At 68.8% G+C, this 56,042-nt stretch carries 56 protein-coding genes (2 of these 56 cut by a window edge); 30 read left to right on the forward strand and 26 right to left on the reverse strand.

From position 1 onward, the window contains the following. A protein-coding gene (gene prpR / locus SB816_RS25745; protein WP_155865909.1) for a propionate catabolism operon regulatory protein PrpR crosses the window boundary here: on the forward strand, nt 1-233 show its end. It extends 1,714 nt beyond the left edge of the window; only the last 233 of its 1,947 coding nucleotides appear in the window; its start codon lies beyond the left edge, outside the window; its stop codon occupies nt 231-233. A gap of 1 nt (nt 234) precedes the next feature. Here prpR and SB816_RS25750 read toward each other — a convergent pair whose 3' ends face one another. Together SB816_RS25750 and SB816_RS25755 are read right to left on the reverse strand one after the other, a co-directional pair. Then, nucleotides 235-1,194, reverse strand: a complete 960-nt coding sequence (locus tag SB816_RS25750; RefSeq protein WP_410547715.1) for a tripartite tricarboxylate transporter substrate binding protein — start codon at nt 1,192-1,194, stop codon at nt 235-237. 66 nt (nt 1,195-1,260) lie between these two features. Next, nucleotides 1,261-2,070 (reverse strand): amidohydrolase family protein, encoded by an 810-nt coding sequence (locus SB816_RS25755; protein ID WP_054502481.1) that lies wholly within the window; start codon nt 2,068-2,070, stop codon nt 1,261-1,263. 72 nt (nt 2,071-2,142) lie between these two features. On the opposite strand from SB816_RS25755, the gene SB816_RS25760 reads away from it, so the two are divergent. After that, nucleotides 2,143-3,045, forward strand: a complete 903-nt coding sequence (locus tag SB816_RS25760) for a LysR family transcriptional regulator (protein ID WP_081273488.1) — start codon at nt 2,143-2,145, stop codon at nt 3,043-3,045. A 244-nt stretch (nt 3,046-3,289) separates the two neighbouring features. Here SB816_RS25760 and SB816_RS25765 read toward each other — a convergent pair whose 3' ends face one another. The 5 genes from SB816_RS25765 to SB816_RS25785 form a co-directional block, all read right to left on the reverse strand. Further along, nucleotides 3,290-4,426 carry a hypothetical protein gene (locus tag SB816_RS25765; RefSeq protein ID WP_410547716.1) on the reverse strand — a complete coding sequence of 379 codons (1,137 nt, stop codon included), beginning with the start codon at nt 4,424-4,426 and terminating at the stop codon, nt 3,290-3,292. A 190-nt stretch (nt 4,427-4,616) separates the two neighbouring features. Then, nucleotides 4,617-4,961 carry a hypothetical protein gene (locus tag SB816_RS25770; RefSeq protein WP_116793503.1) on the reverse strand — a complete coding sequence of 115 codons (345 nt, stop codon included), beginning with the start codon at nt 4,959-4,961 and terminating at the stop codon, nt 4,617-4,619. Between the two features lie 67 nt (nt 4,962-5,028). Further along, nucleotides 5,029-6,255 (reverse strand): hypothetical protein, encoded by a 1,227-nt coding sequence (locus SB816_RS25775; protein WP_410547717.1) that lies wholly within the window; start codon nt 6,253-6,255, stop codon nt 5,029-5,031. 128 nt (nt 6,256-6,383) lie between these two features. After that, complete coding sequence (locus SB816_RS25780; RefSeq protein WP_410547718.1) at nt 6,384-7,013, reverse strand: glutathione S-transferase family protein; 630 nt, start codon at nt 7,011-7,013, stop codon at nt 6,384-6,386. Between the two features lie 101 nt (nt 7,014-7,114). Then, entirely contained in the window at nt 7,115-7,732 is a 618-nt protein-coding gene (locus SB816_RS25785) for a TetR/AcrR family transcriptional regulator (RefSeq protein ID WP_343718856.1), read from the reverse strand. A 134-nt stretch (nt 7,733-7,866) separates the two neighbouring features. Between SB816_RS25785 and SB816_RS25790 the strand changes: the two genes are divergently transcribed. From SB816_RS25790 to SB816_RS25820, 7 genes are all read left to right on the forward strand, one after another. Beyond that, nucleotides 7,867-8,937 carry an MBL fold metallo-hydrolase gene (locus tag SB816_RS25790; RefSeq protein WP_410547719.1) on the forward strand — a complete coding sequence of 357 codons (1,071 nt, stop codon included), beginning with the start codon at nt 7,867-7,869 and terminating at the stop codon, nt 8,935-8,937. A gap of 398 nt (nt 8,938-9,335) precedes the next feature. Then, the gene (gene mqo, locus SB816_RS25795) at nt 9,336-11,045 is read left to right on the forward strand and encodes a malate dehydrogenase (quinone) (protein ID WP_410547720.1); all 1,710 of its coding nucleotides are present in this window, start codon (nt 9,336-9,338) and stop codon (nt 11,043-11,045) included. Nucleotides 11,046-11,198: 153 nt separating this feature from the next. Further along, nucleotides 11,199-12,179, forward strand: a complete 981-nt coding sequence (locus SB816_RS25800) for a hypothetical protein (protein WP_231132884.1) — start codon at nt 11,199-11,201, stop codon at nt 12,177-12,179. A gap of 250 nt (nt 12,180-12,429) precedes the next feature. Then, on the forward strand, nt 12,430-13,755 hold the full coding sequence (locus SB816_RS25805; protein WP_054502491.1) for an MFS transporter: 1,326 nt from the start codon (nt 12,430-12,432) through the stop codon (nt 13,753-13,755). Beyond that, nucleotides 13,752-14,771: a histone deacetylase family protein gene (locus tag SB816_RS25810; RefSeq protein WP_410547721.1), complete on the forward strand. Its 1,020-nt coding sequence runs from the start codon at nt 13,752-13,754 to the stop codon at nt 14,769-14,771. Before SB816_RS25805 ends, SB816_RS25810 begins: the two co-directional genes overlap by 4 nt. A 64-nt stretch (nt 14,772-14,835) precedes the next feature. Beyond that, complete coding sequence (locus SB816_RS25815; protein ID WP_410547722.1) at nt 14,836-15,807, forward strand: LysR family transcriptional regulator; 972 nt, start codon at nt 14,836-14,838, stop codon at nt 15,805-15,807. Nucleotides 15,808-15,899: 92 nt separating this feature from the next. Further along, on the forward strand, nt 15,900-16,526 hold the full coding sequence (locus tag SB816_RS25820; RefSeq protein WP_054502494.1) for a glutathione S-transferase family protein: 627 nt from the start codon (nt 15,900-15,902) through the stop codon (nt 16,524-16,526). Between the two features lie 96 nt (nt 16,527-16,622). Here SB816_RS25820 and SB816_RS25825 read toward each other — a convergent pair whose 3' ends face one another. Then, the gene (locus SB816_RS25825; RefSeq protein WP_054502495.1) at nt 16,623-17,090 is read right to left on the reverse strand and encodes a DUF6389 family protein; all 468 of its coding nucleotides are present in this window, start codon (nt 17,088-17,090) and stop codon (nt 16,623-16,625) included. Nucleotides 17,091-17,168: 78 nt separating this feature from the next. On the opposite strand from SB816_RS25825, the gene SB816_RS25830 reads away from it, so the two are divergent. From SB816_RS25830 to SB816_RS25840, 3 genes are all read left to right on the forward strand, one after another. Next, nucleotides 17,169-17,699, forward strand: coding sequence for a GbsR/MarR family transcriptional regulator (locus SB816_RS25830; RefSeq protein ID WP_054502496.1), 531 nt, complete (start codon nt 17,169-17,171; stop codon nt 17,697-17,699). 109 nt (nt 17,700-17,808) lie between these two features. Next, nucleotides 17,809-19,065, forward strand: coding sequence for an SDR family oxidoreductase (locus SB816_RS25835; RefSeq protein WP_410547723.1), 1,257 nt, complete (start codon nt 17,809-17,811; stop codon nt 19,063-19,065). Beyond that, on the forward strand, nt 19,062-19,535 hold the full coding sequence (locus tag SB816_RS25840) for a DUF2269 family protein (RefSeq protein WP_047990784.1): 474 nt from the start codon (nt 19,062-19,064) through the stop codon (nt 19,533-19,535). The genes SB816_RS25835 and SB816_RS25840 overlap by 4 nt, the downstream gene beginning before the upstream one ends. 89 nt (nt 19,536-19,624) lie before the next feature. Here SB816_RS25840 and SB816_RS25845 read toward each other — a convergent pair whose 3' ends face one another. The 10 genes from SB816_RS25845 to SB816_RS25890 all read right to left on the reverse strand — a co-directional run bounded on the left by SB816_RS25845 (nt 19,625) and on the right by SB816_RS25890 (nt 28,373). Then, on the reverse strand, nt 19,625-20,605 hold the full coding sequence (locus SB816_RS25845; protein WP_410547724.1) for a Bug family tripartite tricarboxylate transporter substrate binding protein: 981 nt from the start codon (nt 20,603-20,605) through the stop codon (nt 19,625-19,627). Nucleotides 20,606-20,704: 99 nt separating this feature from the next. Further along, nucleotides 20,705-21,505: a 2-oxo-hept-4-ene-1,7-dioate hydratase gene (gene hpaH, locus SB816_RS25850; protein WP_269873975.1), complete on the reverse strand. Its 801-nt coding sequence runs from the start codon at nt 21,503-21,505 to the stop codon at nt 20,705-20,707. 49 nt (nt 21,506-21,554) lie between these two features. Next, nucleotides 21,555-21,962, reverse strand: coding sequence for a nuclear transport factor 2 family protein (locus SB816_RS25855; RefSeq protein WP_254603903.1), 408 nt, complete (start codon nt 21,960-21,962; stop codon nt 21,555-21,557). A 19-nt stretch (nt 21,963-21,981) separates the two neighbouring features. Continuing rightward, nucleotides 21,982-23,208, reverse strand: coding sequence for an NAD(P)/FAD-dependent oxidoreductase (locus SB816_RS25860; protein ID WP_410547725.1), 1,227 nt, complete (start codon nt 23,206-23,208; stop codon nt 21,982-21,984). Continuing rightward, the gene (locus SB816_RS25865; protein WP_049073688.1) at nt 23,205-23,525 is read right to left on the reverse strand and encodes a non-heme iron oxygenase ferredoxin subunit; all 321 of its coding nucleotides are present in this window, start codon (nt 23,523-23,525) and stop codon (nt 23,205-23,207) included. Before SB816_RS25865 ends, SB816_RS25860 begins: the two co-directional genes overlap by 4 nt. A gap of 2 nt (nt 23,526-23,527) precedes the next feature. Then, entirely contained in the window at nt 23,528-24,796 is a 1,269-nt protein-coding gene (locus SB816_RS25870) for an aromatic ring-hydroxylating dioxygenase subunit alpha (protein ID WP_175189378.1), read from the reverse strand. 22 nt (nt 24,797-24,818) lie between these two features. Then, nucleotides 24,819-25,310: an aromatic-ring-hydroxylating dioxygenase subunit beta gene (locus tag SB816_RS25875; protein ID WP_410547726.1), complete on the reverse strand. Its 492-nt coding sequence runs from the start codon at nt 25,308-25,310 to the stop codon at nt 24,819-24,821. Between the two features lie 28 nt (nt 25,311-25,338). Next, nucleotides 25,339-26,439 (reverse strand): cupin domain-containing protein, encoded by a 1,101-nt coding sequence (locus SB816_RS25880; protein ID WP_175167825.1) that lies wholly within the window; start codon nt 26,437-26,439, stop codon nt 25,339-25,341. A gap of 67 nt (nt 26,440-26,506) precedes the next feature. Continuing rightward, the gene (locus SB816_RS25885; protein ID WP_410547727.1) at nt 26,507-27,505 is read right to left on the reverse strand and encodes an ornithine cyclodeaminase family protein; all 999 of its coding nucleotides are present in this window, start codon (nt 27,503-27,505) and stop codon (nt 26,507-26,509) included. 16 nt (nt 27,506-27,521) lie between these two features. Further along, the gene (locus tag SB816_RS25890) at nt 27,522-28,373 is read right to left on the reverse strand and encodes a fumarylacetoacetate hydrolase family protein (RefSeq protein ID WP_175167827.1); all 852 of its coding nucleotides are present in this window, start codon (nt 28,371-28,373) and stop codon (nt 27,522-27,524) included. A gap of 217 nt (nt 28,374-28,590) precedes the next feature. On the opposite strand from SB816_RS25890, the gene SB816_RS25895 reads away from it, so the two are divergent. Continuing rightward, nucleotides 28,591-29,325 (forward strand): GntR family transcriptional regulator, encoded by a 735-nt coding sequence (locus SB816_RS25895; protein ID WP_054502507.1) that lies wholly within the window; start codon nt 28,591-28,593, stop codon nt 29,323-29,325. 108 nt (nt 29,326-29,433) lie between these two features. Here SB816_RS25895 and SB816_RS25900 read toward each other — a convergent pair whose 3' ends face one another. Beyond that, entirely contained in the window at nt 29,434-29,781 is a 348-nt protein-coding gene (locus SB816_RS25900; protein WP_054502508.1) for a hypothetical protein, read from the reverse strand. A 118-nt stretch (nt 29,782-29,899) separates the two neighbouring features. Between SB816_RS25900 and SB816_RS25905 the strand changes: the two genes are divergently transcribed. The 12 genes from SB816_RS25905 (at nt 29,900) to SB816_RS25960 (ending at nt 43,272) form a co-directional block, all read left to right on the forward strand. Continuing rightward, on the forward strand, nt 29,900-31,045 hold the full coding sequence (locus SB816_RS25905) for an NAD(P)/FAD-dependent oxidoreductase (protein WP_410547728.1): 1,146 nt from the start codon (nt 29,900-29,902) through the stop codon (nt 31,043-31,045). Nucleotides 31,046-31,056: 11 nt separating this feature from the next. Further along, nucleotides 31,057-31,464, forward strand: coding sequence for a RidA family protein (locus SB816_RS25910; RefSeq protein WP_410547729.1), 408 nt, complete (start codon nt 31,057-31,059; stop codon nt 31,462-31,464). A gap of 50 nt (nt 31,465-31,514) precedes the next feature. Continuing rightward, a complete protein-coding gene (locus SB816_RS25915) occupies nt 31,515-32,960 on the forward strand; it encodes a M81 family metallopeptidase (RefSeq protein WP_410547730.1) in 1,446 nt (481 codons plus the stop codon). A 49-nt stretch (nt 32,961-33,009) separates the two neighbouring features. Further along, the gene (locus tag SB816_RS25920; protein ID WP_162876754.1) at nt 33,010-34,587 is read left to right on the forward strand and encodes an ABC transporter substrate-binding protein; all 1,578 of its coding nucleotides are present in this window, start codon (nt 33,010-33,012) and stop codon (nt 34,585-34,587) included. Nucleotides 34,588-34,693: 106 nt separating this feature from the next. Then, nucleotides 34,694-35,629: an ABC transporter permease gene (locus SB816_RS25925; protein WP_410547731.1), complete on the forward strand. Its 936-nt coding sequence runs from the start codon at nt 34,694-34,696 to the stop codon at nt 35,627-35,629. Nucleotides 35,630-35,642: 13 nt separating this feature from the next. Continuing rightward, nucleotides 35,643-36,518, forward strand: coding sequence for an ABC transporter permease (locus SB816_RS25930; protein ID WP_054502511.1), 876 nt, complete (start codon nt 35,643-35,645; stop codon nt 36,516-36,518). Between the two features lie 8 nt (nt 36,519-36,526). After that, nucleotides 36,527-37,540 (forward strand): ABC transporter ATP-binding protein, encoded by a 1,014-nt coding sequence (locus SB816_RS25935; protein WP_254607547.1) that lies wholly within the window; start codon nt 36,527-36,529, stop codon nt 37,538-37,540. Next, on the forward strand, nt 37,537-38,526 hold the full coding sequence (locus SB816_RS25940; protein WP_054502513.1) for an ABC transporter ATP-binding protein: 990 nt from the start codon (nt 37,537-37,539) through the stop codon (nt 38,524-38,526). Before SB816_RS25935 ends, SB816_RS25940 begins: the two co-directional genes overlap by 4 nt. Before the next feature lie 27 nt (nt 38,527-38,553). Further along, on the forward strand, nt 38,554-40,008 hold the full coding sequence (locus SB816_RS25945; RefSeq protein WP_054502514.1) for an N-acyl-D-amino-acid deacylase family protein: 1,455 nt from the start codon (nt 38,554-38,556) through the stop codon (nt 40,006-40,008). Between the two features lie 92 nt (nt 40,009-40,100). Continuing rightward, complete coding sequence (locus tag SB816_RS25950) at nt 40,101-40,745, forward strand: helix-turn-helix domain-containing protein (protein WP_064528498.1); 645 nt, start codon at nt 40,101-40,103, stop codon at nt 40,743-40,745. Nucleotides 40,746-41,072: 327 nt separating this feature from the next. After that, a complete protein-coding gene (locus SB816_RS25955; protein WP_054502858.1) occupies nt 41,073-42,380 on the forward strand; it encodes an APC family permease in 1,308 nt (435 codons plus the stop codon). Nucleotides 42,381-42,420: 40 nt separating this feature from the next. Further along, nucleotides 42,421-43,272: an SAM-dependent methyltransferase gene (locus SB816_RS25960; RefSeq protein ID WP_064528500.1), complete on the forward strand. Its 852-nt coding sequence runs from the start codon at nt 42,421-42,423 to the stop codon at nt 43,270-43,272. A 31-nt stretch (nt 43,273-43,303) separates the two neighbouring features. On the opposite strand, the gene SB816_RS25965 is transcribed toward SB816_RS25960, so the two are convergent. The 6 genes from SB816_RS25965 to SB816_RS25990 form a co-directional block, all read right to left on the reverse strand. Next, the gene (locus tag SB816_RS25965) at nt 43,304-44,452 is read right to left on the reverse strand and encodes a putative zinc-binding metallopeptidase (protein ID WP_064528502.1); all 1,149 of its coding nucleotides are present in this window, start codon (nt 44,450-44,452) and stop codon (nt 43,304-43,306) included. 16 nt (nt 44,453-44,468) lie between these two features. Continuing rightward, nucleotides 44,469-45,422, reverse strand: coding sequence for an LD-carboxypeptidase (locus SB816_RS25970; RefSeq protein WP_064528518.1), 954 nt, complete (start codon nt 45,420-45,422; stop codon nt 44,469-44,471). A 405-nt stretch (nt 45,423-45,827) separates the two neighbouring features. After that, nucleotides 45,828-46,553 carry an RNA pseudouridine synthase gene (locus SB816_RS25975; RefSeq protein ID WP_054502518.1) on the reverse strand — a complete coding sequence of 242 codons (726 nt, stop codon included), beginning with the start codon at nt 46,551-46,553 and terminating at the stop codon, nt 45,828-45,830. A 149-nt stretch (nt 46,554-46,702) separates the two neighbouring features. Beyond that, a complete protein-coding gene (gene ydiK, locus SB816_RS25980) occupies nt 46,703-47,809 on the reverse strand; it encodes an AI-2E family transporter YdiK (protein WP_116793483.1) in 1,107 nt (368 codons plus the stop codon). 72 nt (nt 47,810-47,881) lie between these two features. Then, on the reverse strand, nt 47,882-48,937 hold the full coding sequence (locus tag SB816_RS25985) for a DNA-binding protein (protein WP_410547732.1): 1,056 nt from the start codon (nt 48,935-48,937) through the stop codon (nt 47,882-47,884). Nucleotides 48,938-49,110: 173 nt separating this feature from the next. Continuing rightward, nucleotides 49,111-50,013: a LysR family transcriptional regulator gene (locus SB816_RS25990; protein WP_054502521.1), complete on the reverse strand. Its 903-nt coding sequence runs from the start codon at nt 50,011-50,013 to the stop codon at nt 49,111-49,113. Nucleotides 50,014-50,142: 129 nt separating this feature from the next. Between SB816_RS25990 and SB816_RS25995 the strand changes: the two genes are divergently transcribed. The 3 genes from SB816_RS25995 to SB816_RS26005 all read left to right on the forward strand — a co-directional run bounded on the left by SB816_RS25995 (nt 50,143) and on the right by SB816_RS26005 (nt 53,331). Then, nucleotides 50,143-51,075, forward strand: a complete 933-nt coding sequence (locus SB816_RS25995) for a 2-hydroxyacid dehydrogenase (protein WP_064528508.1) — start codon at nt 50,143-50,145, stop codon at nt 51,073-51,075. A 155-nt stretch (nt 51,076-51,230) separates the two neighbouring features. Then, nucleotides 51,231-52,229, forward strand: a complete 999-nt coding sequence (locus SB816_RS26000) for a Bug family tripartite tricarboxylate transporter substrate binding protein (protein WP_410547733.1) — start codon at nt 51,231-51,233, stop codon at nt 52,227-52,229. 1 nt (nt 52,230) lies between these two features. Beyond that, on the forward strand, nt 52,231-53,331 hold the full coding sequence (locus SB816_RS26005) for an NAD/NADP octopine/nopaline dehydrogenase family protein (RefSeq protein WP_144657300.1): 1,101 nt from the start codon (nt 52,231-52,233) through the stop codon (nt 53,329-53,331). Here SB816_RS26005 and SB816_RS26010 read toward each other — a convergent pair. Beyond that, nucleotides 53,247-54,248 (reverse strand): LysR family transcriptional regulator, encoded by a 1,002-nt coding sequence (locus SB816_RS26010; protein WP_081273664.1) that lies wholly within the window; start codon nt 54,246-54,248, stop codon nt 53,247-53,249. The two genes, SB816_RS26005 and SB816_RS26010, sit on opposite strands and share 85 nt — an antisense overlap. 101 nt (nt 54,249-54,349) lie before the next feature. Between SB816_RS26010 and SB816_RS26015 the strand changes: the two genes are divergently transcribed. Together SB816_RS26015 and SB816_RS26020 are read left to right on the forward strand one after the other, a co-directional pair. Then, the gene (locus SB816_RS26015; RefSeq protein ID WP_175190128.1) at nt 54,350-55,432 is read left to right on the forward strand and encodes a site-specific integrase; all 1,083 of its coding nucleotides are present in this window, start codon (nt 54,350-54,352) and stop codon (nt 55,430-55,432) included. Nucleotides 55,433-55,550: 118 nt separating this feature from the next. After that, nucleotides 55,551-56,042: the beginning of a sensor domain-containing diguanylate cyclase gene (locus SB816_RS26020; protein ID WP_116793478.1), read on the forward strand. It continues 1,062 nt past the right edge of the window; 492 of the gene's 1,554 nt are visible here — the first part of the coding sequence; its start codon is at nt 55,551-55,553; its stop codon lies off the right edge, out of view.

Consider the following 56,042-nt stretch of genomic DNA (forward strand, 5'->3'; position numbering starts at 1 on the left):
CCGAGACACCGCTCGACCCGGAAGTGCGGCGCATCCTGGCCGACGTGGCGCCGGAACTGACGCGAGGCGCCGCCCGCTCGGAGCCGGGCGACCTGGCCTCGCACGGCCGGCGCCAGCAGGCGGCGCATGTGCGCGAGGTGCTGACCCGCTGCGGCGGCGACCGGCGCAAGGCCTGCGAACAGTTGGGAATCAGCCCGACCACGCTGTGGCGGTGGTTGCGCACGGGCGCTTGACTCATTTCGACGACAGCTTGAGCCCTTCGGCGACCTTGCCCAGTGCGGCATACTCCCGCTCGATCTGCGCGCGGAAGGCGTCGCCCGTCACGATGGCGATCTGTTCGCCCGCATCCTCGACAAAACTGCGCGTCGCCGCGGATTGCGCCGCGGCGGTGAATGCCCGCTCCAGCGCCCGCACGCGCTCGGGCGGCGTATTCCTGGGCGCCAGAATGCCGCGCCACAGCAGCGTCTGTTCCTCGCCCAGGCCCAGTTCGTTCAGGCTGGTGGCTTGCGGCAGCGCCGCCACTTTGTCGGCCGAGGTCAATTGGAGGCATTTGACCTTGCCGCTCTTCACGTAGGGCAGCACCGGGGGAATGGATCCCACATACATGTCGATGTGCCCGCCCAGCAACGCCAGCAGGGTGTCGCCAGCCCCTTTGTAGGGAATGTCGCGTTGATGGATGTCCTGGCGGTCGAAGATCCGTTGCGCCGCCAACTGTCCCGGGCCGCCCGCGCCATCGGTGCCGAATGTATAGCGATTCGGCGCCTTGCGCAGCAACTGCATCAGTTGCTTGCCGTCGTCCGCGGCGAAGTCGTGCTGCACGCACATGACGTAGGGCGCGCTGGTCAACTGGGCAACGGCAATGTAGTCCTTGGGCGTGTAGGAAACCGGCGTGGTGTGCAGCGCCACCGTCACCGGCCCCAGCCAGACCCCGGCGATCGTGTTGCCGTCGGGCGCGGCGCGCACCATCTGCGTGACGCCGATGCTGCCGCCGGCGCCGCCCACGTTGACCACCACCACCGGCGTGCCCAGATGCGGTTCGGCGTCCTTGGCCAACATGCGGAAGAAGCCGTCGGTGCCGCCTCCCGCCGTGGTGGGAACGATCAGGCGGATCGGCTCGGCGGCAAGGGCGCCGCCCGCGATCAGCGAGCCAAGGGCCAGGGCAAACGCCCGGGCGGTGAAGGAAAAACGGGGCATGGCGGTCTCCTGAGGTGGCGCCGCCTGAAAGCCGGCGCCACGGGTCGTTGATTGTTATGGGAAAAATCAGCCTTCAAAATCGAACAGCAGCTTCGGGGTATCGCGCAGGATGATGTCGCGCGGGCCCGGGTCGGGCAGCCAATCGCCCAACCAGTCCAGGCAGCGCCCGTAGTCGACCTCGCTCTCGTGCGATACCCACGGCCAATCCGTGCCCCAGAGCAGGCGCTGCGCGCCGGCTTCGCGCAGCAGCAGGGCGCTCAACGCCGCCGCATCCTGGCCCGCCAGACGGTAGGGCGCGGACAGCTTGATCCAGGTCTGGCCTTGGGCAAGCGCTTCGCGCAACAGGCCCAGCGTCGGAAATCCCGGCGTCAGGCCGCCAAAATGGTCCAGGACCAGCCGCACGCCGCTGGCCAGGATCGGAGGGAGCACCGCGGCCAGATGCTCGCCTTCGACATAGACCTCGACGTGCATGCCGCGCTCGCGCAACCTTGGATAAAGGGCGCGGTAGGCGCGGCTGCCGCTGTCTGGCAGGGGCCGGCGGCGCAACCAGTTCAGGCGCACGCCGCGCACGCCATGGGCGTACAGCATGTCCAGCTCCGCGTCGCCGATCTCCGGCTCGACGAGGGCGGTGCCGCGCAGGCGGCCGCCCGCGACCTGCAATGACCGCAGCAACAGGCCGTTGTCGCTGCCGTAGAAGCTGGGCGCGGTCAGGACGCCATAGCGGATGCCGTGGGCGTCCAGGACTCGCAGGTACTCATCGACTTCGGCATTGTGCAAGGGCGCCGAATGACGGCCGGCAACCAGAGGCAGATCCGTGCGCAGGACGTGGGCGTGGCAGTCCGCGGCGCCAGCGGGAAGATTGAGCGGGGGTGTCATGCACGGCATCCTATCAATAGGATTTACTTTCTTCTAATTAAAGTTCCTGGCGGTTATATATAAAATTTCCTGATGAGACGATTTTCCATTCCCCAGATGGAGGCCCTGCTGGCGATCGCCCGGCTGGGTTCCTTCCAGGCGGCCGCCGAGCACATGAATGTGACCCAGCCGACCATTTCCCTGCGCATCCGCGAACTGGAATCGGCGCTGGGCGTACGCTTGTTCGAGCGCGAGGGCAGGCGAGCAGTGCTGACAGCGGAAGGGGTGCTGGCGCGGCGCTACGCCGAGCAGGCGGTCGGCGTGCTCGATGAACTGGAAACCCGCCTGCGCACCGGCGACCCCTTACAGGGCCGGCTGCGGGTGGGCGCGTCGGAAACCATGGCGATGGCGTGCCTGCCGGCCATCGTCCGGCAACTCGAACAGCGCTATCCGCGCCTGCAGGTCGAACTGACCATCGCCAACAGCCTGGTGCTCAGCGAGCGCCTGAACACCAACCAGCTCGATATCGCCTTTCTCATCGACGCCGGCGTCAGCCATCATTTGCAGGTCGAACCGCTGGCCTGGGCCGAGGTGGCCTGGATCGGGCTGGACCCGCGCCCGCGGTTGCGGGCAGTGGACCTGGCCGCGCAGAAATTATTCGTGGTGCCGCCGCCGTCGCCGCTGCACCAGGTAGTGGCCGCCTGGTGCAGCCAGGAACGCACGCCATTGCCGGAATTCAGCACCTGCACAAGCGTGGCCATCATCGTCGGACTGATAACCGCCGGCGTCGGCATGAGTGCGCTGCCGGTCAGCGTGATGGCCGACGCGCTGGCCAGAGGCACCGTGGTGCGCTACGAACAGGAGCGGCCGTTCGCTCCGCTGCGATTGTGCGCGGCATATCCGCGGGTGGCCGACATGGCCGGGCTGGACGCCGTGGTTCGTATCGCAAGGCAGGAACTGGCGCAGGCGCCGTATTTTTCGGTGATCGAGGCTTGAAATCGGGAAAGGCGCGGCGGTTGGACGGGATGGGAATGCACGCCGCTGTGGGTCTCGTCGTAATACGCATAATGTATATTATGTAAAGTAAGATTATCTCCTCGGACCGCCGAGTTCAGGCCGCACGAACCCGCAACACCGGCACCGAGGCGGCGCGCACCACGCCTTCCGCGCAACTGCCGAGCAAGGCTTGTTGACCTTTATCAAGCAGGAATCGCCGCGCCCCTATTTTGAACTGAGGCGATCACCGTCCCTGCAGCCCGACCAGCGCGGCCGCCAGGTCATCGCGCGCCTGGCCAGGCGCGGCGTGGTCGAGCGCCTGCCGCAGCGGTGCGACGGCGGCCTGGTCCGTCCGAAGCAGCATTGCCTGCACGGATGACCGCAGCAACGGATCGTCACTGCGCAGCCGCGCGTCGATCGCCGCCTCGATCACCGCCGATGCAATTTCAGCCGGCAAAGGCCAAGATTCACCCACCACCGCCGCCATCATCGTCGCCTTGTCCACGAGCCGTGTGGCGTCGGCCTCCCCTTTGATCGAGCCCGCAAGATACAGCAGCCCGGCCGGGCCGCTCTGCGCGAGCGTGCGCCACGTGACCCTGGAGGACGTGTTGGAGCGCGATACGGCATCGATCATCGCCTGTGCGATGGCGTCATCGGGCTTGGGAAAGCCGCCGAGCGTGACGATGAGGCGTTCACGCGCTTCATCGGAGGGAGCCCTTTCCAGTGCCAAGATCAGCTCGCGCACGATATCGCGATAGCCTGTGGACCCTGGCCCCAGCGTCTGGGCGATCTGGATGCGGACAGCGGGCGATGTTGATGCCGCGCTGGCGGCATCGAGTTTCAGGCGCACGTCGTGCGGCAAGGCCAGGCCTGCGGCGATCTGCGCCAGATCTCCCAGCGTTCTTTCATCCGGCGTGTCGCGGATGGCCTGAAAAATGGTCTCGGACGCCCCTCGAGTCGCGGTCCATAGCGCCGTCCGCGTTGAAGCACGATCCGGCTCCGCCTGCGCCTGCCGCAAATGCGCGAGCAAGGGGCCTGCCATGGCGGCGCGTCCAGGCGCGTCGGCCACGGCGAGAATCCTGGCCACCGCGTTCATGCGCGGCTGCGGGACATTGCCGGCCATGTCCCGCGCCATCGCCTGTATCAACGCGTCGGACAGGCCGACGCCGCCTTGACGGCGTTGCGAGAGAAACGGCGCCGTCCAGAGCTGTTCGGCCAATGCCTGCGCGGCCTGGGTTTTCTCGCCTTCGTCCTGCGCGGCCACATAGCGGCGCGCGATCTCAGCAAACCTGCGCTGGTGCTCCGCCGACAGTTCCTCGCGCGGCGGGGACTGCCGGGGCGGGTCCGGAAGACCGGCCGCGGCGGCTCCGGCGGCCGTCAATCCCAAGATGGCTGACAGCCCGAATGGCCGCAATGCCGGGCCGCATGCCCGCCACGCCGGTCGCCGCACGGCGAGCCTGCGCAGGTTGTGTGCCCATTGCCAAAGCGTGTTGATAGGTCAGGCTCCGTATTCAGGTAAGGACGCTGGTCACGCTTCCGGGTGGATACCCAGTGCGGCGAGAGTCCGTATATTAGCCGGCGCTCCTGGCGGTCGCCGGTCGCGCTACGGCACTCAGCCCGGATGGAACTTGTACAGCGCATGCCAGAAAACCCGCTGCCAGCGCGAGATGGATGGCAATCCCCTGCCGGCCTTGCAGGATCGACGCGGGCCGTCTTGCGCGGATCACCCAGGCGAGCAAGCCGGAATGCGCCAGCAGCAGGCCGACCGGCCACAGCGCCAGGTAAAGCAGCACCCCGAGCGGGTCGGGGCCATAGCCGTCGCCATGGCGCGGCGCTTCATAGACGGCGGCGGTGATTGCCCAAACCGCGAGCGTCAGCAGGCTCACAATGAAACTTATCCGGTAGTACAGAAACAAGGGATCCCCTTTGTTTTTGTGAAAGCGTCATCGCTCCGGTCATCGCGCTCATGCAAGCGTTCTCGACTCAATTTCCCAGCAGCCGCACCGTCTGCGGGTTGTAGCCGGCATAGGCGCCGGCGCCGCAGGCGACGACCGCTCGCGCTTGCGGCGGCACGCCGGTGGCGCGCACGGCCAGCTCGCCGCCACGCAGCCGGAATTCCCGGAACCGCTCCGCGGCCACCGAGCCATCCGGCAGGAAATACAGCCGCACCCGTGGCAGCCCCTTGTCCGGATCCGCCTGGCTCGCGGCGCTGAAAGTGGGCACCACCGCCCTCGCCTCTTGCCAGCGCGAGGGATCTTCCAGCGTCTGCCAGCGCACGCGCAGCGGCTGTTCCAGGTCCAGCATGGCCGGGCTCCCGCCCCGTCCCGGGTCGCAGGGTTCGCCGGCCTGGCTGCGCGCTGCCTGGCCGCCCAGGTCCAGCGTCTGGCCATTGATTTCCAGGCGGGCGATTGCCTGCGTCGTGTAGTTGTCGAGGCTGACTATCGTCAGTCCCGGGGGGCGCGCGGCTGTCATGGCCTCCTCGGTCGTGCCGGCAAAGCGCTCGATGGTCGGCGCGACCTCGACGTGGTCGGCGTAATGGAAGTACTGATAGATCAGCAGCGCCGCCTCGCCGTAGGCGAATGCCGGCAGCAGCTTGTCCAGATCGGGCGCGGGCAGGCGCCGCAGAGGCAGGGAATCGCCGGCATTGCCATCCTGCGAGGAATACGCATAGCGCTCGATGTCTGGCTTCAGGTGCGCGCCGGCGTAGGGAAAGGTGCCAGCCGCCACCAGGTTCGCGCCGGGATAGCGGCGAAAGCGCGAGAACCGGTCGTTTTGCGCCGAAGCGGGTTCCATGTAAGGCGAGCCGCCGCCATCGTTCGAAGATGCGGCGCGATAGTCCAGCCAGAGCGTGCGGCCGCTGAAGTTGACGTGGTTTTCAGTGATGGCCGGGTTGGCATCGCGGAAACGGTCGGCGCCCGCCCGGCGCACGGTGTCGTCCACCGGCACGATCAGCAGCGCCAGCAGCGAGGGCAGGAACAGCAACGCGTGGACCCGGCCGGGCACCTTGCCGCGATCCCGCACCAGGTACGCGACCCAGGTCAGCGCCAATACGATGGCCAGCGGGCCGCCGTACAGAATGCCGTACGACAGCAGCGCCGCCATGCCCCAGCCGAGGTTGTCGCTGAAGACGGCGAGCAGGCCAAGCGAGGCCAGCAGCGTCGCCAGCGCGAACGACACGATGATGCCAAACAGATAGTTCGTGATTTTCAATCGATCAGGCCTCGTCGGACTGCCCTGGGATGGGCGGCGGGGTCTTGGGGATGCGGCCCCGGCAACGATAACAGAGGCCCGGATCTTGCCACGACGAACCCCTCTAAGGCGTGCCGCGGCCGGCCAGGTCAGGCCGGGGCGGCGCGTCCATCGGGCCAGGGATCGGCCCATGCCGGCAGGCGCGCCAGGCCATCGAGCCATTGCACGATGTTCGGGAACGGCGCCATCGGCATGGTGGATGTTCGCCAGTACGCCGCCATCGACGCGAGTTGGAAGTCGGCGATCGTCAGCCGGCCGCACGCGACGTGGTCGCGCCGCTGCAGATGCGCGTCCAGCACCGCCGCGTACCGGTTGAAATCCTTGCCCTTGCCCGCCAGTTGGCTCTCGTCCGGCGGCCCGATGCCGAAGGTGGGTTTGACGATGTGCTCGAAGTAGTACGGCGACACCGCCTGTGCCCAGTGGCAATCGTTCCACGACAGCCAGCGCAGCACCTCGATCTGTTCCCGCGCATCGGTCGGCCACATGTCCGAGCCGGCCTTGACGCACAGGTAGGCCATGATCGCCGACGATTCCCACAGCCGGTAATCGCCGTCCACCAGGGCCGGCGCCTTCATGTTGGGATTGATGGCGGCGTAGTCGGGTCGTCGCAGCGCGCCCGCCATCAGGTCCATCTCGACGAGTTCGGCCTCGATACCCAGGTGCTTGACCAGGGCCAGAACACGCCGTGGCGCCTGCGCCTGGATCCAATAGATCTGCATGGGTTGCTCCTCGGGGTGTCGATAGGGTCACGACTTGCGAAACACCATACCCACGCGGCCGGCCTGGCGTCAAAGGACGTTGCATTGGGACACGGCCAACTTCATTCTCCGCGCCCGTAGCACCCCAGGAACATCGCCACCGCCGAATCCACCACCCGATCGCGCTCGGCCGCGCCAAGCGGCGGCTGCCCCAGCGTGACCTGCGGCCAGAAGGCGAAGCTTTTGATCAGCCCCTGCAATTGCTGGCCGGCGAATTCCGGGTCGACGTCGGCCAGGCGGCCGTCGGCGATGGCGCCGCGGATCCAGGCGGTTTCGCCGCCCTCCTTCGCGCCCATGCGGCAGACGATGGCCTGGGCCCGTTCCGGCGTGTGGATGATCTCGGCCATGGCGACGCGCGCCAGGTCGATGAAGTTGGGGTCGCCCAGCAATTCCAGCTTGCGCATCAGCAGGTGTCGCAACTGCGTAGCCAGCGGCTGGTCGGCGCGATAGGTCACGCCGGCGTTGGCGACGCTGCGGTTCCACAGGTGTTCCAGCATCAGCCCGAACAGCTCGTCCTTGCTGGGAAAGTGGTTGTAGACAGTGCGCTTGGACACGCCGGCGGCGGCGGCGATGCGGTCCATGCTGGTGGCCTCGTAGCCCGCCGTGCGGAATTCCTCCACGGCGGCGCTGAGGATGGCCTCGCGCTTCCTGTCGGTAAGCCGCTGTGGAGCTTCTGCCATGGGAACGTCCTAAGGAAAAGATAGCGAAAATTTTACACTCTGCGGTGTACTTTCAAGGAAAACGAAATTACACTGATCAGTATACTTTTTGACGGACGCCCTGTCCGTTCCCCCTTCCCCGCCAGGACTCCGCCGTGACTCCCTCGACGCCCGACGCTTCCCCCAACCCGCCGTCCGGCCCCGCCGGCCCGACGCATCATCGTGACGGCCGATTCCACAACTCCCGGCCGCGCCCGTCGCTCGGATTCTGGCAGGGCCTCAAGCTCACCTGGGCCTTCCTGTTCGGCAAGCCGGCCGGCACGGTGCCCGACCAGCCGATTCCGGTGCGGCCGCTGACCCGCGCCGACCTGGGCGCGGCGCCCGACCGCAGCCTGTTCCGGTTGGGGCATTCGACGCTGCTGCTGAAACTGCGCGGCCGCTTCTGGCTCACCGACCCGGTGTTCTCGAAACGCGCCTCGCCGGTGCAATGGGCCGGCCCGGCGCGTTTCCATGCGCCGCCCGTCGACCTGGACGACCTGCCGCCGATCGCCGGCGTGATCCTGTCCCACAATCACTACGACCACCTCGACCGTGCCGCCGTGACCCGGCTGGCCGCGCGCACGGGCCGCTTCATCGCGCCGCTGGGCGTGGGCGACCAGTTGATCGCCTGGGGCATCGACCCCGCCAAGGTCGAGCAACTGGACTGGTGGCAATCCACCGAAGTCGACGGACTGCGCCTGGCCGCCACGCCGGCCCAGCATTTCTCGGGCCGGGGGCTGACCGACAGCGACCGCAGCCTGTGGGCCTCGTGGGTCATCGACGACAACGGCATGCGGGTATTCTTCAGCGGCGACAGCGGCTACTTCGACGGCTTCAAGGCCATCGGCGACGCGTACGGCCCGTTCGACCTGACATTGATGGAGACTGGCGCATACGACAAGCGCTGGGCCTTCGTGCACATGCAGCCCGAGGAAACGCTGCAGGCCCACCTGGACCTGCGCGGCCGCTGGCTGCTGCCGATCCACAATGGCACCTTCGACCTGGCCATGCACGCGTGGCAGGAACCGTTCGAGCGCATCGCCACCCTGGCCTCCGCCCATGGGGTGGCGCTGACCACTCCGGAAATGGGCGAGCGGCTGGACCTGAACGCGCCGCATGCCGGATCGCCCTGGTGGCGCCTGGCCACGGCGCGCAAACCGCTCACCAGCCAGCCCGTCGCCGGCTGACGGCCGCGGGCCGAGCCGCCCAAGGCGCACCGGCCCGGCGCCACGAACGCGTGGCGCCAATGCGTTTACAATCATGGCGCAATGCGTATTGCGCCAAAGCCAATGCCCGCGACCCGGGTATTGCGGCCAGACGAAGCCGCTTCGTCTAGTCTTGGGCCTGCACGCAAGACCTGACACGGGCTCCCGCCCCAGGGATACCCGGCCGCTTGGCCGGGCGCCGGGGCTCGTCAGGCACCCACCCAACCCTGTTCGCAACCTCCCCCGCCCCGGCTTGCCGCCTTGGACGCGTGGATCGCTGTTTGCGTGTTTGATCGCCCCGGAGGTGCCCACGCCCCTTTTTCTCCGTAGTGCCTACAACGACAACAACATAATCCTTTGAACCGTAAGGTCTAATACCCATGAGAAAGTTTCTCAAAATCGTGGGCAGCCTGGTGGTGACGGTGGTGGTCGCGGCCGCCCTGTTCCTGTACTGGCCCCTGCATCAACGTTCGGTCCCGGCAGCCGACAACGACAAGCCCCTGGACGCCGTGCTCGTCGGCGGCGGCATCATGAGCGTGACGCTCGCCACCTACCTGCAGGAATTGCAGCCGGACTGGCGCGTCGAACTGTTCGAACGGCTGGACGGCGTGGCGCTGGAAAGCTCCAACGGCTGGAACAATGCGGGCACCGGCCACTCGGGTTTCGCCGAGCTGAACTACACCCCCGAGATGCCCGACGGTTCGGTCGACATCAAGCGGGCCATCAACATCGCCGAGCAGTTCGAGATCTCGCGCCAGTTCTGGGCGCACCAGGTCAAGACCGGCCGCCTCGGCCAGCCGTCGGACTTCATCAACCCGACCGGCCACATGAGCTTCGTCTGGGGCGATGACCGCATCGAATACCTGCGCAAGCGCCGCGATGCCCTGGTCAAGAGCCCGCTGTTCTATGGCATGGAATATTCCACCGACCCGGCGCGGATCCGCCAGTGGGCGCCGCTGCTGATGGAAGGCCGCGACGCCAGCCAGAAGGTCGCCGCCACCTACATGCCGCTGGGCACCGACGTGAACTTCGGCGTCATCACCAACCAGTTGACCCAGGGCCTGCAGCGCAACCCCAACTTCAAGCTGCAACTGCGGCATGAGGTCACCGCGTTGCGCCAGAACGGCGACAAGACCTGGAACGTCACGGTCAAGGACCTGAAGACCAACCAGGAGCGCACGGTGAAGTCGCGCTTCGTCTTCATCGGCGCGGGCGGCGCCTCGCTCAAGGTGCTGCAGTTGTCCGGCATTCCCGAATCGAAGAACTACGCAGGCTTCCCGGTGGGCGGCCAGTTCCTGGCCTTCGACGCGCCGGCCATCGCCGGCCGCCACGAGGTCAAGGCCTACGGCATGGCCGATACCGATTCGCCGCCGATGTCGGTGCCGCACCTGGATGCGCGCAAGCTCGACGGCAAGCCGGTGGTGCTGTTCGGCCCGTTCGCGCTGGCCACGACCAAGTTCCTCAAGCAGGGCTCGGCCTTCGACCTGTTCTCGTCGGTCAACCACAACAACGTCGCCAGCATGGTGGACGTGGGGCTGGAGAACCTGGACCTGGTCAAGTACCTGGTGGACCAGGCGCAACTGACCGACGCCGACCGCCACGCCCAGTTGCTCAAGTACTTCCCGCAGGCCAAGCCCGAAGACTGGCGCCTGGTGACGGCCGGTGAACGCGTGCAGGTCATCAAGCGCGATCCGGAGAAAGGCGCGATCCTGCAGTTCGGCACCGAAGTCGTGACCGACAAGGACAACACCATCGCCGCCCTGCTGGGCGCTTCGCCCGGCGCCTCGACCTCGCCGCCCATCATGCTGAACCTGCTGGCCAAGGCCTTCCCGCAGCAGATGGAAGCGGGCTGGAAGGCGCGCCTGAAGGAGATCATTCCGTCGTACGGCCAGAAGCTCAACGACAGTCCGGCGCTGACCAACCAGATCCGCGCCATGACGAGCCAGGTGCTGCACCTGCCGTACGTGGAAGTGCCGGTGCAGGATGCCGCGCCCGCCGCGCCGGCCGTGACGCCGGTGGCGCCCGCCGCCCGGGAGCCAGGCGCGCCGGCGCCAGGCCGCAATGCCAACACGGAAATGCAGGCGCTGTAAGGCCCGCCCCGCCCTCCCTCGCCGGAGGGCTTTTTTTGCTCGCGATGCGGCTTGCGGGCACGCCCGCAAGCCGCATCGCGGCCGCGCTTTTACGCTACGCCGTCGCGGCGGATCGCCGGCGTCATTGTGCTAAGGTGCCCCATCGGCAACCCGATGATGACAAGCACAATGCGCCATCCCCTGATCCGCCCGCGCACGCCCTGCGCGGCCGTCCTGTTGTCGCTGTCCCTGGCCGCCATGGCCGGCCCGTCGCAGGCCCGCACGATCTACAACGACAAGGGCTTGCGGGTCGAAGAAACCGACATCGGCTTCCAGGACTACCTGGAAGGCAGGCGGCGCAACGCCAGCCAATACACCCTGGCCTACCAGCGCCAGCCGCTCTGCGGCAAGGGCGTCAAGCTGGGCGAGCGTTTCCTGCCGGCGGGCGACCCGCGCCGCGCGCGCGACTACTTCTGCGGCCCCGCCAAGCCGATCAACCCGCACGGGGTGCTGGCCTTCGTCACCCGCACCTCCGGCCACGGCAACCTGCTGTACCTGGATGTCGGCGGCGGCGATCTGCGCATCACCGACATCCCTGTGCAGAAGGAAGGCGACGGCGACAGCATCGGGGGCCTGGTGTTCCTGGACGCCGGCGAACCCGGCTGGACGCGCTACGAGAACGGCTGGTACGAGACCACGCTGATCCGCCACGAACCATTCAAGGCCGTGAGGCTGGGACCCGGCCGCCTGCTGGATATCGACAACGGCGTGGCCTTCCTGCTGGTGCCGCGCGACCAGGAGGTGCAGACCGTCAAGCCGGCCAGCCTGGGCCAGACCGCCAACGGCACGCCGGTGGTGATCGCCGCCGAGCTGCGCCAGCGGCCGACGCCCGTGCGGTTTCGCGCGGTGGACCTGGCCACTGGCCGCGAGCTGGCCAGCGTGGCCGCGGGCGATGCCTGCCTGGATGCGCCGAGCATGGATTTCTGGGGTACCGGCAGCGCTTCGTCGGCCCAGGTGCCGTATGCCGAGCTGGCCGTGTGGCGGTCGCGCAATCTGGTCTACGTGGCCGGGGCCAAGCCATCCTTGCGCCTGGCGGCGGCCAACGAACTGCGCCCGCTGGCCAATTGCCGGCGCGACTGGCAACCGGCGCGCTGAGGCGCGCCCATGCCTGCCGCCCGCTTTACCGGGCGTACGGGGCGCTCCCACGATCCCGCTGAACCGCTGCGCCAATCTCGGAGCGCGAGACGGACGCGGGCGGTTCTGCGCGCATCGTCGCTCAATACTAGGGTTTCCACTCATAAATACGCTGAATTTCGCGGATAAGAATTCAGAATTTTTCTTATGCCAGGGGCGCGCGTATAACGGTTGGCGCAGCAATCTGAACCAACCTGCAAGAGAGAAAATCATGAGGGGAAATACCAAGACGGGCCACCAGCCGGTGCGCGCGTCGACCGCCGCATTCATCGGCACGATGATCGAGTGGTACGACTTTTATATCTACGCCACCGCCGCCGCGCTGGTGTTCGGCAAACTGTTCTTTCCGTCCGCCACGGGCTTCTACGGCACGCTGGCGGCCTTCGGCACCTTTGCCGTGGGCTTTTTCGCGCGGCCGCTGGGCGGCGCCCTGTTCGGCCACATCGGCGACCGCATCGGCCGCAAGAAATCGCTGGTCATCACGCTGTTGATGATGGGCACCGTGACGGTGCTGATCGGCCTGCTGCCGACCTATGCCTCGATCGGCTTCTGGGCGCCGGTGCTGCTGGTGCTGCTGCGCATCGTCCAGGGCGTGGCGGTGGGCGGCGAATGGGGCGGCGCGGTGCTGATGGCGGGCGAACACTCGCCCGACAAGAACAAGCGCACCTTCTTCGCCTCATTCGCGCAGCTTGGCAGCCCGGCCGGCCTGATCCTGTCGATGCTGATGTTCAAACTGGTGACCGGGCTGGACGATGCCGCCTTCCTGAGCTGGGGCTGGCGCGTGCCGTTCCTGTTCTCGGCGGTGCTGCTGGTGGTGGGCTTCGTGATCCGCCTGAGCGTCAACGAGTCGCCCGACTTTCTCGAGGAGAAGCAGGCCCAGGCCAAGCGCGCCAAGCCGGCCCGGGCGCCGCTGACGCAGGTGCTGACCGGCGCGCCGCGCCTGCTGGCGTTGGCCGTGGGCGCCAACGTGCTGGGCATCGCCGGGTTCTACTTCACCAGCACCTTCATGATCGCCTACACGACCCAGTACGTCGGCCTGAACCGCGCGGTGATCCTGGACTGCCTGCTGGTGGTGTCGATCATGCAGTTCTTCATCACGCCGCTGGCGGCCTATATCGCCAGCCGCGTCGGCAATCTGCGCTTTCTGGCGACGATGGCGCTGGTGTCGGTGTTCACGCCGTACGCCATGTTCAACCTGGTGGACCTGGGTTCGCTCGGGTCGATCACGCTGGGCATCGGCGTGGCGGTACTGTTCATGGGCGCCTATTATGCGGTGATCGCCGGCTTTGTCAGCGACAGCTTCCCCACGGCGATCCGCTACACCGGGATTTCCATGGCCTACCAGTTGTCGGGCGCCATTTTCGGCGGCCTGACGCCGATGCTGGGCACGGTGCTGGCCGAGAACTTCAAGGGCCAGTGGTGGCCGCTGGCCGTGCTGTTCTCGGTGATTTCGCTGCTTTCGCTGGTATCCGTGCTGTCACTGGGCGCCTGCCGCCAGCGTCATGTCCAACTGCAACCCGAGGCTCGACAAGCATGAAGGCGTACTTCCACGACGATCAGAAACTGCATCATCCGCAGACCTATTTCTCGCGCGGCAAGATGCGCACGCCGCAGGAAGTGCCGTCGCGCCTGGACGCGCTGGCGCAGGCGGCGCGCAACCTGGGCTTCGATGTGCAGGCGCCGGCCGACCACGGCAGCGCCGCGCTCGAGGCGGTGCATACGCCCGCCTACCTGCGTTTCCTGAAGAACGCCCACGCCGACTGGAAGAAGCTGCCCGAGGATTGGGGCGACGAAGTCGTCTCCAACGTCTTCGTTCGCGAGCCCAACGCGCTGCGCGGCGTGCTGGCGCAAGCCGCCCGCTACCTGGCCGACGGCAGTTGCCCGGTGGGACCGCACACCTGGCATTCCGCCTACTGGTCGGCGCAATGCGCCATTGCCGGCGCCGACCGCATCGCGGCCGGCGACCGCCACGCCTACGCCATCTGCCGTCCGCCCGGGCACCATGCGCGCCGCGACGCGGCCGGCGGCTTCTGCTACCTGAACAACGCCGCCATCGCCGCCCAGCGCCTGCGCGACACCTACGGGCGCGTCGCCATCCTGGACACCGACATGCACCACGGCCAGGGCATCCAGGACATCTTCTACGAACGCAACGACGTGCTGTACGTGTCGATCCACGGCGACCCGGAGAATTTCTATCCGGTGGTCGCGGGTTTCGAGGACGAGCGCGGCGCGGGCGAAGGCTACGGCTACAACCTCAACCTGCCGATGCCGCACGGTTCGCCCGAGTCGGTGTTCTTCGACCGCCTGCGCGAGGCGCGCGCCGCGATCGAGCAATTCCAGCCGGACGCGCTGGTGCTGTCGCTGGGTTTCGACATCTTCGAGAAAGACCCGCAAGCCATGGTGGCGGTGTCGGAAGACGGCTTCGAACGGCTCGGACGCGAAGTTGCCGCACTCAAGCTGCCGACCTTGATCGTGCAGGAAGGCGGCTACTATATCGAGGGCTTGGAATCGAACGCCGCGCGCTTCTTCGCGGGGCTGGCCGGAACCTGAACATGGAACCGGCATGGCGGACGGAAACCGGCCTTGTCCTTTCGCCGGAATCCGCCACGCCGCCATGTGCCCTGCCCCCGCCCGCCCTGCCAACAGCCTGTCGCTCGCGCCCGAGCGCATGGACTGGAACCTGCTGCGCACCTTCATGTTCGTGGTGCAGGCGCGCGGCGTGGGCCGGGCGGCGCAGGCGCTGCACCTGAGCCAGCCCGCGGTCAGCCAGGCGCTTAAACGACTCGAGGACGCGGTGGGCGGCATGCTGCTGCACCGCCGCAACGGCGAGTTTCGCCTGACCGGCCTGGGCGAGGAGATCTACGCCGTGGCCCGCGACATGTACGGCGCCATGGCGCGCATCGAGACCGCCGCCTCGCAGGAGCGCGAGGAGGTCGCGGGCACGCTGCGGCTGCTGGTCATGAGCCGAATCCAAAGCGCGGCCTACGACGACTTCCTGGCCGACTTCCACCAGCGTCATCCCAGGATCGAATTCCACATCGAGGTGCTGCCCAGCGCCGACATCCTCGACGCCCTGTCCAAGCGCGTGCCGGCGCTGGGCCTGTGCCTGTGCCGCAAGCCGGTCGAGGCGCTGGAGCGCCGGTTGTTCCTGCGCCACCACTACGCGGTGGTCTGCGGCCGGCGCCATCCGCTGTTCTCGCGGCCGCGGGTGGGCATCGAAGACCTGATGGACCAGAACTTCGTCTGTTTCGCCAGCGACCAGATCGGCGACACGCTGTCGCCGCTGACCATCTTCCGCGACCAGCAGGGCTTCACCGGCCGCATCGTCGGCACCTCGCCGCACATCGAGGAGGTGCGGCGCATGGTGGTGGCCGGGATCGGCCTGAGCTTCCTGCCCGAGCACCTGATCGTGCCGGACGTGGTGAGCGGAGAATTGCGGCGCCTGCCGCCCAACGAGAGCGTGGCCGAGATCGACGTGTTCCTGACCTGGCACCGGCAGCGCAAGCTGAGCGCGGCCGAGACGGCCTACCTGGAGGCGTTCGAGCGCTTCCTGGCGCGCACGCCCCTGGCGGCCCGCGCCCGCTGAGCGGGCGCTACCTCCCATAGGCGGCGCCGGCGGTTATGGCGATAATGACCCCTTGCGCTTTGCCACCCGTCACCACCGCTCAAGAGGACGCCATGTCTCGTTGGACCTTCTACACCGCGCCGGGCACCTGTGCCCTGGCCACCCACATCGCCTTGCAGGAAGCCGGCGCCGAGTTCGACGTCGTCAAGCTGGATTTCGGCGCGGGGCAGCAGCAAAGCCCGGAATTCCTGCGCGTCAATCCCAAGGGGCGGGTGCCGGCGCTGGCCACCGAGCATGGCGTGCTGACCGAAACGCCGGCCCTGCTTGCCTTCGTGGCGCAGCGCTTCCCGGCGGCGGGGCTGGCGCCGCTGGACGACCCGTTTGCGTTCGCCCGCCTGCAGGAACTGAACAGCTACCTGGCGTCCACCGCCCATGTGGCGCACGCGCACAAGCGGCGCGGCGCGCGCTGGGCCGACGACCCGGCGGCGCACGAAGCCATGCGCGCCAAGGTGCCGGAAACCATGACGGCCGTGGCCGCGTACCTGGAATCGCAGATCGCCGGGCCCTGGGCGCTGGGCGATCGCTTCAGCGTGGCCGACGCCTATCTCTACACCATCGGCACCTGGCTGGAGGGCGACGGCGTGGACATGGCGCGCTTTCCGGCGCTGACCGCCTACCTGGCGCGGGTCGCGGCGCGGCCGGCGGTGCAGCGCGCCCTGGCACAGGCCAAGGCCGAATAAGGCGCGCCCGACCAAGCCGGGTTCGAGCAAGTCGGGGTCGAACAAGGGCGTCTGAATAAGAAGCGTCCCGACAAGACTCGCGGCGCGCGGGCCGGCTCAGCGCTGGGCCGGCGCCGCGTCCGCCGACAGGCTGCGCGGCGTGGTCGTGCCGTAGTCCTCGTCCGCATAGATGCAGGCCGGCAGCGGTGAAACCGCCCGGCCGCCCCGCTCCCACAAGGCCTCGATCCAGTCGGCCGCGGTGTCGGCGATGACGTCCTGCACGCAGAAGCCGGGATCGCGCCCGAACATCGGCACCGGCGGCGTCAGGCCGGTTTCGCCGTGCACCACGTCAAACAGGTTGCGGTGGCCTTCGATGGCCTTGTTCAGCACGTACAGGTCGGGCCCGTCCAGGCCGATGACCACGGAGAACGTGCCCTCGCCGTCCTGGTCGGGGAAGATGCCGAACTGGATCTCGCGCGCCTTTTCCGGCAGGCGCGGAAACAGGCCGGCCAGCACGCGCAGGGCGGCGTCGGAGTGGGCATCGAGTTCACGCCGCAAGGCAATTTGGTAATCGTGTTGGTTCATGCCGCGAGCTTAGCGGATCACGGATATTTCTGTTATTTCTGTCTTGACAGAAATAACAGAAATATCTATAGTGGCCCCATGAAACTGACTCCGATCGCCGAACGCTTCATCCTCCATTGGGGCGAAATGGGTTCACGCTGGGGCGTGAACCGCACCGTGGCGCAGATCCATGCCCTGCTCTACCTGCTGGGCCGGCCTGTGCCCGCCGAGGAAATCGCCGAGACGCTGGGCGTGGCGCGCTCGAACGTCAGCAACAGCCTCAAGGAACTGCAGGCCTGGCGCCTGGCCAAGGTGGTGCACGTCATGGACGACCGCCGCGACCATTTCGAAACCTCCACCGACATCTGGGAGCTTTTCAAGCTGATCGTCGAGGGCCGGCGCCAGCGCGAGATCGATCCCACGCTGACCATGCTGCGCGACACGCTGGCCAGCCCCGAGATGGCCGACGAGACCCCGCTCACCGCCCAGCGCGTGCGCGAGACGCTGGATTTCCTGGAGATTCTCACCACCTGGTCGGACGAAATGCTGCGCATGAAGCCCGACACTTTGATGAAGACGCTTGGCATGGGCGCCAAGATCAGCAAGACAATGCGGCGCACCAAGGGTTGACGACGTGGCGGGACCTCGATCCCGCCTTTTTTTGTCCACATATTTCTGTCTATACAGAAATATCAGAAATTAAAGAATCGATGATGCAGACTCACGGAGGGCGGAATCCATGAACATCCTGGTATGCGGCGCGAACGGTTTCATCGGCCGGGCGTTGGGCGAGGCCCTGGCGCGCGATGGCCACCGGGTGCTCAGGGGCGTGCGCCAGCCCCGGCGGCAGGACGAGATCGCCGTGGACTACCTCTCCGACACGACACCCGAAGACTGGGTGGACCGGTTGCGCGGCATCCACGTCGTCATCAACGCGGTTGGCATCCTGGTCGAAGGCGGCGGCCGCGATTTCGACCGCATCCATCGCCGCGCGCCGATCGCGCTGTTCGACGCCGCGGCCCTGGCCGGCGTCAGGCAGGTGCTGCAACTGTCGGCGTTGGGCGCACAGCGCGGCGATACCCCCTACTTCCAGAGCAAGCGCGCGGCCGACGACCATTTGCGCACCCTGCCGGTCGCGCATCACATCCTGCGGCCGGCGTTGGTCTATGGCGAGCATGGCGCGTCAGCGCGTTTTTTCCGCGCCGTGGCGTCGTTGCCCTTGCACGTCCTGCCCGCCGGCGGGCGACAGGCGTTGCGGCCGATCCACGTCGACGAACTGGCCGAAATCGTTGTCCGGCTGGTGCACGGCGCGGCGGACGCCCCGGCGGTGCTGGACCTGGCGGGCGGCACCGAAGTCAGCTTCAAGCGCATGCTGGCGACCTACCGTCAATCGCTGGGGTTCCCCGCCGCGTGGACCCTCGCCGTGCCCGGCGCGCTGATCAGCGCCAGCGCCCTGCTGCTCGATCGCGTGCCCGGTTCGCTGCTGACGCGCGACACCTGGCGCATGCTGCGCGCGGGCAACAGCGCCGACCCGTCGGCCACGGCGCGGGCGCTGGGACGGATGCCGGCGGGGCTGGAGACCTTCATCCCCGCCGCCGAGGCGCCTGCGTTGCGTCAGCAGGCCCTGGCGGCCTGGCGGCCCGCGCTGCTGCGCGGCGCGCTGGCGCTGATCTGGCTCTGGACCGCCGTGTGCAGCGCCTTCGTCTATCCGGTGGAGGGAAGCCTGGCGCTGCTGGCGCCGGTCGGCCTGCACGGATCGGCGGCCCTGGCGGCCCTCTACCTGGCCGCGGCGCTGGACGGCGCGCTGGGCATCGCCACCCTGTGGCGGCCCGGACGGCGGCTATGGGCCGCGCAACTCGCGCTGGTGCTCGGGTACTCCGCGGTGATCGCCATCGCGCTGCCGGAATTCCTGTGGCATCCCTTCGGTCCGCTGCTGAAAAACGCCGCCGTCATCGCGCTCCTGTTCATTCTGCTCAGCGAGGAAACCCAATCATGAACGCCTATCTCACGATCAAGACCCTGCACATCCTGTCGTCCGTCCTGCTGGTGGGAACCGGTTTCGGCACCGCGTTCTACCTGTTCTTCGCCAACCGCACCGGCTCGGTGCCGGCCATCGCGGCGGTCTCGAAGCTGGTGGTGCGGGCCGACCTGTGGTTCACCACGCCCGCCGTGGTGGCGCAGCCGCTGACCGGATTGTGGCTGGCGCATGCCGCCGGCTGGAACTGGACCACGCCGTGGATCGCCGTGTCGATCGGGCTATACCTGTTGGCCGGCGCCTGCTGGCTGCCGGTGGTGTGGCTGCAGTACGAAATGGCGAAGATGGCGGACGGCGCCCACGCGGCCGGCGCCGTGGCGCTGCCGGCGCGCTACTGGCGCTTCGCGCGCTATTGGGAATGGCTGGGTTACCCGGCGTTCCTGGCGATGGTGGCGGTGTATTTCCTGATGGTGCTCAAGCCAGCGCTATAGGCGCCGGGCAATCCGGCCCCAGCGGCTGGCCCTGCCCCACCCCTGTGGCGAGACCCGCGCCGGGCCGGCGCGGATCACGCGCGCCGGGTTCAGTCGATGGCGGCGCCGGCCGTCTTCACGACCTTGCCGAGCCGCGTGTACTCCTGGGCGCCGAATTCAGCCAGCGACTGACGCGTGGTCGGCGACGGGATCGCGCCGCGCGATTCCAGCGCCTGCTTGATCTCGGGACGCGCCAGGGCGCGCCCCACGGCGGCGTTGAGCTTGTCGAGGATCGCGGTTGGCGTGCCCTTGGGCGCATAGAGCCCGTCCCAGGCGAAAAACTCGTAGCCTTTGACGCCGGCCTCGCTCATGGTCGGGATATCCGGATTCGAGCGCACCCGTTCCGGCGTGGTCACGCCCAGCGCGCGCAGCTTGCCCGCCGCGATCTGGCCCGACACGTTCGGCATGACGTCGATCAGTAGCGAAACGCGGCCGCCCAGCAGGTCCGTCATGGCTGCGCTGCCGCCCTTGTACGGGATGTGCATGATCCTGACCCCCGCCATCTGGTTCAGCAGCTCACAGGCCAGGTGCGATGAGGTGCCGTTGCCGGCCGAGCCACAGGTCAGTTCGCCTGGATGCGACTTGGCGTAGGCCAGCAGTTGCGCCAGCGACTTGAAGCGCTCGTCGCTGGCATTGACCACCAGCGCCGCCGCGATCACGGTAAAGCGCGAGACCGGCTCGAAGTCACCCGGCGCATAGCCCGGCGACTTGTACAGCCAGTGATTGGTCGCCTGGGTGCCGTTGGTGCCGTACGACAGCGTGTAGCCGTCGGGATTGGCGCGCGCCACGATGGCGGTGCCGATGTTGCCGCCCGCGCCAGGCCGGTTCTCAATGATGATGGACTGCCCGAGTTCGCGCGACAGTGGCTCGGCCACCAGCCGGGCCAGGGTATCGCCGCCGCCGCCGGCGGCGAACGGCACCACCAGCGTGATGGCGTGGCTGGGCCAGGCGGCCGATTGCGCCGAGGCGGGATTCGCGGCCAGCGACAGGCAGGCGGCCGCGAGGCAGAGCGAGGTCTTGATGAGGGTCATGGTTTGTCTCCTTGGGGGTCGGGACCGCGCGCCCATTGGTTTTGGTGTGGCGGGCGCGCGGGGCAAATCTCGGATCGGTCGGTGACAGGCCTCCGGTGGTCAGGCGAAGCGGCAACTGACCGCGCCGAGCCGGCCGTAGTCCACGTGAAAGGTGTCGCCCCGCTGGGCAAACACGGGCCGCGTGAATGAGCCGCTCAAAATGATCTGGCCGGCTTCGAGCGCCACGTCATGGGTGGCCAGCTTGTTGGCCAGCCACACCACGCCGTTGGCGGGATGGTTGAGCACGCCCGCCGCCAGGCCGGTTTCCTCGATCACGGCGTTGCGCGACATCATGGCGCCGACCCAGCGCAGGTCCACCTCGCCGACCCGCACCGGCCGGCCGCCCATCACCACGCCGGCGTTGGCGGCGTTGTCGGCGATGGTGTCGAAGACCTTGCGCGGCCGCTTGCTGTCGGGGTCGATCTGGTGCGAACGCGCGTCGATGATTTCAAGCGCGGGAATCACGTAGCGCACCGCGTCCAGCACGTCGAACAGCGTCACGCCCGGCCCCTTGAGCCGGCGCTCCAGGATGAAGGCCAGCTCGACCTCGACCCGGGGCACGATGAAGCGGTCGTGGGGGATCTCGGCGCCGTCGTCGAACAGCATGTCGTCCAGCAAGGCGCCGTAGTCGGGCTCGTCGATCTGCGAGGACAGTTGCATGGCGCGCGAGGTCAGGCCGATCTTGTGGCCGACCAGCCGGCGGCCGCCGGCGATCTTGGCCTCCACCCATTCGCGCTGGATGGCGTAGGCGTCGGCGATGGTGATGTCGGGATGTTCGAGCGAGAGCTGGCGCACCTGGGTACGGCTGCGTTCGGCCTGGTCCAGTCGCTGGGCCAGCGCCTTGATGGTCGCGGCGTCCATGGAGGTTCCTTGGGGTGTCATGGGATTTTCCGGCAGGGTTTGGGGAATGTCATTCGGGCGGCAGATGGCGCCGGCTGCGCTTTTCCGCCAGCAGCCAGTCCTGGCCGCTGGCAACCAGCCGGTCCTGGCAGTCGCGGATGGCAACCAGGCGCGGCGCCCCGCCCTGCACTTGCGGATCGCTGTCGTAGGCGGTGAGGAAATAGCCGACCCTGGCCTGCGACCCGCTGTGTTCGAGCAGGCGCAGGTTGGTGATGACGTGGCAGGTGGTGCGCTGCGGCGCGCGCGCCTCCAGGGCCGCCAGCACCTCGCGCGGCCCGGTCAGCAGTTGGCCCTGGCGCAGCCAGGTGCCATCTGGCGCCATCAGCGCGGCGGCGGCCTCGTGGCGTCGGGTGTCCAGCGCGTGGAAAAAGGTCAGGACGACCGCCTCGCAGGCGGCCTTGGCGTATTCGGTCTGCATTCGGTTCTCCATCAGGGTGTCAGTCGATCCGGGCGCTGGACAACGGCGCGTCGGCGCGCGCCAGTTGCGCGGGGTCCACCTGGGTGCCTTGCGCGATCCACTGGCGCAACTGACGCAGTTCGCGCGCCGCGTTCACCGCCACGGCGCCGATGACGCGGCCGCCATCGTCCAGCGCCACCGACAGCAGCGCCCGCGCGTCCGCCTGGGGCCGCAGCACTTCGCGGGCGGCGCGCGCCGGAAAGCCGGCGATCTGCACCATGGCGTCGTACTGTTCCGACCAGACCGCGCCGCTGGGCTGGTAAGGCTGGCCGGCATCCAGCGCCGACAGCGCCGCCGCCGCGCCCTGGTCCTGGGCGTTCTGCCAGGATTCGAGGCGGATGGGGCCGCCGCCGGCGGGCGCGGCCACCGCCACGTCGCCGGCGGCCAGCACATCGGGCGCCGACGTGCGGCAGTATTCATCGACCAGCACGCCGCGCTCGCAGGCGACGCCGGCCTCGCGCGCCAGGGCGTCGTTGGCCTGCATGCCCACGCCCAGCACCACGGCGTCCGCTTCCAGTCGGCTGCCGTCCGCCAGCTCGACGACGCAGCCGCCTTCGGGGCGCGCATGCACCGCGCGCAGGCTGGCATTCAAGCGCAGCGCCACCCCCTGCCCGGCATGCAGCGCCGCCAGATGGGCCGAGACGCCAGGCGGCACGCTGCGGGCGCACAGGCGCGGCGCCTGCTCCAGCACCGTGGTGGCGCAGCCCGCCTGGCGAGCGGTGGCGGCCACTTCCAGGCCGATCCAGCCGCCGCCGGCAATGACGATGCGGCGGCCGGGGCCCAGGCGGGCCCGCAGGCGCAGGGCATCGTCGCGGGTGCGCAGCACATGCACGGCCGCGGCGTCGGCGCCGGGCAAGGCCGGCACGATGGGACGGCCACCGGTGCACAGGATCAGTTTGTCGTAGCTGAGCGTGGCGCCGTCGGACGTCTCGACCTGATGGCGCTCGGGCCACAGCCGCGTTGCCGCGACGCCGGGCCGGAAGGTGATATCCAGTTCGGCCAGCCGTTCCAGGGAAAACAGCTCGGTGCTTTCAGGCGCCGCCTGGCCGCCCAGCACCGCCTTGCTCAAGGGGGGCCGCTCGTAGGGCGCGTGCGGTTCATCGCCCAGCAGCACGATGCGGCCGGCGTAGCCGCGGCCGCGCAGCGTGGCCGCCGCCCAGCCGCCCGCCTGCCCCGCGCCGACGATGACGATGGCGCCCGCTTTCACGGGGCCTCCGCGCTCAAATAGATGGTGCCGGCCTCGACCCGCACCGCGTAGCGGCGCAGGTCGGTGGTGACGGGCGGGCATTGGGGCTTGCCGCTACGGATGTCGAACACGCCCTGGTGCAAGGGGCATTCGATGGTGCCGTCTTCCATATAGCCGTCGGCCAGGCTGGCGTTGCCGTGCGGACAGCGGTCCTGGGTGGCGCAGATATCGCCCTGCAGGTCGTAAAGGCAGACCGCCTCGCCATCCAGCGCGACGCGCAGCGTGCCAGTGTCGGGAGAGATGTCGCCCACCTGGGCGACCGGGGTCCAGGTCGTCATGGTCACAGCCCCATCGCGTTGCGGTAGTAGTCGTAGAACGAGCGGATCAGCACTTCGGTCACCATGTAGTCGGCCGGCTCGGTGTCGCGGCCGCCCATCTCGACGATGCCGCGCGCCTCGGGGTAGCCGGTGACGCCGATCTGCACCTGGTTCAGCATCTCGCTGTCGTCCATCGAGACGAAGCCGGCCGGGCCGAGCAGGTTGGCGTGCTTCAGGCGCAGGCGGGTCATTTCCTCGTCATCGTCCTCGTAGCCGTAGTAGGTGAAGACGAGTTCATGCTCGGTCGGGCTGCGCGGGATCACGTGGCGGGTCTTGAGCGAATTGGCCTGGATGCCGAACTGGGCGGCCGGAAAGACCCAGGCGCCGCCGACCCGGCCGCGGTTGAATTCCGCGCGCGGGGTGACGGTTTCCAGGTCGAGCAGCTCCAGGTCGTCGCGGAAGCGGCTCATCTCGCTGGTGGCCTCGGTCTTCTTCTTGCCCTCGTTGTGCGACACCATCACGCTGTGGGCGCCGCCGCCGGTGGGAATGCACTCGGACTTGGAATCCGCGCGCCACAGGCCGAAGGTGATGTAGAAGGTGTGCAGCAAGGTGGCGTGGTACGGGTCCTTCAGGTTCTCCAGGTACATCTTCCAGTTGCTGGGGATGAGCTGGCGGCTGTAGCCCAGCAGCTTGAGCTTCTTGCCCGGCAGCATGTGGTCGATCTCGGCCAGCACCTCGGGGCCGCAGTAGTCCTCGAAACTAGGCGCATCGTCGGCGAACGTCGCCCAGATCGAGCCGCCGCGGTTGACACTGCGCAGCTTGCGGATGCCGTTCTGCCTGGGGTCGAAGTCGCGCGGCATGCCGCCCTTGCCCATGGCGCCGCGGCGGAACGGGACGCCCTGCAGGTTGCCGTCCAGGTCGTAGTTCCACTGGTGGTATGGGCAGGTGAAGTCGGTCACCTTGCCGGTGTTCTGCCAGCAGATCTGGGCGCCGCGGTGGGCGCAGCGGTTCTCCAGCACGTTGATCTCGCCGCTTTCGGTGCGCACCATGATGACCGGGCGGTTGCCGATCCAGTTGCGCTTGTAGCAGCCAGTCTCGGGCACTTCGCACTCCAGGCCGACGTAGTTCCAGGTGCGACCCCCGAAGAAGACGTCCATTTCCTTCTGGAAGATGGCGGGGTCGGTGTAGACCCAGTTGGGAATGCGCGTGTAGCCCTCCTTGGGCCAGCGGCGCTCGATATGGATGGGGGCCGCGGCGGGAGTTTCCAGCACGGCGGAATCGGAACAGGTCATGGCGGGTTTCCTGGCAGCGGGATCAGAGGGGAACGATGAGCGAGGTGCGCACGCGGTAGTTGTCGTAGACGCAGTCGCGGCGGGCCAGCAGCGGGCCTTGCGGCGTCAGGCGCAGCTCGTCCAGGTAGCGGCCCACCATGTTCAGCGTGGGCTCGCGGTCGGACAGCGACTCCATCACGGCGAAGTTGGCCTGGGCCACGATGCGCTCGCCCTGCGCCTGGATGACGCGCACGCCGCTGATGAAGTGGCGCAGCGAGCGCGGTTCGAACATGGTGGTTTCGCGCAGCGCGGTGACGCGGTCGCGCAGCATGTTCTTGTTCATGCAATAGATCAGGCCGAGCGGCAGGCCGGCGTCGTGGTTCTCGCGCGACAGCACGCGGTAGTGGCAGTCCTCGGTGAAGAAGTCGGGCCATTCCTCCAGCCGGTCTTCGTCCAGGCAGTAGGCGTAGTCGTCGTAGAAATCGCGCAGGCGGGCGCGCAGCGAGGTGTCTTCGGGCAATTGGATCTGGGTCATGGGAGTTTCCGGGATGCGAGCGGCGCGCTCAGGACGCGGCGGCCAGTTGCGCCAGGTTGCTTTCGAAGCCGCCCTGGCTGCCGAGCGCCAGGATCGGTTCCTGCATGCGCTCCTGCCAGATCAGGGATTCCATGGCGATCTGCAGGGGGTGGTCCTGCACCGTCAGGGCCGAGGTGGTCTCGGTGCCCGAGTGGTGCGAATGCATGGCCCAGCCGGGCGCCGACAGGATCAGGTCGCCGGCCTTCCAGTCCAGCCGCACGCCGTTGACCTTGCTGTAGCCGTTGCCGCGCAGGTAGTAGTTGATGGCCGACGAACTGTGGCGGTGCGGCACGTGGTGGTTGTCCGGCGGCGACGATGAAATCGTGGCGAAGAAGCTGTGGGTGGTGCCGATGCGGCGTTCGGTGGCCGGGTTGTACAGCACGAACAGGCGCCGGCCGTTGTAGCCGCGCGCCATGTCCTCGACACTGGGCAGGTGGCGCGAGACCGCCGCCCAGGGCCAGTGCAGCGCCTTCGATTCGAGCACGTCGATGTCGATCAGCCACTCGTAGCCCATCAGCCAGGCGCCTTCCGGCGTGATCTGTTCGCGCAGCGCCAGGTCACGCGCGCGCACCGACTCGGGCGAGCGGGCGGGCGCCGGGCGGGTGTTGGCGTCGGCCGGCGGCACGTCGCCCTCGAATTCCTCGACGTAGTGGATCTCCAGCTTTTCCAGCAGCGGCGCGTTCGAGTACGACAGCCGCACCCAGGGCGTCTGGCCGTCATTGCGGTACGAATGCACCTGCATCGCAGGCGTGTTCCACACGTCCCAGCGGCTCACCGCGATTTCGCGGCCGGCCACCGTGGCCACGCCCTCGCCGCTGATACAGATCTCCAGCATGTTGGAGTTCTTGCGCAGGTTGAAGGTACGTTCGCCGGGGTTGACGACGTTGATGGTGACGTCCGTGCCAGGGGCCAGGCCCAGACCTGGCGCGGTCGCCAGCGGATGGGCGATGAGCGAGGCGCGGCGGCCGTTGGCGGGGCGCGGCGCGTCGATCAGGCGGGCGATCTCCAGGTCGATCTCCTCCTTGGGGATCACGATCGATGGCCATTTGTTCTGCTCGCGGGGCGCGGCCCCGCTGACGTCGATGAACATGTCTATCTCCTGTGGCCGGCGGGCGGTGCGCGCCGGCGTCATGGTGCTTTGAAGGGGGTAATCGAAATCAGGGCTGCGCCAGCAGCAGGTTCTCGCGGGTCTGCGGCGGCAGGGCGACGCCCAGCCCGTGATCGCGGGCGTGCTCGTACGCCACCTGCGCCATCGCCAGGTCCGACAGGCCCATGCCCATGCCCTTGAACAGCGTCAGCCGCGCATCCGGCGCGCGGGTCTCGCCGCGCGCCAGCAGGTCGCCCAGCACCGCCACGCCGTCCCACGGCGCGCCGTCCGCGCCATAGCGTTCGCGCAGTTCGCGCGAGCCACGCCGGGCGTTTTCCAGGTCGTCCACCACCACGCGGTCGGCGCGCTCGAACACGTCCTGGGCGAACTCGGCCTTGGCCGGCAGGATCGCGCCCACGGCGTTCAGGTGGCGGCAGTCGGCCAGCCGGGCCGCGTCGACGAAGGGCTCGACGGCGCGGGTGATCAGCGTCACGATCTCGGCGCCGTCCAGCGCGTGTTCCAGCGTGGGCGATTCCTCGATGGCGAAGGCGTACTTGCCGGCCACCGCCTCGACAAAAGCGCGGCGCTTTGCCGGGGTCGGACTGTGGATCCGTACGCGTTGCAGCGGGCGCACCGCGGCCAGCGCCGCCAGTTGTGTCACGGCCTGCGGCCCGGTGCCGATCAGCGCGGCCTGCGTCGCGCTCTCGGGCGCCAGGGCGCGGGTGGCCACGCCGCTGATGGCGGCGGTGCGCAACATGCCCAGCGCGCGCGCTTCGATCACCGCCCGCAACAGGCCGGTGTCGGCGTCGAACAGGCTGAACAGCGACCCGCCGCCCGCCTTGGTGTGGACCCAGGTTTTAAAACCGGCATAGCCGCCGGGGCCGGGCCGCACCGAGCCCAATGCATGCATCGAGCTGCCGTCGCCCCAGGTGGCCAGCGCCTTGGGCACGTTGCGCGCGCCCTCCTTCGCCTGCGCCACCAGCATGCGCTGCAGCGCGTCGATGGCGCGCGGGATGGTCAGCGCCGCCACCACGTCTTTTTCGGTGAGATACCGCAATGCCTCGGTCATGCCTGTGTCCTTCGTGTCATTGGGGGTGGACGGGTTCGTCCGCCACCGTGTTGCGCAGCGTGCCGACGCCCGGCACCTCGATCTCCAGCGTGTCGCCAGCCGCCAGGAAGCGCGGCGGCTGGCGGCTGGAGCCGACGCCTTCGGGCGTGCCGGTGGCGATCACGTCGCCGGGGGCCAGCGGCGTGAAGGCGCTGATGTAGGCGATCAGTTCTGGAATGGGGAAGATCAGGTCGGCCAGCTCGCCCTGCTGCACGGTCTCGCCGTTCAGGCGCGTCTCGATCCGCAGGCGCGCCGGGTCGCCGATCTCGTCGGCGGTGACCAGCCAGGGGCCGATCGCGCCGCTGCGCTCGAAGTTCTTGCCGGGCGTGACCTGGGCGTTGTGCTTCTGGAAGTCGCGCACCGAGTTTTCGGCCATACAGGTGTAGCCGGCCACGTGGGCCAGGGCGTCGCGCGCCGCGATGTGACGCCCTGCCCGACCGATCACCACCGCCAGTTCGCCCTCGTAGTCGAAGCGGTCGGAGGCGCGCGGCTTCCAGACCGGCGCGCCGTGGCCGACGAAGCTGTCGGGATAGCGGGCGAACAGCGAGGGATGGCGCGGCAGCTCGCGGCCGGCCTCGGCCACATGGCGGCCGTAGTTCAGGCCGACGCAGAGGATCTTGCGCGGCGCTGGCACCGGCGGCAGCCATTGCAGGCCGGCCAGCGCAATGCCGGGGCCGTCCTGGCCGGCCGCCGCTTGCGCGATGGCCTCGATGCCCGCCGCCAGCGCAGTGGCCAGATCGGGCCAGTACCGCGTCAACGGCACGACCTCGGCGTCGCGCAGCACGCCCCAGGCCGGCTGGCCCGCATGCTCGAAGCTGATCAGCTTCATCTTGTCTCCTGTCCGTGGGCGATCTCCCTGGCATGCAATTGAGTGATGCATTGCATGCATTCGGTGGCTTTTAAGTGCCTCGACCGCTGTTTTTCCGAATTATTGCATGCAATTTTGATAAATCGCAAGGTCGGATTGTTTTTTTGATGCGCGATTGCATGCAATTTTGTAGGTACACTGGAGGCCCCTTCAGATACGTTTCAGCCGACGATCCGCTATGGCCGCTCAGATCGACAAAGTGATTTCCGAACTCAGGGACATGGTGCTTTCCGGCGCCCTGCAACCCGGCGAACGCGTGGTGGAACTGCAGTTCTCGGCGCGCCTGGGCGTATCGCGCACGCCGCTGCGCATCGCGCTGACAGAGCTGGAAAAGGAAGGCCTGCTGGAACGCCTGCCTTCGCGCGGCTTTCGCGTGCGGGCGTTCACCGTCGACGAGATCGGCGACGCGGTCGAAGTGCGGGGGGTGCTGGAAGGCATGGCGGCGCGGCTGTTGGCCGAGCGCGGCGCCAGCGCCGAGGTGCTGGAGCAGTTGTCGCAGGCGGTGGAGGAAGGCCGCGCCCTGCTGGCGCCGGCGCGGCGCGACCCCAAGGCCACGGTGGACGCGCGCGCCTGGGGGCAGATCAACCGCCGCTTCCACGAGATCCTGTGCGAAGCGGCCGGCAACCGCGCCCTGCTGTCGGCGCTGGAACACAACAACAAGACGCCGCTGGCCGGCCCGGCCGCGCTGACGCTGCCGTCCACGCCGTCGCAGTTGGAGACGCCCTTCGTGTTACGGGCGCAATCGGATCACGAGGACCTGCTGCGGGCAATCACGCGGCGCGAGGCCGCGCGCGCCGAGAACCTGATGCGCGAGCACGCCTACCGCAGCCGCGAGAACAAGCGCGTGCTGCTGGAATCCCTGCGGGGGGGCGTGGCGGGCGTGGCGCAACCGGCCGATAGCGCGGCGGCTTAGCGCCCTGCGGCCTCGCGGCATGCGCGCGGCCCCGACCCGTCTACATGGCGCAGGGCAGCCCGGCGGCGGGGAACGTCGGTGCGATGGGGCCGCCAGCCCAGGCTGCGTTCAGAACAGCCGGCGCACGCGCTCGCGGATGGCGCCGGCATAGGCCCAGCACCACACCGCCAGCGCCAGCATCGCCACCGTGAAATAGGCGCGCGCCTCCAGCGGCACCGGATTCAGGCGCGACAGCGTCGGGAACGGCTCATAGCCGATGAAGTCGCTGGCGGCCAGCGCGCTGAACAGCAGCGCCAGCACCGGGCCGGTGAAATGCGGGCGTTCGCCGCGGGTCCGCGGATCGGCCCGGAATCGCCAGTGGAACAAGCGCAGCAACTGGATCACGACGGCGGCCAGCGGAACGACCAGGGCAAGCTGCAGTACGAGCAGCGCAACGATGACTTGAGTGGGAAGCATGGCCGCGATTTTACGCGGCCTCGCGGCGCGCTACGGGACAACCCCTATTACTGCGCGATATGCAAACAACTATCGTATTCGAGAATTATCAAATAAGAGAATTCTCGCTTCCGACAAAATGGCCGCAGACCCTACTTACGATTACGCCGTCATCGGCGCCGGCATCGCCGGCGCTTCCGTGGCCTACCGCCTGAGCGCGGCCGCCTCCGTGGTGGTGCTGGAGCGCGAGGCACAGCCCGGCTACCACTCCACCGGCCGTTCGGCCGCCATGTTCATGGAGACCTACGGCACCGCGCAGATCAAGGCGCTGACGCGAGCCAGCCGCGACTTCTACGAACATCCGCCGCAGGGTTTCTGCGAGCATCCCCTGCTGAGCCCGCGCGGCGTGCTGTACATCGCCGCGCCCGACCAGCAGGACCTGCTGCGCGAGGTCTACGACGAATTCCGCAGCCAGTCGCCCAACGTCACGCTGATCGACGCCGAACAGGCGCTGGCGCGCGTGCCCTGCCTGCGGCCTGACCAGTTGTGCGGCGCCATCGAGGAGCCGGACGCCCGCGATATCGACGTGCATGCCTTGCACCAGGGCTTCCTGCGCGGCATGACGCGCCAGGGCGCGGTGCTGCACAACAACGCCGAGCTGGTTGCCGCCACGTACGAGGACGGCGCCTGGACCCTGACGCTGGCCGGCGGCGAGCCGCTGCGGGCGCGGGTGCTGGTGAACGCGGCGGGCGCCTGGGCCGACCAGGCCGCCGCGCTGTGCGGCGTGCGGCCGGTGGGCCTGCAGCCCTGCCGCCGCACCGCCTTTACTTTCACCGGGCCGGACGACGTCGACTTCGCGCACTGGCCGGCCGTGGTCGGGGTCGACGAGAGCTTCTATTTCAAGCCCGACGCCGGCCAGTTGCTGGGCTCTCCCGCCAATGCCGATCCGGTGCCGGCGCACGACGTGGTGCCCGAGGAACTGGACGTGGCTACCGGCATCTATCGCATCGAAGCGGCCACCTCGCTGACCATCCGCCGCCCGCGCCACACCTGGGCCGGCCTGCGCTCGTTCGTGGCCGACGGCGATTTCGTGATCGGATGGGATCCGGCCACGCCCGCTTTCTTCTGGCTGGCGGCCCAGGGCGGCTACGGCATCCAGTCCGCCGCCGGCGTCTCGCGCCTGGCCGCCGACCTGCTGCTCGACCTGCCGTTGAACGACAGCCTGACCGCGCAGGGGGTCGACCCCGCGCGCCTGTCGCCGGCCCGTTTCTCCCCTTCCCGATAGGAGCCCGTTCCATGAGCCAAGCCATCCAGCGCCTGCCCAGCAGCCTGCCCTTCCCCTTCTCACGGGCTGTGAAGGCCGGCGGCTTCCTTTTCCTGTCGGGGCAGGTGCCGATGAGCGCCGCCGGCGAGGTGGTGCGCGGCGATATCCAGACCCAGACCCGCGCGGCCTGCGAGCGCATCGTCGAAAGCCTGGCGGCCGGCGGCGCGCGGCTGGACCAGGTGGTCAAGGCCACCGTGTGGCTGTCGGACATGGGCCATTTCGCCGGTTTCAACGAGGTCTACAAGGAATTCTTCGGCGCGGCGCTGCCGGTGCGCTCGACGGTGGCGTCGGCGCTGGCGCTGAACGTCGATGTGGAAATCGAAGTGCAGGCGTATATCGGGCATGACCCAAGCGGGCATGACCCAAGCGGGCAGGACTGAAGTTCGACACGGCGGCAAGAACGGACAACCCTAAAGCACGGAGCGATCGCATGGAGATTTTTTCCGGGTCCCTGGCGACCGAGACCAATACCTTCTCCCCCATTCCGACCGGCCTGTCGGCCTATCGGTCGCGCGGCTACTACCCGGCCGGCCAGCACCCGGACCGCATGCAGATGTTCTCCGGCCCCCTGTGGGCCGCGCGCCAGCGCGCCCAGGGCAAGGATTGGACGCTGATCGAGGGCATGACGGCGGGCGCGACGCCGGCCGGCCTGACCACCCGCCACGCCTACGAGACCCTGCGCGACGAACTGCTGGATGACCTGCGCCGCGCCGGCAAGGTCGACATCGCGCTGTTCGGCCTGCACGGCGCGATGGTGGCCGATGGCTATGATGATTGCGAGGGCGACCTGCTGCGGCGGGCGCGCGAGATCGTCGGCCCGGACACGGTGATCGGCGCCGAGCTGGATCCGCACTGCCACCTGACCGACGCCATGGTGAACAGCGCCGATTTCCTGGTGTGCTTCAAGGAGTACCCGCACACCGACATCCTGGACCGCGCCTACGACCTGGTCGACCTGTGCGTGGCGCGCGCCGAGGGCCGCATCAAGCCGACGCGCGCGGTCTTCGACTGCGAAATGATCTCCATCATGCACACCAGCCGCGAGCCGATGCGCAGCTTCGTCGACCGCCTGCTGGCGATGGAAGGCAAGGAAGGCGTGCTGTCTGTATCGATCGCCCACGGCTTCCCGTGGGGCGACACGCCCGACATGGGTTCCAAGGTGCTGGTCTACACCGATGGCGACGCCGGCCAGGCCGAACGGCTGGCGCGCGCGCTGGGCGAAGAGATCATCGGCTTTCGCGACCAGCTGGCGCCGCCCTATCCCGGCGCCGACGAAGCCCTGGACCAGGCGCTGGCGTTGGCCGACTTCCCGGTGGTGCTGGCCGACTCGGCCGACAACGCCGGCGGCGGCGCGCCCAGCGACGCCACCTTCATCCTGGAACGCGTGCTGGCGCGCGGCATCCAGGACGTGGCGACCGGGCCGTTCTGGGACCCGGTGGCCGTGCAGCTCTGTTTCGAGGCAGGCCAGGGCGCGCAGATCAAGCTGCGCATCGGCGGCAAGGTGGCGCCGGTGTCGGGCCAGCCGCTGGACCTGGCCTGTGAGATCGTCGCGCTCAAGCGCGACGCCATCATGACCGGGCTGGCCGGCACGCCCGCGCTGCTGGGCGACGTGGCCGTGGTGCGCAGCCAGGGCGTGACCATCGTCATGACCACCAATCGCACCCAGGCCATGGACACCGACCTGTTCACGCAGTTCGGCGTCGATCTGGGCGCGATGAAGCTGGTCATCCCGAAGTCGTCGCAGCACTTCTACGCCTCGTACTCGAAGCTCGGCCGCCACGTCATCTACGTCGAGACGCCCGGCGCCATCACGCAGGACTACAACGCGCTGCCGTTCACCAAGCGCAAGTTGCCGAAATGGCCCTTCAAGGGCTGATATCCAACCATTGCCCACGCAGGCAACCGGACAAAACAAGGGGATGACCATGATGAAACGATTCAGCCTGCTGGGCGCCGCCGCCCTGCTGGCCTGCGGGCTGGCCGCGGGCCAGCCGGCCCAGGCCCAGGCCAAGACGCTGCGGATGGTGCCGCACGCGGACCTGAAGACGCTGGACCCGCTGTTCAACACCGCCTATATCACCCGCAACCACGGCTACATGGTGTTCGACACGCTGTTCGCGCAGGACAGCCAGGGCCTGCCCAAGCCGCAGATGGTGGAAAGCTGGACCGCCTCGCCCGACGGCAAGGCCTGGACCTTCAAGTTGCGCCCGGGTTTGAAGTTCAACGACGGCACCCCGGTGACCGCCGAAGACTGCATCGCCTCGCTGCAGCGCTGGGCCAAGAAGGACACGATGGGCCAGGCGCTGATGGCCGCCGGCGCCGAACTGGCCGCCACCGGTCCCGACAGCTTCTCGCTGACGCTCAAGCAGCCATTCGGCCTGGTGCTGGACGCGCTCGCCAAGCCGTCGGGCATGCCGCCGTTCATCATGCCCAAGCGCCTAGCGCAGACCGACGCCAACACCCCCGTCACGGAAATGGTCGGCTCCGGCCCGTTCCTGTTCAAGCGCGATGAGTGGGTGCCGGGCAACAAGGTGGTGTACGTCAAGAACCCGGCCTACGTGCCGCGCAACGAACCGGCCGACGGCCTGGCCGGCGGCAAGGTCGCCAAGGTCGACCGGGTCGAATGGATCTACATTCCCGACGGCAATACCGCCACGGCCGCGCTGATGAACGGCGAGGTCGACATGATCGAGCAGACCACGCCCGACTTCCTGCCGGTGCTGGAAAGCAACCCGGACATCAAGCTGAACACCTCGGTCGCCACCCAGGGCATGGCCATCGTCAACGCGCTGCATCCGCCGTTCGACAAGCCGCAGGCGCGCCAGGCGCTGTACTACCTGTTCAGCCAGAAGGAAATGCTGGCGGCCATCGGCTATCCGGAGAAGTACCGCGTCGACTACTGTGCCACGCTGTACATCTGCGGCTCGCCGCTGGCCACCGACGCCGGCGCGGCGCCCTACGCCAAGCCCGACCTGGCGCGCGCCAAGCAACTGCTGCAGGAGGCCGGCTACAAGGGCGAGAAGATCGTGGTGCTCTACCCCACCGACCACATCAGCGCGCCCGCTGTCATGGTGCTGACGCAGAACATGAAGAAGGCCGGCCTCAAGGTCGACCTGCAATCCATGGACTGGGCCTCGCTGGCGGCGCGCCGCCTGAAGAAGGATCCGCCCGAGCAAGGCGGCTGGAGCCTGTTCGTGACCTGGGGCGGGTACTACGACGCCAGCACGCCGCTGACCAACCCGTGGCTGTCGGCCGCCTGCGGCAACAGCCTGCCGGGCTGGCCCTGCGACAAGGAGCTGGACGCGCTGCGCACGCAGTGGATCCAGGAACCCGACGCCGCCAGGCGCAAGGACATCGCGGCGCAGTTGCAGGCCCGCGCCTACGAGTCGGTGCCGTACGTCATGTGGGGCGAATTCAAGCCGGTGTCGGCGATCCGCGGGCTGTCGCACACGGAGCTGATGAAGACCGGCATCCCCGTGATGTGGAACGTGGAAAAACCATAACGCGGCGCGGGGCCGCGCGTGATCGCCACGCGCGCCCCGCCCCTGCACAATCAGGCCGCCGCCCAGCGCCCCGTGCGCGCCGCGCCAGGCTAGGGGGGAACCCAGCGTGAAATACATCCTGCGCCGCATCGCGGCCGTCATTCCCGTCATGGCCGTGGTGGCGGTCGTGGTGTTCATGTTGATCCACCTGTCGCCGGGCGACCCGGCGGCGGTGATCGCGGGCGACAACGCCACCACCGAGGACGTCGAGAAGATTCGCCAGAACCTGGGCCTGGACAAGCCGCTGCTGACGCAGTTCGGCATCTGGGTCGGGCATCTGACCACCGGCGACCTGGGCACCTCGATCGCCACCCAGATGCCGGTGGCGCAACTGATCGGCCAGCGCATGGGGCCGACCCTGTCGATCGCCATCTTCACCATGCTGTTCGCGGTGCTGGTCGCCGTGCCGCTGGGCGTGCTGGCGGCCTGGAATGCCGGGCGCTTGCTGGACCGACTGGTGATGATCGGCGCGGTCTGTGCCTTCTCGGTGCCGGTGTTCCTGATCGGCTACAGCCTCGTGTACGGCTTTTCCATCAAGCTGGGCTGGCTGCCGGTGCAAGGCTACAAGCCGCTGGCCGACGGCCTGGCGCCGTATCTGCGGCACCTGGTGCTGCCCTGTCTGTCGCTGGGGCTGGTGTACATGGCCCTGCTGACCCGCATGACCCGCGCCACCATGCTGGAGGCGCTGTCGGAAGACTACATCCGCACCGCGCGCGCCAAGGGACTGGCGGCCGGCCCGATCGTCTGGCACGCGCTCAAGAACGCGGCGAACCCCATCGTCACCACCATCGGCGTCGGCGTGGCGCTGCTGATCGGCGGCGTGGTGGTCACGGAAACCGTGTTCGCCATTCCCGGCCTGGGCCGCCTGACCATCGACGCCGTGCTGCGCCACGACTACCCCGTGATCCAGGGCGTGCTGCTGGTCGCCTCGGGCATCTACGTGCTGATCAACCTGCTGGTCGACCTGAGCTACCGCCTGTTCGACCCGCGCATCCGCTATTGAAAAGGGGCGATCCATGACCACCACCACCCTGCCCCTGGCCGCGGCGCGCCCGCGCTGGCGCCGCGCCGGCCGCTCGCTGCGCCGCCACCCGATGCTGTACGTCGGCTGCGCCATCCTGCTGGCGCTCGCGCTGATCGCGCTGGCCGCGCCCTGGCTGACCGCGGTCGATCCGCTGGACATCAACCCGATGGCGCGCATGAAGCCGCCGTCGGCCGAACACTTCTTCGGCACCGACGCGCTGGGCCGCGATGTCTATGCCCGCACCTTGTGGGGAGCGCGCGTATCGCTGCTGGTCGGCGTCGTGGTCGCGCTGGTGTCGACCGCGGGCGGCGTCCTGCTGGGCATGCTGGCCGGCTACTTCCGCCGCCTGGACGCCGTGATCATGCGCATCATGGACGGCCTGATGGCGATTCCGGGCGTGCTGCTGGCGATCGCGCTGATGGCCACGCTCAAGGGCGGCCTGGGCACCGTGATCGTGGCCATCGTGGTGCCCGAGGTGCCGCGCGTGGTGCGGCTGGTGCGGGCCCTGGTGCTGACCATCCGCGAGCAGCCCTATATCGAGGCGGCGGTGGCCGCCGGCACGCGCGTGCCGGCCATCCTGCTGCGCCACATCCTGCCCAACCTGTTCGCGCCGCTGATGGTGCAGGCCACCTTCATCGCGGCCTCGGCCATCCTGACCGAGGCGGTGCTGAGCTTCCTGGGCGTGGGTATCCCGCCGCAGATCCCGAGCTGGGGCAACATCATGGCCGAGGGCCGCAACTTTGTCGCGGTGGCGTTCCACATCATCCTGTATCCGGGCCTGTTCCTGGGCGTGGCCGTGCTGGCCGTCAATCTGGTGGGCGACGGGCTGCGCGACATGCTCGATCCGCGCCTGGCGAAAAAGCTGTAGGAGCGCGCATGCCATCCCAACCTGTCCTGCAAGTGAATGACCTGACCACCTGTTTCGACGGCGACGAGACCACGGTGCTGGCCGTGGACGGCCTGTCGTTCGACCTGATGCCGGGCGAGACCCTCGGCCTGGTGGGCGAATCCGGCTGCGGCAAGAGCGTCACGTCGCTGTCCATCATGCGGCTGCTGCGCACGCCCGGGCGCGTGGCGCGCGGCAGCGTCGAATTCGACGGCCGCGACCTGCTGGCCCTGCCCGAGAAGGCCATGCGGGCCGTGCGCGGCAACCAGTTGTCGATGATCTTCCAGGAGCCGATGACCTCGCTCAATCCGGTCTTCACGATCGGCCGCCAGATCAGCGAGCCGCTGATGCTGCACCAGGGCCTGTCGCGGCGCGAGGCCATGAAACAGGCCGAGGCGCTGCTGGAGCTGGTGCAGATCTCCGATCCGGCGCGGCGCGTGCACGAATACCCCTACCAGCTATCCGGCGGCATGCGCCAGCGCGCCATGATCGCCATGGCGCTGGCCTGCCAGCCCAAGGTGCTGATCGCCGACGAGCCGACCACCGCGCTGGACGTGACCATCCAGGCGCAGATCCTGCACCTGCTGCGCGACATCCAGGCGCGGCTGGGCACGGCCATCGTGCTGATCACCCACGACCTGGGCGTGGTGGCGCAGATGTGCCAGCGGGTCATCGTCATGTACGCCGGCCGCAAGGTCGAGGAAGGCAGCGTCGACGACGTGCTGGACCGCGCCGCCCATCCCTATACCCAGGCGCTGATCCGTTCGCTGCCCGACTTCGTCGACGGCCAGGACCACAGCGCCCGCCTGGCCGAGCTGCCCGGCATCGTGCCGGTGGTGACGCCCGAATCGCGCGGCTGCGCCTTTGCCGCGCGCTGTCCCCAGGCCCTGCCGCGCTGTGCCGACGAGACGCCGCCCGAGGTCGCCGCCGGCGACCGCCACCGCGTCTGGTGCTGGGCGCGCCAGGCCGCGCCGGCCGCCACGATGGAGCAAGACCCGCGATGAACCTGCACGACGCCCCCTTTCCCGCCGCCGTCGCCACGGCGTCCGCCGCCCCCATGCTGCAAGTGACCGACCTGAAGAAGCACTTCCCGCTGGAGGGCGGCAAGGTGCTGCGCGCCGTGGACGGCGTGTCGCTGTCGGTGGCGCGCGGCCAGACCCTGAGCCTGGTGGGCGAGTCCGGCTGCGGCAAGTCGACCACCGGCAAGTGCCTGATCCGCCTGACCGATCCCACCGCGGGCCGCATCCTGCTCGAAGGCGCCGACCTGGCCGCGATGAACAGCGGCCAGTTGCGCGCCATGCGGCGGCGCATGCAGTTCATCTTCCAGGACCCGTTTTCGTCGATGAACCCGCGCATGCGGGTGCGCGACATCATCGGCGAGCCGCTGCGCAACTTCGGCTACGGCCGCGAGGCCATCCGCGAACGGGTGGCGCAGTTACTGGCCCGCGTCAGTCTGCGCCCGGACGCCGCCGACCGCTACCCGCACGAGTTCTCCGGCGGCCAGCGCCAGCGCATCGTCATCGCCCGCGCCCTGGCGCCGGAACCAGGCCTGATCGTCTGCGACGAACCGGTCTCGGCGCTGGACGTGTCGGTGCAGGCGCAGGTCATCAACCTGCTTATGGATTTGCAGCGCGACCTGGGCCTGACCTATGTGTTCATCTCGCACGACCTGAGCGTGGTGCGCCACATCAGCCACCAGGTGGCGGTGATGTACCTGGGCAGGATCGTCGAGACCGGCACCCGCGACGCGGTCTTCAACCACCCGGCCCACCCCTACACCCGCGCCCTGCTGGCCGCGGTGCCCTCGGCCCGTCGCGGCGAACGCGCGCCCGTCGCGGTGCTCAAGGGCGAGATTCCCAGTCCGCTGGCGCCGCCGTCCGGTTGCGCCTTCCGCACCCGCTGTCCGCAGGCGCAGGCCCGCTGCGCCCAGGAAACGCCCGTGGCGCGCCCGGTCGGCGCCGGCCAGTTGGTCGCTTGCCATTTCGCCTGAGCCGCCTCGACATTCACCGGAGATCCCATGACTTCATCCGAATCGCAGCCTTTCGACTACCTGTTTGTCGGCGGCACCGTCATCGACGGCGCCAACACGCCAGGACGGCGCGCCGACCTCGGCGTGCGGGGCGACCGCATCGCCGCCATCGGCGACCTGTCCGACGCCCCGGCGCGCCACCGGATCGACGTCGCCGGCCAGGTGCTGGCGCCGGGATTCATCGACTCGCACACCCACGACGACAACTACCTGCTCAAGCGCCGCGACATGACCCCCAAGATATCCCAGGGCGTCACCACGGTGGTCACGGGCAACTGCGGCATCAGCCTGGCGCCGCTGGCGCACGCCAACCCGCCGGCGCCGCTCGACCTGCTGGACGAAGGCGGCTCGTACCATTTCGCGCGTTTCGCCGACTATCTTGACGCCTTGCGCGCCACGCCCGCGGCGGTCAACGCCGCCTGCATGGTGGGCCACTCGACGTTGCGCGCCGCCGTCATGCCCGACCTGCAACGCGCGGCCACCGACGCCGAGATCGACGCCATGCGCGCGCTGGCCGAGGAAGCCATGGCCAGCGGCGCCATCGGCATTTCCACCGGCGCCTTCTACCCGCCCGCGGCCCGCGCCACCACCGAGGAGATCATCGAGGTCTGCCGCCCGCTGAGCACGCATGGCGGCATCTACGCCACCCACATGCGCGACGAAGGCGAACACATCGTGGCGGCGCTGGAGGAAACCTTCCGCATCGGCCGCGAGCTGGACGTGCCGGTGGTGATCTCGCACCACAAGGTCATGGGCCAGCCCAATTTCGGCCGCTCGCGCGAGACGCTGCCGCTGATCGAGGCCGCGATGGCGCGCCAGGACGTGTCGCTGGATGCCTATCCCTACGTGGCCGGCTCGACCATGCTCAAGCAGGACCGCGTGCTGCTGGCCGGCCGCACCATCATCACCTGGTGCAAGCCCTTTCCCGACCTGAGCGGGCGCGACCTGGACGAGGTCGCGGCCGAGCGTGGCAAGTCCAAGTACGACGTGGTGCCCGAGCTGCAGCCGGCCGGCGCCATCTACTTCATGATGGACGAACCCGACGTGCAGCGCATTCTGGCGTTCGGCCCCACCATGATCGGCTCGGACGGCCTGCCGCACGACGAACGCCCCCACCCGCGGCTGTGGGGCACCTTTCCGCGGGTGCTGGGCCACTACGCCCGCGACCTGGGCCTGTTCCCGCTGGAGACGGCGGTCTGGAAGATGACCGGCCTGACGGCCCAGCGCTTCGGCCTGGCCGAACGCGGGCAACTGCGGCCGGGCTACTTCGCCGACCTGGTGGTGTTCGATCCCGCCACCGTGGCCGATACCGCCACCTTCGAGCGGCCGACCGAACGCGCCGCCGGCATCCATTCGGTGTATGTCAACGGCGCGCCCGTCTGGCGCGAGCAGGCCTTCACAGGCCGGCATGCCGGCCGCGTGCTGGCGCGCACGCCCGCCTGAGCCTCGCCGCCTTATACAATCCGGCGTACGCGCGGCGGGGCTTGAGGGCCCCGCCCCTCCTTCGCCAACCCCCTAGACGCCCGGACCGCTACATGGCCCCTACCCGCAAGACGGCCCCACCCGACATCGTGGGCAAGGAAGTAATGGGCGCCCGCCTGCGCGCCGAGCGCAAGGCCCGGAAAATGACGCTGCAGGCCCTGTCGCAAGCCAGCGGCATCGCGGTATCGACGCTGTCCAAGGCCGAGCTGGGCCAGATCGCCCTGAGCTACGAGAAATTCGCCGCGCTGGCGCGCGCGCTGGACATCGACATGACGCGCATGTTCATGCTGGGCGACGCGCCCCAGGCCGAGGTGGCCCCCACCTACGTCAAGAACAAGCTCAGCGACGCCCGCGACTACGCCACCGACAACTACCACTACCGGCTGCTGATGGGCGAATACCCGGGCAAGAAGATGATGCCTATGCTGGCGCTGATCGATTCGCGCAAGGTAGTCGAGTTCGAGGACTACATCCGCCACCCCGGGCAGGAATTCGCGCTGGTGTTGTCAGGCAAGGTCCGCATCCAGTTCGAGAACGGCGACAGCGTGGTGCTGAACCGGTTGGAGTCCGCCTATTTCGACAGCGGCATCGGCCACGTCTACCTGTCGCTGAGCAAGAAGCCCGCAGAAGTGCTGGCGGTCTGCAGCGACCTGGATGAAGTGCCGTCCCGCCTGAAGCCGGTGTCGCCCAAGAAGTAGCCCTCAAGAAGCAGACCCCCAGGAAGTAGTCTCCCAAGAAGTAGTCCCTTTCGCTGGCCCGCCTCCCGGCGGGCGCTCCCCCGCGCCTGGCCGAGGCCGGCATCGGCTACGGGAAATCCCGTAGAAACTTTCCTTCCCCGCCCGGGGTCACTCTTTATTCAGCTAATTGTCAGACTTAGCGCCTGACACGCCGCACGCTCGTGCGCTGGCGATCCCCGGGAGAATTCGATGCCGCCTTTGCCCCGTTCCTTGCGCCCCAGCCCCAGTGCAGCCGGCGCGGGGAGCGGCGCGGGCGCGCACGCGCTCGGCCCGCCCGGTTTGTCGGTGATGGATGCAACCGTGGTGCTGGTGGGTGTGGTGATCGGCATCGGCATCTTCGGCTTTCCGCCGCTGGTCGCGCAGCACGCCACGTCCGAGGCGATGTACCTGGCCTACTGGGCCGCGGGCGGACTGGTGATGCTGGTGGGCGCGCTCTGCTATGCCGAACTGGGCGCGGCCTATCCCGGCGCGGGCGGGGAATACCTGTATCTGTCGCGCGCCTGGGGGCCGCGGGTCGGCCTGCTGTTCGCCTGGGCGCGCTGCACCGTGATCCAGACCGGCGCGATCGCCGTGGTGGCCTTCATCTATGGCGACTACGCGCAACAACTGCTGCCGCTCGGCACGCATGGGGCCACCGTGCACGCGGCGCTGTCGGTGATCGGACTGACCGCGCTGAACGTGGCCGGCACGCGCCATTCCAAGCGCCTGCAATGGCTGTTCACGATCCTGACGCTGGTCGCGCTGACGGCGGTGCTGGGCGCCGCCCTGTTCACCGCCTCGCCCGCCGCTCCCGCGCCGGCGCCGCTGGGCGGCAACGCCGCCGGGCTGATGGGCATGGGCATGGTATTCGTGCTGCTGACCTACGGCGGCTGGAACGAGGCCGCCTATCTCAGCGGCGAGCTGCGCAATCCCGGCCGCAACATGGCGCGCGTGCTGCTGATCGGCACCGTGGTGGTGACCGGCGCCTATCTCTTGACCAACCTCGCCCTGCTGGAACTGTTCGGCCTGCAGGGGCTGCGCGACACGCCGGCGCTGGGCGCGGCGGTGATGCAACTGGCCGCCGGCCCGTATGCCGCCGCCCTGCTGAGCCTGGTGATCTGCGCCACCGCGCTCAGCACCATCAACGGCACCATCATTACCGGCGCCCGCGTCTATTACGCGCTGGGCCGCGACGTGCCGCGGCTGCGCGCGCTGGCCGGCTGGAGCGAACGCAACGAAACGCCGGTCAGCGCGCTGTTGGCGCAAGGCGTCATCACGCTGGCCCTGCTGGCGGTGGGCGCCTTCAGCCACAACGCGGTGCAGACCATGGTGGCCTACACCGCGCCGGTGTTCTGGCTGTTCATGCTGCTGGTGGCCGCATCGGTATGGCGCCTGCGGCAGCGTGACCCCGCGCGCGCCCGGCCGTTTCGCGTGCCCCTGTATCCGCTGACCCCTGCCCTGCTGGCGCTGACCTGCGCCGGCCTGGTCTATTCCAGCGCCGCCTACGCTGGCGCCGGGGCCCTGATCGGCCTGGGCGTGCTGGTGCTGGGCGTGCCGATGCTGCGACTGCTGCGCCCGCACGAAGCGCGCGACCTGGACAGGCGTGGTCCGCAATGAGCCGCCCCTCCCGCTTTTCTTTGCCCTAGGAGTCTTCATCATGCAACGTGCCCATTCGTCCCATTCGCCCGCCCGCCGCTGGCCCCTCATGGCATCGGCGCTGGCGCTGGCCCTGTCCCTTGCGGTGCTGGCCGAGGCCCGCGCCGATGCCGCCAGCCCGCGGGCTGCCGCGACCGAAGACTACGTGCCCGATGTCGGCCAGGATGGCAAGGACGTCATCTGGGTGCCGACTCCGCAGACGCTGGTGGACAAGATGCTCGACATGGCCCAGGTCACGCCGCAGGACCGCCTGATGGACCTGGGATCCGGCGACGGCCGCACCGTCATCACCGCCGCCCAGCGCGGCCTGACCGCCAAGGGCATCGAGTACAACCCCGACCTGGTGGCGCTGTCGCGCAGCAATGCCGCCAAGGCGGGCGTGTCCCGCCGCGCCACCTTCGAGGTCGCCGACCTGTTCGAAACCGACCTGTCGCAGGCCGACGTCATCACCATGTTCCTGTTGTCGACCATCAACGAGAAGCTGCGGCCCAAGCTGCTGGAGCTGCCGCCGGGCACCCGCATCGTGTCCAACACCTTCCGCATGGGCGACTGGGAGCCAGATGCCTCCGAAACCGTGACCGAGGCCTGCCAGACCTACTGCAACGCGCTGCTGTGGGTGGTGCCGGCCAGGGTCGACGGCCGCTGGCAGGTGGGCGGCCGCACGCTGCAACTGGAACAGCGGTACCAGATGCTGTCGGGCAAGCTCGGATCCAGCGAGATCTCGGACGCGCGCATGGATGGCCGCACCATCTCGTTCACCGCCGACGGCATACGCTACACCGGCGAAGTCAACGGCGCCACCATGCAGGGCAGCGCCGCCGGCAAGGGCGAATGGTCGGCCCGTCGCATCTAGGGCGGCCGCCCCGCGGGAGCCGGACGCGGCGTCAGCGCGGCGCCGTCTGGATCACCCGGTGCACGAACTGCAGCTTGCCCACCACCGCGGCGGGCAGCACAAAGGGATAGAAGTCGCGCTGGCCCATGCTGCGCGACAGCTCGTTGAGCACGCCGGTCAGCGCCACCCAGCCATTGACCAGATCGAGAAAGCGCTGACCTTCGGGATCGTCCGGGTCGTACAGCGACGCCCGGGTGAAGGGATCGCTGGCCTGGTCCAGCGGCAGCCGCGCCATGCCGAAGCTGAAGGCGGTGTCCAGCGCGTCCATCATGTGCAGGTAGTGGGCCCAGGTCTCGGCCCAGTCTTCCCAAGGATGCGACGAAGCGTAGGCGCTGATGAAGCGCTGCGCCCAATCGGCCGGCGCGCCCTGGTCGTAATGGCGCCGCAATGCCTGCGCGTAGTCATCGCGCTCGTCGCCGAACACCTGGCGGAATGGCGCCAGCCAGGGGCCGCCGGCCACCAGCCGATCCCAGTAGAAATGGCCGATCTCATGGCGGAAATGCCCCACCAGCGTGCGGTACGGCTCGTGCATCGCCTCACGCACCTGGACCCGGTACGCGTCGTCGGCCTCGTGGATATTGAGCGTGATCAGCCCCTGGCCGTGTCCCGTGAGCAGCGGCGAGCCATCGTCGGGCGGCGCCAGCAGGTCGAACGCCAGCCCGCCGTCGCCCGGCGTGCGCGCCCGCGGGATCGGCAGTCCCAGCGTCAGCAGTTGGGCGATCACCTGGCGCTTGGCGCTCTCGACCTTGCGCCACAGCGTCCCGTTGCCCGGCACCGACAGGTCGGGAATGGTGCGATTGAGGCCGCAGGCGATACAGAGATGATCGGCGCGCGCGGCCGGCAGCAGCCAATTGCAGGCAGCCGGCGACGAAAAATTGGCGCAGCGCTTGAAGATTCTGCCGCGCACCCGCCCGGCCTCGATCCAGGCGCCTTCCGTCTTGCCCGGGTCCAGCGCGACGATGTGGCCGTGGCGCGGATCGAAGCCCAGTTGCCGGTGGCAGTTAAGGCACTCGGTGTTGTTGAAGAACACCCGCTGGCCGCAGACACACTGGAATGCCTTGGCGCGGGCGTGACGCTGCCGCGGACGCCGGCGCTCGGGCGCGTTCAACTGGCGGCTCAGGGCATCGAAGAAAGGATTCATGCGACCGGTCTCCGGGCTACAGCGGCGCGGCCTGGACCGCCACCGCCTGTTCCAGCCGCAGGCCGCGCCGCTGGGTGTCCAGCGTCACCAGCGCGCCGAGGGGCAGCGTCAGGTTGGGGTCGCCATGGCCGCTGGGCCAGGCGGCCAGCACCGGGATGCCGCGCGCCTGGAATTGCTCCAACAGCAGCGGGAACAACAGGCTCTGGCCGACCGCGTCGCCCCCCGGCAGCCCCAGCCGGGTGAAATTGCCGGCCAGCACGCCCTTGATGCGATCGAACTTGCCTGCCGCGCGCAACTGCGACAGCAACCGGTCGATGCGCGGCAGCGCCTCATTGACATCCTCGATGAACAGGATCGCGTCCCGTGTCGCGATCTCGTGGCGCGAGCCGATCATGGCCGCGACCAGCGCCAGGTTGCCGCCCACCAGCCGGCCGCTGGCCACGCCGGGCGCCAGCACCACCGGGTTGGATTCCGGCGGCGCGTCGATCCAGCCGCCCTGCCCGATCTGGCCGCCGACCATCGCCAGCACGTGGCTGGCGGTTGGCTCCTGTTTACCCGCCACCAGGTCCTGCGCCAGCATCGGCCCGTGAAACGTCACGAACCCCGCGTGACGCTGGATCGCCAGGTGCAGCGCAGTGATGTCGCTATAGCCGATGAAGGGCTTGGGATGCCGGCGCAGCAGGCCGATATCGAGCCGGTCCGCCAGCCGCCAGGAGCCGAACCCGCCCTGCAGGCACCACACCGCGTCAATGGCCGGATCGGCAAAGGCCGCGTGCAGGTCGTTGAGCCGGGCGTCGTCGTCACCGGCCAGGTAATCGTATGGCGCGTCGCCGCGGGTCAAGGCGGCCGGCATGATGCGCGGGTCGTAACCGCGCGCCTGCAGCCATTCGGCCGCCTCGAAAGCCGCGCCCTCGGCGGCGGAGGCCGGCGCCACGATGGCAACGCGCCCCCCCGGCCGCAGGGCTGGCACGGGCGCATCGCGCCGCGGCGCCGCGGCGGACTGCGCGGAAGACGGCGCCGCCGCGCCGCGATCGCCCGGCTCGGCCACCCGGCTTGCACACCCCGCCAGCGCCAGACCGGACAGGCCCAGCGCGCCGGCGGCCTTGAGCAGGCCGCGCCGTGCGGGATCGTTCAGAGCGCGCCCCTCGCCTTGCCTTGCGGGCATATGCCATCCTTTTAGATGATGTTTTATTGTTCTTATTTATCAATACGTTAAATGATAAACCGAGAATCCAGATGAAGTCTGGAGCACGCTATTCCAGAATTCACTTCAACTTATTCCAGAATCTACTTTAAGTGCGTAACGGCGCATCCGGCAGGCGAGTTCCGTCTCGAATCCGCCCGCGTTCCGCCTCCGGCATCCTGACCTGCGCCGCTAGAAGCGTTCGTACTCCAGCCGGTAGCGCCACTGCCCCACCGCCAGCCCGGCCATCGGCAGGCGGCCGATGCGGATGCGGCGCAAGGCTTGCAGTTGCAGACCGACACTGTCACAGGCGTACTCGATGAAGCCCAATGCGGGCGTCTTCAACGCAAAGCGCAGATGGCTTTCGTTCTGCCAACTGACCTTCATCGGCGTGGCCGGCCGGCCCTCATAGGCCAGGCCGCGCTGCAGGCGCGCCAGCGCCGCCGCATCGAGCGTGCCGCGCACCTGCGCGATGTATTCCTGCTCGACATGCCGCCCCTCTTCCAGCAACTTGCGCGCCACCGCGAACTCCTGGGTATAGACCACCAGCCCGCTGGCCGCGCGCTCGAGGGGCGTGGCCAGCTTCAGGCCATTGAACATGCGCTTGAGGTAGCGTTGCCCAGACCGGTCGCCAGGCATGAGGTTGGCTGGCACGACCAGGTTCAGCGCCGATTCGACCGGGTCCGAGGCCGACAGGCCGGCCGGCTTGTGCACCAGCACGCTGACCGGCCGCATTTCTTCCAGGCGGGCGCCGGGCAGCAGGCTGACCGTCTGGCCCGCCCGGACGCGATAGCCGGGCTCCTCGACCACCTTGCCATCCACGGCGACCCAGCCGCCCTCGATATAGCGCTCGGCGTCGCCGCGCGAACAGGATTTTTCGGTGGCCAGGCGCTTGGCCAGGCGGACGCTGTCGCTCATGGCCGGCCCGCCTGTCGGAGGGTGGCCTGGGAACGGGAAGGGAAAGCAAGCGGCGGGTACGTCGTCATCTCGGATACTGCATCAAAAACGGAAAAGGCCGGCGTCGCGAGGCATCGCGCCAACGCGGTGACAGCGTCTGGCCCGAGATGTTACGCCCTTTCCCGAGGCGGCCGCGGCTCAGGCGCGCTCGCTTCGGGCGGCGGCACCTCGTCGACCCAGGCCTTGAGCAACGTCGAGGTCACCGCCAGGATCACCGGGCCGATGAACAGACCGACGATGCCAAAGGCGAACATGCCGCCCAGCACACCGGCCAGGATCAGCAGCATCGACAGGTTCACGCCGCGCTTGATCAGCATCGGCCGCAGCAGATTGTCGAGCATGGTCACCAGCGCTGCCCACACCAGCAGCAGGATCGCGGCCACTTTCATATCGTTCTGGAACAGCCAGATCACCCCGCCCAGCAACGGCAGGAACGGCCCCAGTTGGGCCAGGCACAGCATCAACATCAGCGCGGTGATGATCCCCGCCGCCGGCACCCCGGCGATCCACAGGCCCAGCCCGCCCAGCGCCGACTGCACCACCGCCGTCACCACGATACCCAGCGCCACGGCGCGTATCGACAGCCCCGCCAGGCGGATCGCCGCCACGCCGCGATGGCCGGCCAGGCGGTTGGCGAAGCGCTGCACGAAATTGGCGGCGACGTCGCCCTGGCTATAGAGAATGCCGGCGATGACGATAGTGATCAGCATGTGCATGACGAACACGCCAACGATGGCCGCATTGCTCAGCAGCCACTTGGCCGCCATGGTCACATAGGGCTCCAGGCGCGCCAGCAGCCCGCCCGCGCCGGCGTCGGCCAGCGCCTGCCATTCCTGCGCGATGCGCGGCCCGCCCAGCGGGATGCCCTGCACCCAGCCCGGCGGCGCCATCAGGGCGTAATCGGGCAGACTCTTGATCGCGGTCATGATGGCGCCGCCATGCAGCGCCAGGGTCGAGATGGCCTGGTACAGCGGCAGCACGATCACCACCAGCAGCACGATCAGCATGGCCACCGTCGCCATCCAGCGTCGGCCGCCGCAGCGCTTTTGCACCGCCAGCATCACCGGCCAGGTGGCCACCACGATGGTGGTGGCCCAGATCAGCCCGAACAGGAAGGGTTTCAGCACGTAGAGGCTGCCGATCATCAGGGCCGACAGGATGACGATGACGAGCAGATTGCGGGCAAGGTCCGCGGGCGGGCGTGGGTTCGGGTTCAAACGGTGCTCCAGGCAGCGGCCGCGCAAGGATCGGGCCGTGTACGAATTTATCCGAAAACCCCGCCGACAACCTTATTTGGCGCCGCCGGGCGTGGGCCGCACCGCCACCCGGGCGGCGATCAGGTGGCGCGTCAGCTCCAGCAACTGCCCATCGCGCGTCCGCAACTGGCCCAGCAGGTCCGCCAACTGGGCGTCGCTGGCCGCCAGCCGCTGGGTCAGGTCCTGTTCGCGGCGACGCGAGGCCTGCAGCGCCTCCTGGGCGACGGCCACGTCGGCCAGTTGCCGGCTCAACTGCGCCTGGGCCTCGCCGCGCGCGGCCAGCACCTCGGCCTGGGCCGCCCGCAGCCGGTCGGCGGCATCCGATTCCGCGCCGCGCAGGCGCTCGGCCGCCTGAGCCAGCGCCTGGCGCGCCTGTTCGGCCTGTTGCTGCTGGGCGGCCTGGAGTTCATCCAGCCGCGCTTGCAGGCGTTTGACGTTGCCGCGCTCGGCGTCCAGTTCATTGAGCCAGCGGCGCTCGTGAGCGGCATGGCGCTCCTGCGCGGCGGCCAGGGCCTCGGCCTGCTCGCCCCGGGCGCGCTCGGCATCGGCCACGTGCGCCAGCAAGGCATTGCGCGCGTCCGCCAGTTGCCGCTGCTCGATCGCGACGGCCTCGTCGCGCTGGCGCAACTGCGCCTCGGCCGCCCGCAGGCGTTCCTCGGTGGCGGCCAGTTGCCCGGTCGCCACCTTCAAGCCCTCCTGCAGGTCGCGCTCGCGGTTTTCCAGGTTTGCCTCGCGCTGGCGCAACTGTTCGGTGAGCGCATCGAGCCGCTCGCCCTCTTCGTGCAGTTCGGCCCAGCGCTGGCGGTTGGCCTCGGCCTGTTCGGCGCGGGCGGCGGCCAGCGCCGATTCCCAGAAATGCGCGGCCGCCTGGGCCACTGGTTCGGGCACGGCGGCCGGCGCGGAGAAGGCGCCAGGATCCTGGATGCGGGCCCCCAGCGAACGGAACCAGGATTCCAGGTGCGGACTGACCGTATTGGGGGAGCCTCGCCCGATCTTCTGGCGCACCCGTTCGATGGTCGGCCGCGCCCCTTCCAGCAGCAAGGCGTCGGAGGCACGCCAGACATCCCCTTCCGTAATTCCCGTGGCCATGGCTCGTTTTTCCCGGATCAAAGCGGTTTTTACTCACGATAATGGAATCTTATCGTGAGTAATTTCATATATGCGTTAGATATCATACAGCATATGTATGAAATTATATTTTTCAGCGCCATGGGAGGCGTGCCCCCCCGCGCGAGAGGTGAAATCCGGCCCCGGCGCGCGCCCTAACGGGCAACCACCCTGCCCGCGCTCTCCCGGACCAGGGCGGCCAGCCTGTCGGCGGCGGGCGCCAGCCTGCGCCCACGCAGGGTCAGGAGTCCCATCTGGCGCGTCAGGGGCGGCGACAGCCGGCAGATCCGCAGTCCCCTGGGCGGCCTGACGGGCAAGGCCAAGCGCGGAAGAATGGCCACGCCCAGCCCCGCCGCGGCCATCGCGATCAGGGTGTGGGCCTGTATGCACTCGTACTTCGGCGTCAGGCGGATGCGCGCCCGCGCCGCCGCCTGGTCCAGCAGGACGCGCAGCGACGTGGCGTTGCTGAGCAGCAGCAAGGGCAAGCGGGCGACGTCCTTCAGCGCCATGGGGTCCGCCGCATCCGGGTAGAGACGGGGCGCCATCAGCGCGCAGATCTCTTCGGTCACCAGCGGTTCGAAATCGCAGTCGGCGCCCATCGGACCGGGGACCACACCGAAATCCGCCTCGCCCTGCAGCACCTGGGCCTGCACGTCCCCCGACTGCCGCTCCCGCACCGACATCCGCACGCCGGGGTACAGGGTCTCGAACCGGGCCAGCACGGGGGGCAGCAGCGCGGCCGCGGCAATCGGCGTCGCCGCGACCGCCACGTGGCCGGCCTGCAAGGCCTGCGTCTCACGAACCTCCCGCACCCCCGCCTCGACCTCGCGCACGCCGCGCCGCGCGGCGTCGAGCAACTGCTTGCCGGCCGCCGTCAACTGGACACTGCGCGTGGTGCGATGGAACAGCTCGGCGCCGACCTGCGCCTCGAGCAATTTGATCTGCGCGCTGATCGCCGACTGCGAACGATGCACCTGCTCGGACGCGCCGCGAAAGCTCCGGGTCTCCGCGATCAGGAGAAAGGTGCGGAGCAGATTGAAATTGATATCGGAAGCCATTGATTAGTTTTTTTGAATAATCTCACCTGATTTTAGCGATTGTTCTTCATTGAGCGGCCCACTACATTCGCACCCCGACACGCACAGCAAGGAGCAAAGCGTGGCAGTTTCAGTGAGAGCAACACATCTATGAGCATTTCCGTTCTGGTGCTCTGCGAGCTGGGCCCCGCGCAAGAGGCGGCCCTGCGGCAGCGCTATCAACCCACGTTCGCGCTGACGCCCGAAGAGCGGGCCCGCATCGTGCAGACCCGCGGCGCCGAATTCGAGGCGGTGCTGACCATCGGCCTGCTGGGGCTGCGCGCCGATGAAATGGAAAGGCTGCCCCGCCTCAGGCTCGTCGCCAGCATGGGCGCCGGCTACGAGAACATCGACGTGACGGCGGCCAAGGCCCGCGGCATCTGGGTGACCAACGGGCGCGGCGCCAACGACGAATGCGTCGCCGACCATGCCATGGGCATGGTGATCGCGGCGATGCGCGACTTCCGTACCCTGGACCGGCTTTGCCGCGCGGGCGTCTGGCGCACCGCCATCGCCCTGCCCACCCACGTGTCCGGCAAGCGCCTCGGCATCCTGGGCCTGGGGGCGGTGGGCGAACGCATCGCCAGCCGCGCCCAGGCTTTCAGGATGCAGGTCGGCTACCACAACCGCCGCGCGCGGCGGGAATTCGACTATCAGTACTTCGACGACGCGCAGGCGCTGGCGCGCTGGTGCGACGTGCTGGTCTGCGCCATGCCCGGCGGCGCGGCGACCCGGCACATGGTGAATGCGGCCGTGCTGCGGGAACTCGGCCCGGGCGGCTACCTGGTCAATGTCGGCCGGGGCAGCATCGTCGATACGCAGGCCCTGGCCGCCGCGCTGGCCTGCGGCGGCATCGCCGGGGCGGCGCTGGATGTCTACGAAAGCGAACCCGCCCCGCCCCCGGCGCTGATCGCCCAGGACCGCCTGCTGCTGACTCCGCACGTGGGCGGCTGGTCGCCGGAGGCGATCGAAGCCCAGTTCGGGATCTTCATGCTTAACCTGGAGGGCGTATTCTTCGGGCGGGGGCCTGTCACCCCGGTGTAGCGGCGCCGCGCTCCCCGGCGGGCAGTCTCGCCGCCGCCCGCTCGGGGCGCGTTCAGCCGCGCGCTCAACGTCCCGTTAAGGCGCGTTGAGCATTTGTCGATGGCCGCCCCCGCGCCGCCTTCCTACACTGTGGCCATCAATCCCTGGAGATGGCCATGATCCCCCCGCGCAGCATCCGTCTGGCAACCATTCTGCTTCCGCTCTGCCTGTTGTGGGGCGGCGGCGCCAGCGCCCAGTCCGCCACCGCCCCGGCCGCCTACCCGCAGCGCCCCATCAACCTGATCGTGGCGTGGCCGCCCGGGGGCGCGGTGGATCTGCTGGCGCGACAGTTAGGCACCGTCCTGGCCAAGGACCTGGGCCAGCCCATCGTGATCGAGAACAAATCGGGCGCCAATGGCTCGATCGGGCATGCCCAGGCGGTGCGCGCCGCGCCCGATGGCTACACCGCTCTGCTGGCCACCAACAGCACCTTCGTGATCGGCCCGCACCTGTACAAGCAGTTGCCGTACCAGCATGAGCGCGACCTGGCCCCGGTGTCGCTGCTGGCCGCCAGTCCGCTGGTGCTGGCCGTCAATCCCGCGCTGAAGGTCAAGACCTTGACACAACTGCTGGCCCTGGCGCGCGAAAAACCCGGCCGTCTGACCTTTGCCTCGGGCGGCCAGGGATCCACCAGCCACCTGGCGGCCGAACAACTGATGGCCCTGACCGGCATCGAGATGACCCATATCCCCTACCAGGGCGGCGGCCCCGCCGGCACGGCGGTGATGAGCGGCGAAGTCGACATGGCCTTCCTTGACCTGGGCGTCTCGCTGCCGTTCCTGAATTCGGGGCGGCTGCTGCCCCTGGCCGTCTCCAGCGATCAGCGCTCGCCGCTGCTGCCCGAGGTGCCGACCGTGGCCGAATCCGGCGTCAAGGACTTCGAAATCGCCACCGCCTTCGCCGTGTTCGTGCCGGCGCGCACCCCCGCCCCGGTGATCGACCGGCTCCATGGCGCCCTGGTCAAGGCGCTCGGCGACGCCGACCTGCGGCAGAAGCTGATCCACCAGGGCGTGATCGTGATGGGCACCAGCCCGGCCGAACTGCGCGACTACACCACGCGTGAAAACCAGCGCTGGGGCAAGATCATCAGCGACCGCCACATTTCGGTGAACTGACATGCGGCGCAACGATTTCCGTATCGCGATCGTCGGGGCCGGCGGCATCGGCTGCGCCACCGCGGCCTATCTGCGGGCCAGCGACCTGCCGGTGGCGATGTGGTCGCCCACCGGGCGGCACCTGCGCCCGCATGCCGAGCCCGGCCGGGCGCGCTTCGACTGCGTCGGCGCGCTGGAAGGCGCCGTGGCGGTCGAACGGCTGGCGCGGCTGTCCGACCTGTCGGACTACAGCCATGTCTTCATCTGCCTGCCCGCATCCCAGTATCAGCAGGTCCTGGAAGACGCGGCGCCCCACTGGCGCGACGGCCAGACCCTGATCGTCAGCGGCGCGCTGTCACTGGTGCCGCTGTGGCTGCGGCAGACGGCGGCGGCGCATGGCGCCGACGTCACCGCGGTCGGGTGGAGCACGACTCTCACGACCGCCCACTTCCTGCCCGACGGCCGCCTGCACCTGAACGCGCCGCGCGGCCAGATCGGCATGGCCTGGCTGGCGCCGCGCGCGGGCGGCCGCGACGCACTGGCCGATTGCCAGGCCCTGTTCGGCGACCGGTTCGCGCTGGCCGACAATCTGTTGGCCAGCATCCTGGCCAACATCAATCCGATCGCGCATGCCGCGGAGGTGATCCCCAACCTGACCCGGATGGACCGGGGCGAGGCCTGGCCGCTGTTCGGCCACTTCACGGGGGTGGTCGCCAACATGGCAGAGGCGCTGGACCGGGAGCGGCTGGCGCTGGCCCGAGCCCTGGGGTTCACGCTGCCGACCCTGGCGCAGCATTATTCGCGCTCGTACCACGTGCCGCTGGGCCCACTGGAGGACATCGCTCGCGTCATCGATGCGCGCGGCGCCGGCCCGCTCGGCCCGGCGCGGCTGGCGCATCGCTACGTGCTGGAGGACGTGCCGTTCGGCCTGGTGTTCCAGGAACGGCTGGCGCGGCTGCTGGGGGTCGACTGCCCGCTGCTGTCCGCCTGCATCACGTTGCTGGAAGCGGTCTACGCGGAGCCGTTCCGGGACCGCAATTACCTGCTGGACTCGGTGCTGCCCGACGGCATGTCGGCAGAGGCGTTGCTGGCGGCCTGCAGGAGCGCGTGCGCGGCATCGTGAAAGCGCTCGATGATGTCGTCCTGGTGCCACGGCGTCCGGTACACCATCACGATAGGGATCGGCTCGGGCAGCGCCTGGACCGGCAACGCCGCCAGGCTGCCGCGCGCCAGGCGTTCCTGCACCGTGCGCCGGGCCAGCAGGCTGAGCCCCAGCCGGCGCTCGACCAGTTTGAGGTTGGTGATGGCGTTCATGGACTCGATGGCGGGCGCGATGGGCGGCAGGTTGTTGTCCAGCAGCAACTGCTCGATCATCAGCCGGGCCTGCGTCGGCCGGGCCGGCAGTATCCAGGCCTGCTGCTTCAACTCGCGCCAGGTCCACGGCGCCTCGCGCGGCGCCAGGGCCAGCGGATGATCGCCGGCGCACACCACGATCCACTGTTCCCGGCCCACCGGGCGGATCACCAGCCCCTCCTGACAGAGGCTGCCCAGTTCGGACGAGGTGTTCATGGTCAGCAGGACGTCGATCTCGCCGCTTTCGAGCTTGCGCTGCGTGTCGTCCAGCCTCCCCTCGACGATCTGCACCGGCGGCAAGCCGCCATCGTCCGCCATGCCGCGCAGCACGTCGGGCAGCAACGACCAGGCGATGAAGGGCGGCGCGCCAATGCGCAGGACCGCATCGTGCCCCAGCTTGCGGTCGCGCAGATCATCGGCGAGATTGGCGACCTCGGACAGCAACAGGCGGGCGCGGTGCACCAGGATGTCGCCGTCCCGCGTCAGGCTCACGCCGCGGCCATGCCGCTCGAACACCGTGATGCCCAGCAGCGTCTCGATTTCCCCCAGGCCCTTGCTGACGGCGGCGGTGCTGACGCAGAGCTTCTCACCCGCGGCGCGCATGCTGCCGGTGTCGGCCAGCACCGTCAGCAATTCGAACTGGCGCATCCGCAACGCGGCGATCATGCGATAGGTGGAGTCGTGCATCCGGGCGGCACCTTCAGGGGCGGGTAGCGAAGTAGCGGAATGATAGTATCCACGGGCCGTGCCACGCCAGGCTCCCCGCTCCCGGTCATTTCCCGCCCCGCATGCTGCCCACTTCTCCGGCCCCACTGCCCCTGCTGGACCCCCGCGCGCTCGACCGCCAGGCCGACGCCGCCATGCGCGACCTGCTGCGCGAGGGTAGTTCGCCCAATACGGCCGCCAGCTATCGCGCCGCGATCCGCTACTGGTCGGCCTGGTTCGGCCTGCGCTATGGCCGGCCCCTGGCGCTGCCGCTGTCCGAGGCGGCGGTGATCCAGTTCGTGGTGGACCACGCCCAGCGGACCGGCGCCCAGGGGCTGACATCGGAGCTGCCGCCGGCGCTGGACAGCGAGTTGGTGCGGATCAAGGCCAAGGGCCGGCTCGGGCCGCCCAGCCTGAACACGCTGTTGCAACGGCTGTCGGTGCTCTCCAAGGCCCATGAGCTGGCCGGGCTGCCCAACCCCTGCCGCGCCGCCGCCGTGCGCGAGCTGCTGGCCCGCACCCGCCGCGCCTATGCCCGCCGGGGCGCGACGCCGGCGCGCAAGGACGCCCTGACGCGCGAACCGCTGCAGGCCCTGCTGGACACCTGCGACGACTCCCTGCGCGGCCTGCGCGACCGGGCGTTGCTGCTGTTCGCCTGGTCCAGCGGCGGCCGGCGGCGGTCCGAGGTGGTCGGGGCGACCGTCGAAAACACGCGCAAGGTGGGCGAGGATTACCTCTATTTGCTCTCGCACTCCAAGACCAACCAGTCCGGCGCCGACCGCGCCCAGGACCGCAAGCCGATCGCCGGCGCGGCGGCGCTGGCCCTGGACGCCTGGCTGGCCGCCAGCGGCATCCGCCAAGGCGCCCTGTTCCGCCGCATCCGCCGTGGCGATGTGATCGGCGAACCGCTCGCCGCCGCCGCGGTGCGCGCCATCGTCCAGGAACGCTGCCGCCTGGCGGGCATCGAGGGCGATTTCTCGGCCCACAGCCTGCGTTCGGGTTTCGTGACCGAGGCCGGCCGCCAGAACGTGCCGTTGGGCGACGCCATGGCCATGACCGGCCATGCCAGCGTGGCCACCGTGATGGGGTATTTCCGCGCCGGCGCCGCGCCCCGCTCGCGCGCGGCGCGCCTGCTGGACACGCCATCCGGGGACGAAACACCGTAGCGCGCCAACCACACCCGCTCGATCCCGGCGAGACCCGAGGCGCGCTTGCATACAATGGCGCCTGCCGGCGCTGCGCAGCGCCGCGCCCATAACGAGACCCATGCCTGCTGTGCTCCCCATGCGAATCAATCTACGCGGCCTGGTGCTCGCGCTTACGATATTCAGCGCCATCGCCGCTACCGCCAACGCCTTGTACGCCAGTTACCGGCTGCAGCGCGAGCAACTCATCACCACCACCCTGGAAGCCAACCGCGTCTACGCCGCCAAGCTGGCGCAGAGCGCCGGCGGTTTTCTCAAGGCGGCCGAACGCCAACTGGGCTACAGCGCGCGCCAGATCGCGGCGCACATGGGCGCCCCGGACATGCTGGCGGCCGAGGTTCGCCGGGTACAGGAGCAGAGCGACACGTTCAATTCGGTGGGTGTGGTGGGCGCCGACGGCGTGCTGCTGGCCACCACCCAGGATTTCCGCAGCTTTGTCGGCACCCGGATCGACAGTCCGGGCAGCCGGGTCGCGCTGCAAAGCCGTCATCCGGTCATCACCAAACCCTATGTCTCGATCGCCGGCAACCTGCTGATCAACCTGTCCTATCCGGTGCTGGCCGCCGACGGC

Source organism: Achromobacter sp. SIMBA_011 (assembly GCF_046535435.1).
Lineage (GTDB): Bacteria > Pseudomonadota > Gammaproteobacteria > Burkholderiales > Burkholderiaceae_B > Achromobacter > Achromobacter dolens.

Coding starts and splice junctions, on each gene's coding strand:
- SB816_RS25750 (WP_410547715.1), bottom strand. CDS start 1,194: ATGCCCCGTTTTTCCTTCACCGCCCGGGCGTTTGCCCTGGCCCTTGGC.
- SB816_RS25755 (WP_054502481.1), bottom strand. CDS start 2,070: ATGACACCCCCGCTCAATCTTCCCGCTGGCGCCGCGGACTGCCACGCC.
- SB816_RS25760 (WP_081273488.1), top strand. CDS start 2,143: ATGAGACGATTTTCCATTCCCCAGATGGAGGCCCTGCTGGCGATCGCC.
- SB816_RS25780 (WP_410547718.1), bottom strand. CDS start 7,013: ATGCAGATCTATTGGATCCAGGCGCAGGCGCCACGGCGTGTTCTGGCC.
- SB816_RS25785 (WP_343718856.1), bottom strand. CDS start 7,732: ATGGCAGAAGCTCCACAGCGGCTTACCGACAGGAAGCGCGAGGCCATC.
- mqo (WP_410547720.1), top strand. CDS start 9,336: ATGAGAAAGTTTCTCAAAATCGTGGGCAGCCTGGTGGTGACGGTGGTG.
- SB816_RS25800 (WP_231132884.1), top strand. CDS start 11,199: ATGATGACAAGCACAATGCGCCATCCCCTGATCCGCCCGCGCACGCCC.
- SB816_RS25805 (WP_054502491.1), top strand. CDS start 12,430: ATGAGGGGAAATACCAAGACGGGCCACCAGCCGGTGCGCGCGTCGACC.
- SB816_RS25810 (WP_410547721.1), top strand. CDS start 13,752: ATGAAGGCGTACTTCCACGACGATCAGAAACTGCATCATCCGCAGACC.
- SB816_RS25815 (WP_410547722.1), top strand. CDS start 14,836: ATGTGCCCTGCCCCCGCCCGCCCTGCCAACAGCCTGTCGCTCGCGCCC.
- SB816_RS25820 (WP_054502494.1), top strand. CDS start 15,900: ATGTCTCGTTGGACCTTCTACACCGCGCCGGGCACCTGTGCCCTGGCC.
- SB816_RS25825 (WP_054502495.1), bottom strand. CDS start 17,090: ATGAACCAACACGATTACCAAATTGCCTTGCGGCGTGAACTCGATGCC.
- SB816_RS25830 (WP_054502496.1), top strand. CDS start 17,169: ATGAAACTGACTCCGATCGCCGAACGCTTCATCCTCCATTGGGGCGAA.
- SB816_RS25835 (WP_410547723.1), top strand. CDS start 17,809: ATGAACATCCTGGTATGCGGCGCGAACGGTTTCATCGGCCGGGCGTTG.
- SB816_RS25840 (WP_047990784.1), top strand. CDS start 19,062: ATGAACGCCTATCTCACGATCAAGACCCTGCACATCCTGTCGTCCGTC.
- SB816_RS25845 (WP_410547724.1), bottom strand. CDS start 20,605: ATGACCCTCATCAAGACCTCGCTCTGCCTCGCGGCCGCCTGCCTGTCG.
- hpaH (WP_269873975.1), bottom strand. CDS start 21,505: ATGGACGCCGCGACCATCAAGGCGCTGGCCCAGCGACTGGACCAGGCC.
- SB816_RS25855 (WP_254603903.1), bottom strand. CDS start 21,962: ATGCAGACCGAATACGCCAAGGCCGCCTGCGAGGCGGTCGTCCTGACC.
- SB816_RS25865 (WP_049073688.1), bottom strand. CDS start 23,525: ATGACGACCTGGACCCCGGTCGCCCAGGTGGGCGACATCTCTCCCGAC.
- SB816_RS25870 (WP_175189378.1), bottom strand. CDS start 24,796: ATGACCTGTTCCGATTCCGCCGTGCTGGAAACTCCCGCCGCGGCCCCC.
- SB816_RS25875 (WP_410547726.1), bottom strand. CDS start 25,310: ATGACCCAGATCCAATTGCCCGAAGACACCTCGCTGCGCGCCCGCCTG.
- SB816_RS25880 (WP_175167825.1), bottom strand. CDS start 26,439: ATGTTCATCGACGTCAGCGGGGCCGCGCCCCGCGAGCAGAACAAATGG.
- SB816_RS25885 (WP_410547727.1), bottom strand. CDS start 27,505: ATGACCGAGGCATTGCGGTATCTCACCGAAAAAGACGTGGTGGCGGCG.
- SB816_RS25890 (WP_175167827.1), bottom strand. CDS start 28,373: ATGAAGCTGATCAGCTTCGAGCATGCGGGCCAGCCGGCCTGGGGCGTG.
- SB816_RS25895 (WP_054502507.1), top strand. CDS start 28,591: ATGGCCGCTCAGATCGACAAAGTGATTTCCGAACTCAGGGACATGGTG.
- SB816_RS25900 (WP_054502508.1), bottom strand. CDS start 29,781: ATGCTTCCCACTCAAGTCATCGTTGCGCTGCTCGTACTGCAGCTTGCC.
- SB816_RS25905 (WP_410547728.1), top strand. CDS start 29,900: ATGGCCGCAGACCCTACTTACGATTACGCCGTCATCGGCGCCGGCATC.
- SB816_RS25910 (WP_410547729.1), top strand. CDS start 31,057: ATGAGCCAAGCCATCCAGCGCCTGCCCAGCAGCCTGCCCTTCCCCTTC.
- SB816_RS25915 (WP_410547730.1), top strand. CDS start 31,515: ATGGAGATTTTTTCCGGGTCCCTGGCGACCGAGACCAATACCTTCTCC.
- SB816_RS25920 (WP_162876754.1), top strand. CDS start 33,010: ATGATGAAACGATTCAGCCTGCTGGGCGCCGCCGCCCTGCTGGCCTGC.
- SB816_RS25930 (WP_054502511.1), top strand. CDS start 35,643: ATGACCACCACCACCCTGCCCCTGGCCGCGGCGCGCCCGCGCTGGCGC.
- SB816_RS25935 (WP_254607547.1), top strand. CDS start 36,527: ATGCCATCCCAACCTGTCCTGCAAGTGAATGACCTGACCACCTGTTTC.
- SB816_RS25940 (WP_054502513.1), top strand. CDS start 37,537: ATGAACCTGCACGACGCCCCCTTTCCCGCCGCCGTCGCCACGGCGTCC.
- SB816_RS25945 (WP_054502514.1), top strand. CDS start 38,554: ATGACTTCATCCGAATCGCAGCCTTTCGACTACCTGTTTGTCGGCGGC.
- SB816_RS25950 (WP_064528498.1), top strand. CDS start 40,101: ATGGCCCCTACCCGCAAGACGGCCCCACCCGACATCGTGGGCAAGGAA.
- SB816_RS25955 (WP_054502858.1), top strand. CDS start 41,073: ATGGATGCAACCGTGGTGCTGGTGGGTGTGGTGATCGGCATCGGCATC.
- SB816_RS25960 (WP_064528500.1), top strand. CDS start 42,421: ATGCAACGTGCCCATTCGTCCCATTCGCCCGCCCGCCGCTGGCCCCTC.
- SB816_RS25965 (WP_064528502.1), bottom strand. CDS start 44,452: ATGAATCCTTTCTTCGATGCCCTGAGCCGCCAGTTGAACGCGCCCGAG.
- SB816_RS25975 (WP_054502518.1), bottom strand. CDS start 46,553: ATGAGCGACAGCGTCCGCCTGGCCAAGCGCCTGGCCACCGAAAAATCC.
- SB816_RS25985 (WP_410547732.1), bottom strand. CDS start 48,937: ATGGCCACGGGAATTACGGAAGGGGATGTCTGGCGTGCCTCCGACGCC.
- SB816_RS25990 (WP_054502521.1), bottom strand. CDS start 50,013: ATGGCTTCCGATATCAATTTCAATCTGCTCCGCACCTTTCTCCTGATC.
- SB816_RS25995 (WP_064528508.1), top strand. CDS start 50,143: ATGAGCATTTCCGTTCTGGTGCTCTGCGAGCTGGGCCCCGCGCAAGAG.
- SB816_RS26000 (WP_410547733.1), top strand. CDS start 51,231: ATGATCCCCCCGCGCAGCATCCGTCTGGCAACCATTCTGCTTCCGCTC.
- SB816_RS26005 (WP_144657300.1), top strand. CDS start 52,231: ATGCGGCGCAACGATTTCCGTATCGCGATCGTCGGGGCCGGCGGCATC.
- SB816_RS26010 (WP_081273664.1), bottom strand. CDS start 54,248: ATGCACGACTCCACCTATCGCATGATCGCCGCGTTGCGGATGCGCCAG.
- SB816_RS26015 (WP_175190128.1), top strand. CDS start 54,350: ATGCTGCCCACTTCTCCGGCCCCACTGCCCCTGCTGGACCCCCGCGCG.